Here is a 57,671-nt window from a genome sequence, read left to right as displayed (position 1 = left end):
TACGCGACCCGCCCGGACAGGACGCTCGGGGCGTTGCCGGTCATCAGGTAGCCGTCGAGGCCGTCCGGGGCCTCGTGCAGCGGCATGCCGTAGTCCTGCGGGTCGGCTCCGATGAACACGCCGGAGCGGCTGCCCCGCAGGGTGTCGGGGTCGATGCCGGCGTGCTCCAGCGCCTCCCACGCGGTCTCCAGGACGAGCCGCTGCTGCGGTTCCATGGCCAGCGCCTCGCGGGGGCTGATCCCGAAGAAGCCGGCGTCGAAGTCGCCGGCGTCGCGCAGGAATCCGCCGCGGCGGACGTAGCTGGAGCCGGGGGCGGCGGGGTCGGGGTCGTAGAGCCGGTCGAGGTCCCAGCCGCGGTCGTCGGGGAAGTCGTCGACGACGTGCCGTCCCTCGGCGATCAGCCGCCACAGCTGGTCGGGGGTGGCGGCGCCGCCGGGGAAGCGGCAGCCGATGCCGACCACGGCGACGGGCTCGTCCGCGGCCGGGGGCGGCGCGGGCTCCTCGGCGGGCGCGGCGGCCGGGCCGACGAGTTCGGCGCGCAGGTGGCGGGCCAGGTCGGCGGCCGTCGGGAAGTCGAAGCCGACGGTGGGCGGCAGGGTGAGGCCGGTGGCCGCGCTCAGCAGCCGTTGCAGCTTGACCAGGCCCAGGGAGTCCACACCGAGTTCGCGGAAGGGCCGGGCGGGGTCGACGGTGTCCGGCTCCTCGCCGGCCTCGCGCAGCACGATGAGCAGCTGCTCGCGCACCAGTTCGGCCAGGACTCGTGTCTGCTCGGGTGCGGGAAGCGTCCCCAGCGTGTGTGCCGACGTCAAGAGGTTCCTCCGCGATCTGCTTCCGCCTGCCGTTGCGCGCCACGCTCGCGCAGCGGACGGCGGCCAAGAGCCCCTAACGACCCCTACCCGGCCTCAGTTCGGCCGCGTAGTGCGGGGCTGCTCGGCCGCGTCCTCGGCGAGGCGTCTGCGGTCGATCTTCCGGTTGGAGTTCAGCGGGATTTCCGTCAGGTGCGTGTACCGGCGGGGCAGCATGCCCTTGGGCAGGAGCTCGGCGAGCTGCTTGGCCAGCCGGGCGGCGGGCACGGGTTCGCCGGTGTAGTAGACGGCGATCTCGACGGTGCCGTCCGTGGTGCGGGTCACGGCGACCGCGTCCCGCACGCCGGGGCAGCCGGCGAGCGCGAACTCGATCTCGGCGAGCTCCACCCGCCAGCCGTTGACCTGCACCTGGGAGTCCCAGCGGCCGAGGTAGACCAGTTCGCCGCCGGCCAGGGCGCGCACCCGGTCGCCGGTGCGGTACCAGGTCCGTCCGTCGTGCCGGAGGAAGCGTTGCTCGTTGTCCTGCGGGTCGAGGTAGCCGGGGGTCATCTGGGGCCCGGTGACGCACAGTTCGCCCTCGTGGTCGGAGAACCGCCCGTCGGGTGTGAGCAGCAGGTGGTCGTGGCCCTCGTGCACGGTGCCGATGGGTACCAGGCCGTTGACGCACAGGTCCGGTGACGTCTGCGGGGACCAGCGGTGGCCGGTGACGGTGAGGGTGAGTTCGGTGGGCCCGTAGATGTTCGCCACGGTGGAGCCGGGGGCCGCGTCCTGCCAGGCGACCGCGTCGGCCGCGCGCAGCGCCTCGCCCGCGAACAGGCTCCAGCGCAGCGTGGGCATGCCGCCGGGGGCGAGGCCGCCGGTGCGGCGGGCCAGGGTGATGGCGCTCGGCGCCGAGAACCAGACGGTCAGGGAGCGCTCGGCGAAGAAGCCGGGCAGGTCGCGGTAGGCCTGGGCCGGGACGGGGTGGAGGCCGGCGCCGGCGCCCCAGGCGCAGAACATGTCGAACATCGCGCAGTCGAAGTTCAGGTCGAACGTCTGGGAGAAGGCGTCGTCGGCGCCGAAGTCGTAGTGCCGGTCGGCGAGGGTGAAGTAGTGCCGGGTCATGCCGTGTGTGATGAGCACGCCCTTGGGGCGGCCGGTGGAGCCTGAGGTGAACAGGACGTAGGCCGCGTCGGTGTCGCGCACCCGCACCGGCGTGTCGAGGGGGCGCCCGGTCACCGGGATCGCCGGCAGGGTGCCGTGGTCTCCGCCCTCGGGGGCGAGGACCGGCAACCGCAGTCCCGCGTGGGCGAGTTGGCGCAGGGTCGCGAGGCCGGGCCCGTCGGCGACGACCGCGTCCACCCGGGCCGTGCGCAGCATGTGCCGGGTGCGTTCGAGCGGGAAGCCGGCGTGCAGCGGCACCACGGTGGCTCCGGCGTACAGCGCGGCCAGGACGCCGGCGTAGCCCTCCAGGGTCCGGTCGGTGAGCACGCCGACGGCGCGCGGCGGGCCGCCCGGCGCGGCGTGCAGCGCGCCCGCCCAGCGCAGGGCCAGCTCGTGCAGCTCGGCGTAGCGCACGGAGCGGGCGCCGACCCGCACCGCGGTGCCGGCGGGCGCGACGGCCAGCCCGCGCAGGAATCGCGCCGTCAGCGCGGAGTCGACCAGGTCGGACATTCCGATCTCCTGCGAGTAAGGGGGGATAGGGGTTGTCGATGCGTCCGGTAGTGGTCTTGCATCGCGAGGAGCCAGCCACGTCTCTGAGTCGGAGTCATCATGCTCGACGCCAAGTTCGACGCCATACTGCGCAGATACCTTCCGTTCCTATCCGCGACCGAGGTGATTGACGAGAACACTTCTCTGCGGGACTACGGCCTGGATTCCATGGCCACGGTGGAGCTCATCGGCGACCTGGAGTCGGAGTACCGCATCCGGTTCGTCGACGACCTGCTCAGCCTGGAAACGTTCGACACTCCCGGCCGGATCTGGGCCGGCATTTCGCGGATGACCGCACCCGCCGAATGACCGCGGGGTCAGCCGAAGGGTGTTCGGCCAGGTGAGCGGCAAGCCCTTTTCGGGCGCCACACTGACGGGGTGCGGTGGACGCCGGCACCCCTACCGACCCCAGAAGCCGCTCGCCCCGCGCCCCCGCTCGGGACAGCGCACCCTCGCAAGTCCTGTCTACGCGCGAATACTTGACTGGTTGTCGCGTTTGAGTCCACGGGCACCGGAGGTGCGTCCCCCGCTCTCGGGGGCGGCACCACCCCGGTCCCGCACAGCTGACCGACGTGATTCAGCCAACTGATCCCAGGGCGCGCATCACGGAACGTACACTCGGCACACTGTCAAGCGACTTGAATAGAATCTGAGGAAACAGCCGCGAACCGGAGAGCACACCCCGCGTGAGCAAGCGGCGTTCTCCACAGAACAGTTACCGATTCTCTTGCGCCACCGAACAGTCGGACAAAATAATGCGACCATCATGACGGACAGCATTACGGCCAAGATCACCGGTCTGCGCGCGGACCGGTGCTCGGCATCCGGCCTCGGTTACTTGCCAGTCAACCCTTTTCGGGCGCACACAGCGGTGATGCGTCCCGAAGCCCCCTGTCCGTAGCCGAATCCCCGTCGCCCACTCCCCCCACGGCGAAACCCGCATTTCATTTTTCCACCCCGGAAAACAGAGCTTCCGTCGCGTGAAGCTTCCGCCGCGTGAAAGAGGTCCCCAAAGATGGGTCGGGTCGAGAACAAGGTCGCCGTGATCACCGGTGCGGCCAGAGGACAGGGCCGCAGTCACGCGGTCCGGCTGGCCGAGGAGGGCGCCGACATCGTCGCCGTCGACCTGTGCAAGGAGGTCGAGAGCGCCGGTTACGCCATGGCCAGCAACGAGGACCTGGACGAGACCGCCCGGCTGGTCCGCGAGACCGGGCGCCGGGCGGTGGTGAAGTACGCCGACGTGCGCGACTACGCCGCCGTCCGCTCGGCCGTCGCCGAGGGCGTCGCAGAGCTCGACGCGGGTGTCGACGTGCTGATCCCCAACGCGGGCATCCTGCCCATGGGCCCGGACGTGGCCGTCGACGGCTTCGCCGCCAGCGTCGACGTCAACCTGGTCGGCGTGCTCAACACCGTGCACGCGGCGCTGCCGCACCTGCGCGACGGCGCCTCCGTCATCCTGTCGGGCTCCATCGCGAGCCTGGTGCCGCCCATCGGCGAGGACGAGATGGCCGGCGCCGGCTACGTCGGATACCGCTTCAGCAAGCGCGTCCTCGTCGACTACATGAAGGAGCTGACGCTCCAGCTCGCGCCGCGCGGCATCCGGGTCAACTCGGTCCACCCGACCACGGTGGACACCGACATGACCACCAACGAGGCGATGCTGCGCACCTACCGCCCGGACCTGGAGAACCCGACCCAGGCGGACGTGGCACCGATCCTGGCCACCCTCCAGGCGATGCCCATCACCCACGTCTCCACCGCGGACGTCTCCCACGCCGTGGTCTACCTGGCCTCGGACGAGTCCCGCTACGTCACCGGGACCCAGCTGCGGATCGACGGAGGCGCCATCGCCAGACATCGTCTGTGAACGGGCCGCGCGCCGGCCGGCGCGCGGACTCGCTCAGCACGGAACAAGGCCGAGCTCGGGGGGTAGGCAACAGATGGCAAAGATGGGCTATGACGCAGCACTGTCCCAACTGCGGGGACTGCTTGCGGAGAGCGGCAGCGGCAACGGCAGACTGGCACTGGTCGAAGGCGGCCTGGCCAGCGGCAAGACGCACCTGCTGCACGAGTTCTCACGGCAGGCGACGAAATCGGGCGCACTGGTGCTCACCGCCACCGGATCGCGGGCCGAGCGGGAACTGCCGATGGGCATCGTGGACCAGCTCTTCCGCAGCGCCGGCCCGGCGGCACCGCTGCCGGAGCACGCCGCGCGGCTCATCGGCATCACGGACGGCACGGACGGCACGGACGAGCAGACCGGTCCGTGCGGAGCGGACCAGCTGACGCCGTACGGCACCCTGGACACCACCGTCCGGGAACTGTGCGGCCTGCTCCTGGACGGGTGCGCGGACCAGCCGCTGGTACTCGCCGTGGACGACGTGCAGTTCGCCGACGCGCCGTCGCTGCGGCTGCTGCTGTCACTGCAGCGCCGCATGGTCAGCGCGCGGCTGCTGATCGTCCTCAACGAGTGGCACCGCGGCAAGCCCACGCTGCCCGAGTTCCGGGCCGAACTGACCCGTCATCCGTACACGCAGATCCGGCTGGCCCCGCTGTCGGTCGAGGACATCACCACCCTGCTCGCCAAGGAGACGAGCGTCCCGGAACCCGCGCCGGTCGCGCAGGGATACCACCGGCTCACCGGCGGGAACCCGATGCTGCTGCACGCGGCGCTCGACGACCGGGCGGGCGCCGTGTCCGCCGACGAGGACGCGGACCGGGACGGACCCGTGGTCGGGGTCGCCTACGCCCAGGCCGTGCTGGCCGGCCTGTACCGGTGGGACGCCGAGCTGCTGTCCGTGGCGCGCGCCGCCGCGGTCCTCGGCGACCGCTCGACACCGGCGCTCATCGCCCAGCTGCTGGGCAGCCGCCCGGAGGACACCGAGGAGCTCGTCCGCATCCTCGTGGACGCCGGGCTGCTGCTCGGCTGGCGCTCCCGGCTGCCGGAGCGGGACGCCGGGCGGGCGGCGCGGCTGACGCACCGGCGGGCCGAGCCGGGCACCGGGCGGGCGGCGGACTTCGGCCAGTTGCCACCCGTCGCGGTCGCCGCGCTGGCCAACCCCGCGGTGGGCGCCGCCGAGGCCGACACGCCCGCCTGGCGGGCCGCCGAGATCCCCGCGGCCAACGGCCACGGCACCGCGCGGGCGGTGGCCGCCCTGTACGGCGTCGTCGCGGGCCGGGGGCGGTTCGACGGCCGGCGCGTCCTGTCGCCGGAGGCGGCCGAGCGGGTGCGGGAGGGGCAGGGCAGTTGCCGGGACCTGGTGCTGGGCGCCGGGTTCGAGGGCGAGACGGAAGCCGGCCTCGGCCTGTGGCTGAGCGGGCCGCAGGGCTCGTACGGGCCCAACCCCCGGGCCTGCGGGCACGACGGGTTCGGCGGCTCCTGCGGGCTGGCGGATCCGGAGGCGGGTGTGTCACTCGGGTATGTGATGAACCGCATGGGGCCGCACATCGCCGACGACCCCCGCAAGACGGCCCTGGTCGGCGCGCTCTACGACGCTCTCTGACGGTCCGGCCCGCCTGCCGCGGCGGGCGCCCCGCCCGGTCTGTTTCGGCCGAACCGCCGGGCCGCTCTTCCCTGGTGGTCCGGCCCGCTGTTAGATCTGGTGGCGCAACGAACCCGCTCGACTACGGACCGTCACCAACAGGAGGGCGCGGCATGGCCCGCACCACCCCGCACGACCACCCGCACGGCGATCCCGGCGACCACCCGCACGACCGCCCGCACGACCTCGCGCTCACCGGCGAGAGGCCCTTGTACTGGCGGGTCGCGACGCAGTTGCTCGGCGAGCTGCGCGACGGCACGATCCCGCCCGGCACCCGGCTGCCGGCCGAGCGGCGGCTGGCCGGCCATTTCGGGGTCAGCCGGGAGACCGTGCGGCAGGCGCTGGAGGTGCTGCGCCGGGACGGCCTGATCGCCACCGACCGGCGCGGCAGCCACGCCACCCTGCCCGGGCCGCCGCTGGAGCACCCGGCCTCGCCGGTCTTCCCGGTCGGCGCCCTGCGCGCCGCCGCCCCGCGCGCCGCCGACCGGGCCACCGTCACCTGGGAGACTCCCCCGCCGGACCACGCGGCGGCCCTCGGACTCGCCCCGCACCAGCCCACCCTGGTGCACCGCTTCGAGTCCGCCGCCGCCGACGGCCACGGCCTGCGCAGGGCCGTCACCTCCTTCTCGGCCGTGGCCCTCGCCGAGGTCGAGGAGCTGGCCCGCTATCGCTACCGCGCCGACGGCACCGCCTCGGCGCAGCTGCGCCGCGCCTACGACTGGATGCGCAAGGCGGGCCTGACCCTCCACCACCGCGACGCCATCACCCGCCTCGCCGACAGCCCCTCGGTGCGGGTGACCCGTCTGGTGCACGACCAGTACGAGCGGCCGCTGGAGGTCACCGACCTCGTCGTGGACGCCCGACGGGACGCGCTGGTCTACGAGTTCACCCTCCCGGCGGCGGTCTGACCGGCGTTCGCGACGAGGCCGGGGGCAGCGGGCGACCTCGTGGGCCGGGCCCGGGGCACCTGCTACGGACGGCGCCGGGCCACCGCCATCCGCACCCGCGGGCTTCCGTCCCGCCGCCGCCCGAACTCGGGCAGCGGGTGCAGTTCCACCCGGAACCCGGCGCCCTCCAGCGCCCGCAGCAGGTCGCCGAACCGCACGGCCCGGTAGTACATGACGAACGGCGGCCGCCACACGGCGTTGCGCACCCGCATCACCAGGTCGAAGCCCAGCAGCAGGCAGGACAGCGGGGAGCCGGTCCGGGGCGGGGCCACCACCGGGAACGCGAAGCACCCGCCCGGCCGCAGGACGGAGTGCACCTGCGCGAACAGCCCGGGCAGTTCCCGCGGGAGGAAGTGCCCGAACGCCCCGAGGCTCACCGCGAGGTCGAACACGGGACGGAACGGCAGGGCCCGGGCGTCCGCGCGCACCCACGCCACCCGGGGCGGGCCGGGCCGGACGTGCTCCCGTGCGACCGCGAGCATGCCCGCGCTGAAGTCGACGCCCGTGACACCGCCCTCGCACACCTGGCGCAGCACGCCGACGCCCGCGCCGGTGCCGCAGCAGACGTCGAGACCGTCCCGGAACGGCCCGATCCGGCGCAGCGCCGCGGTGACGGCGTCGAGCACCGAGTCCGGCGTCCGGAAGGGGGTGTGGTCGAACTTGGGGGCGAGCAGGTCGTAGCCGCGCTCGACCGACGACAGCGCCTGGACGGCGAGTTCACGCAGGCTGGGGCCTTGGGGGCTGAACATCGACCTCAGCTTAGCCCCGCCGGGCGGCGGGGCGGGGCGGCGAGGGCCGGCCGCGCGCGGGCGTGGGCGAGCGGGCGTCACCAAGGGGTGAGGCGTACGTCACAGCAGGACCTCCCCGTCCGGTGGTATTGTGCGGTCAGCACCCGTGTACGCCCGGTAGGGGCGCCGGTGCCAGTTCCTTCCTCAGTCCGCCGGACACCCGCCGTTCTTCCGGCCGGTGCGGTGGCTTCCGGGCAGCTCCTCGTGCACGGTCCTCGTCCCCGGACGCGCACGACCGTCGCCGTGGCGCGCTGTTCCCGCCGCCCCGAGGCGCATGCGTTCGCCTCCCTCTGCGGCTGTTTCCCCCTGCTTCCTCCCGCCCGCCTGCGCCGCAGGCCGGGCTTCCGCGTCCGTGAAAGGACCGACCACCATGACCACCGCACTGGAACTCCCCCACGCGCAGCAGCAGGCTCCGGCCCTCCGGGCCGTCTCCGGCGTCCTCGACGTCGACGCGGGCGGCGAGGGACACCTGCGCGCCCTCGACTGCGTGCCCTCACCCGCCGACCCCCGGTTCCCGGCCGCCCTGATCCGCCGGTACGGGCTGCGCAAGGGCGACGTCGTCGACGCGGTACGCGGCCCGCGGCACGCCCTGACCGAGGTGGAGCGCGTGAACGGCCTCGCGCCCGGCCGGCTCCGGCCCCGGCGCCGCTTCGCCGACCTCACGCCCCTCCATCCCCGCGAGCGGCTCCGTCTTGAGCACCCGGCGGCCGGGCTGGCCGGGCGCCTGGCCGATCTGTTCTGCCCCGTCGGAAAGGGCCAGCGCGGGCTGATCGTGGCCCCGCCCAAGACCGGCAAGACCGTGCTGATCCAGCAGCTCGCGGCCGCCGTGGCCGGCAACCACCCCGAGTGCCGGCTGATGGTCGTGCTGCTCGACGAGCGCCCGGAAGAGGTCACCGACATGCGGCGCTCGGTGCGGGGCGAGGTCTACGCCTCGGCCTTCGACCGGACGCCCCAGCAGCACATCGCGCTCGCCGAGCTGGTCGTCGAGCGGGCCAAGCGGCTCGTCGAGGCCGGTGAGGACGTGGTGATCCTGCTCGACTCGCTGACCCGGCTGTGCCGGGCGCACAACAACGCGGCGGGCCCCGGCGGCCGCACCCTGTCCGGCGGGGTGGACGCGGCCGCGCTGCACGGTCCCAAGCGGTTCTTCGGTGCCGCGCGGTCGGCCGAGGAGGGCGGTTCGCTGACCGTCCTGGCCACCGCCCTGGTCGAGACCGGGTCCCGCGCCGACGACTTCTTCTTCGAGGAGCTCAAAAGCACCGGCAACATGGAGGTCCGGCTGGACCGCGAACTCGCCGCGCGCCGGGTGTTCCCGGCCTTCGACCTCACCGGCTCCGGCACCCGCCGCGAGGAACTACTCCTCTCCCCGGCCGAGTTGACCGTCGTGCGAGGGCTGCGGCGGGCGCTGCGGACCCGGAACGGCGAGGCCGGCCTGGAGACGCTGCTGGCGCGGATGCGGCAGACCCCGGACAACGCCGGCTTCCTGCGCCGCATCCGGCCGACGCTGCCGGCCGGCTAGTGTCCTGTGAGGGTGACACCGCGCTCCTTGAGCTCGTACAGCCGCTCCCACAGCGCGTGCCTGGCTTGGGGGTCGGGCCCGGTGGTGGGCTCGTCGGGGACAAGGACGTCCGGTTCGCTGATCACCGAACGGGCGGTGGTCGGGCGGCGCCGCATACCGCCGGACAGGGCGTCCACGCGGGTGTCGGCCCGGTCCTCCCACGGTGCGAAGGCCAGCGGCCGGTCCGCGCGCTCGCGCTTGGGCTGCCGGGGCAGGCCGAAGTACCGGCCGTACACGAGCAGGTTCTCCCGGACCGTCGGGTTCGCGGTCCAGGGTGTCGTCCTGCGGTACGACGCCGATCCGGGCGCGGATGCGCGGCCCGTCTGTCGCCGGTCCCTACCGGGCACCCGCAAGGTGCCGTCCGACACCTGCGAGACGCAGGATGCAGATCGGCCCGGACGGCGGGGCGTGGTCAGGGTCAGCGGCCAGACATGGCCGCCTGGACCGCGGGGGCCCAGAACAGGGCGCGCAGGCAGCCGGTCCGGATGTCGTCCACATGGGGGGCGATGTCCTGCGGCCGGTCCCCGTGGAATCCTTCCCGGACCGCGGTGAGGCCGGGCCCCAGCCGCAGGTGCAGACCCCAGGTGAGGTGGACGGTGGCGAATCCCAGGGCGGCTTCGTCGGTGACATCGGTACCGGTGCTGCGGCCGAGGGCGGCGCTGTACGTCCGCAGCAACTCGGTCTCGTCGAGGTCCCCCGCACCGCCGAAGACCCGGTAGAGCGACGCGAAGGTGCCCAGGTCGTAGCCGATCGGGCCGGCGCCCACGTGTTCCCAGTCGATCAGCGTCAGCGTCCCGTCCTCGGCCATGCCCGCGTTGCGGGAGTGGAAGTCGCCGTGCACCAGGGTCTGGGGCAGCCGGCGCGCCAGGGCGGCGACCGCGTCGGCGGAGTCGAGGGCGGTGTGCAGGGCGGCGACCTGCCCGGAGGTGAAGACGCCGGCCGGCCGGGTGTCGCCCGCCAGGCCGTCGAGGTTGCCGTGCCCCGCCGTGGCGTGGTGGGCGTAGGCCGATCCCCCGTCGTGCTCCAGCCACCGCGTCTCCAGTACGCCGGGAGCCGCCCCCAGCGTGTACAGCGAGGCCAGGTGCCGCGCCGCCGCGAGCGCGGCGGGCGGCGTCCACCGGCGGCGCAGCGCGGCGCCCACGTCCCGCATCACGATCCACACGGCGCCGTCGTGCTGGACGACGGCGGTGTCGGCGGGCACGCCGATGCCGGGCGGCAGCAGCCCGGGGCGCCGCCGAGGAAGAGCGCCTCGCGGTGCTCCAGCGACGGGTCCCGGGAGTCGAGGCCCGAACGGTGACCGAACCCGGGGATCTTGACGATCCACCGCTCCGGCTCCGCCGCCCCGCCGGGCTCGGCGGTCACGCCGAGCACCGCGGACTGCCCCAGCCCGGGGGAGAGGTCCCGCACATGGCGCACCCGCGGGGCTCCGGCCGCGCCCGGCCGCGCGGCGAGCACCGCCGCGATCGTCTCCGTGTCCGGTAACCGTCGCTCCGCCATCCTCGGCCTTCCGTCGTCCCCCGCGCCCGGCTCGCCCCGTCGGCGCACCCACGCGTTGCGATCATCCCGTGCCCCGTGCCCCCACGTCGACACCGCGCCGGACGAGCGGGTGCTCCCGATCGGCCTATGGCATCACCGGGACGCGTGCACGCCGGGCATCGGCACGCCCGGCGAACACGCCCTCCCGTCGGCGAACCGACCTCGCGCCCTCCGCCACGCGCCCTGTCGAAGCCGTCACCGACCGCCCGTGTCCGGTCGGCAGGACTGGATCCGAGGCCGATCGGACCGTGCTCCGGCGGGACTTGGTGAGCCGCGCGCTGGAATCGAACGCTGCTTCAACCGGATCAAGGGCTTCCGCGGCATGGCCACCCGGTATGACAAAACCGCCGTACTTGGGGTGCGCCGGCCGGCCGGGCCTTCCCGCCGTCGCCCGCAGGGCGGCGCGCGCCGCGTGGGACACACGGTGCCCGTGCGGCATCCGGGTGTACGCGCGGCCCGCTCGGCCCAGACGGCGAGCGTCGAGACCGACCCCTTCCTAGGTTGATCGTATGACGATCGGATCTTTTTTCCGGGTGGCCGTGTCGACCAGTGGCCTCTGCCTGGCCGGCGCCCTGGCCCTCGCGCCCGTCGCGGCGGCCGCCCCGAACGGGGCCGACCCCGGAACGCCGGGCGGGCCCCGCGGGACGGCACCGGTGCCGGCCGTGCTGTACCGCGCCGGCACCCAGGTGCGGCCGCACCCCGGCACGCCAGGGGTTCCGGACGTCTCCGCCCTGGCGTGGCTGGTGGCCGACGCCCGCACCGGCGAGGTGCTCGCCGCGCGGGACGCGCACCGCGGGCTGCCGCCCGCCAGCACCCTCAAGGCCCTGTTCGCCCTCACCGTGCTGCCCGTGCTGCCCGGCGGCATCCAGCACCGGGTGACCTACGGCGAACTGGCGGAGGTCGGCGAGGGCAGCAGCCTGGTCGGCGTCAGCGAGGGGCACGCGTACCGCGTCGCGGACCTGTGGCGCGGGGTGTTCCTCAGCTCGGGCAACGACGCCGTGCGCGTGCTGGCGCGGCTCAACGGCGGCTGGCGCGTCACCGCCCGGCAGATGGAGGCCAAGGCCCGCGCCCTCGGCGCCCGCGACACCCGGGTCGTGTCGCCCGACGGGTACGACGCGCAGGGGCAGGTGTCGTCGGCGTACGACCTGGCCGTCTTCGGCCGGGAGGGGCTGCGCAACGCGGAGTTCGCCCGGTACTGCGGCACCCCGGAGGCCAAGTTCCCCACGGGCGACGGCTGGGAGTACGACATCCGCAACACCAACCGGCTGCTGACCGGCGACGACGGCGTCGCGCGGTACCCGGGCCTGATCGGCGTCAAGAACGGCTACACCAGCGAGGCCGGGCACACCCTCATCGCCGCCGCCCGGCGCGACGGGCGCACCCTGGTGGTGTCGGTGATGAACCCGCAGTCGGACGGGCCGTTCGACGTCTACGAGGAGGCCCGGTCGCTGCTGGACTGGGGCTTCGGCGCGGCCGGCCGGGTCGACCCGGTCGGCTCGCTGGACGCCCTGCGCGGCAGGCCCCGCCCCGGCCCCGGGGCCGTGCCCGTCCCGGCGGCCGCGGCGGCCGCGCCCGAGCCCGGGACCGGCTGGCCGGAGACCGCGGTGATCGTGGTCGCCGCCGGTCTGGGCGCGGCGACCGTCACGCTGGTCCTGCGGCTGAGGGTCTTCCACGTCGAGGACTGACCGGCCGGCGTCCCGAGCAGCAGCCCGAGGGTGATCCAGGCGTACGTGTTGCTGCCGAGGAAGCCGTCGACGCCGGAGGCGTCGTCGAACCAGAGCCACACCACGCTGGTGCACAGCACCGCGTACAGCACGGCCGCGAGGCGGGGCTGCCCGGCGCGGACCAGCAGCACGAAGGCCGGCAGCAGCCAGACCAGGTGGTGCACCCAGGTGATCGGGCTGACCAGGCACGCCGTCAGGCCGGTCAGGGCGAACGCGGCGTACCAGTCGCCGGCCGCCACCGCCCGGCGGGCACGCCAGGCCCACACGCCCAGCACCAGCAGCACCGACACCGCCCAGACCGCGCGGCTGTCCACGCCGAGCCGGGCCAGGACACCCTGCAGCGACTGGTTGGAGACGTAGTCCAGCCGGCCCACCCGGGTGGTGTCCCACAGGGCGTGGGTCCAGTAGAAGCGCGACGCCTCCGGCGCCACCGCGGCCGCCAGCCCCGTCGCCGCGGCGGCCACGCCCGTCGCGACGGTCGCGGCCCGCCGGCGCCGGGCGAGCAGCAGCAGGCCGATGAAGAGGGCGGGCGTGAGCTTGATGGCCGCCGCGAGGCCGATGCCGACGCCGGCCCAGCGGCCCCGGCCGGTGGCGAGCAGCCAGGCGTCCACCAGGACCAGGGCCAGCAGCAGGACGTTGACCTGCCCGAAACTGAGGGTGTCGCGCAGCGGCTCGAACAGGGCGAGGGCGCAGGCCGCCAGGGCACAGCCGTACCAGCCGTGGCGGCGCCAGGCCCGGCCGGTCAGCACCCGCATCGACACCGCCAGGGCCGCCAGGTTGAGCAGCAGCGCGAGCACGATCGCGGTGCCCATCCCGACCAGGGCCATGGGCAGCATGGCGACGGCGGCGAACGGCGGGTAGGTGAAGCCGTACATCGTGCCCGGCACCCGGTAGTCGTAGATCCGGCCGCCGTCGTGGATCCAGCTGTGGATGGTGCCGTGGTAGACCCGCAGGTCGAACCAGTCGCGCAGGAGCGGGACCGTAGCGGTGAAGACGGTCACGGCGGCCACCAGCGCCGCGACGAGCAGCAGCCGCCCGCGGCCGGTGCGGGGTGCCCTCATGCCGTCCGCCCCAGCACCGGTGCCTGCGCGGCCTGGTGGGCCTGCCACAGCACGACCACGGCGAGCACGCCGCCGGAGACGGCCAGCAGCAGCTGCCCGAGGTCGGCCGGGCCGCCGCTGGGCAGGACGCCCAGCGCGAGCACCCCGGTGACCGCCGCCACCCGGTGCCGCACCGAGGTGGTGGGCGCGGCGGCCGCGATGAGGAACAGCCCCCACAACGCGTACCAGGGCCGGATGGCCGGGCCGAAGGCGGCCACCGCGGCCAGGCTGAGGCCGAGGGCGTACACCGGGCGCGGGCGCAGCCGCACCCATATGAAGAGCAGCGCGACGGCGGTGATCACCAGGCCGATCGTGTGCCAGACCGGGACGGCGAGCGGAGCCAGGTCGCTGCCGAGCCGCTCCAGCAGGGCGGCGGTGGCGCGGCCGAGCAGGCTGGTGAGGGCCCAGTTGTGCGGCGAGACGGGGGTGTTCAGGGCGGCGATCCAGCCGTATCCCGTGCCGGCGGCGGCGGTCGCGGCGACCGTCGTGGCGGCCGCCGCGGCGGCGGTCGTCAGCATCGCCCGCACGGCGCCGCGGCCGGCCCGCATCTGGAGCACCACGATCGCGGCCAGGCCCAGCACGGCGGGCGCCTTGACCAGCGCGGCGAGCGTGACGAGGACCGCGCCGAGGATCGGCCGGCGGCCCAGCGCGGCGACCAGGCCCACCCCGAGCAGGCCGAGCATCATGGCGTCGTTGTGCGCGCCGGCCACCAGGTGCAGCAGCACCAGCGGGTTGAGGGCGCCCAGCCACAGCGCGGCGGCCGGATCGGCGCCGCTGTGCCGGGCGAGGCGGGGCAGCGCGGCCGCCATCAGGGCCACGCCCAGCAGCGCCAGCAGCCGCATGCCCATGAGACCGGCGGGGAGTTCGCCCCGGGTCAGCCCGGACAGTGCCGAGGCGGCGGCGAGGAACACCGGGCCGTACGGGGCGGCCGTGTGCTGCCACACCGGGGAGACCTCCTCGGCGAGCGGGCCGCCGAGCCGGGACGGGCCGTACGCGTACACGTCGATCCGCGCGTCGACCATGGCGCCCTGTGCGAGATAGCTGTAGACGTCCCGGCTGAACAGCGGCGGGGCGAGCAGCAGCGGGGCCGCCCAGACGGCGAGGACCAGCAGCAGGGAGCGGGGCGTGGGGGGTTCGGGGCCGCGCAGCAGCCGGCCGAGCAGTACCCAGGCCGCTATCAGCAGCACGACGCCGAAGTAGACGCCGACGAGTCCGAGCGCGGCGCCGGCCGAGGAGGGCGACAGCAGTTCCCGGACCGGGAGGGCTCCGGCCGTCTCACCGCCCAACGCGAGGAAGGCGGTACCGGCCAGACCGAGCAACTGGCAGCGGCGGAGATCGACGGAGGAAGCCATGGCCAACACTCCGTCAGCGTGTCAACGCCGGGTGGCGGGAAAGCTACGCGCCACCCTCGGTTGGTTTGCCTGCGCATGACCTCCGCGTGATCAGAACACCGACCGTCCGGTGAGCGTCGGGCAACGGTCCAGGGCGGCGACGCCCCCACCGGGCGCAGCAGCGCGGTGAGCCGCACGGTCGGCACCAGGTCTTTCTCCGGCACGAGTTCGGCGACGCCCCGGCCGGTGCCGCCGTGTACGGGGGCTGCTCGGGCGCGGACGTGCACGAGTCGCTCCGGCGCGGACGTGCGGGAGCCGGCTCCGGCGTACGACGCCGGCGGCAGCGCGGCGAGGGGGCGCACCGGCCCGACGCCTCCGACCGGACGGCCGCCGCCCAGCACGGGCTCGCCCGCGAACGCGGTGAGCAGGTCGGGTGCGACCCCGGCGCGGGCCGGCGCGGCGGCGGCGACCGGGACGCGGGCCCGGTGCGCGCCGTCGGCGATCTTCACAGCGATCGCCCGCCCGTCCGGCCGCGCGGCCACCTGCCTCGGCGCCGTCCTCGGCGAGCAGCCCCGGCACGGCCCGCGTCGGCGCGGCCACGTCCCGGCCCGACCCGGAGGCCATCTCGGCGTGCTCGCGCATCGCGTCGGCGACGCGCGCGCCTCGGGGGTGCCGGGCCCGGCGGTGACGATCCGCGCGGCGGCGCGGGCGAGACCGTGCGGGGAGACGGCGGACAGGGGGGCGCCGCAGCCGTCGACGGTGACCTGGGCGTCCGCGGCCGGTGAGGTCCTCGACGGTCGGGGTGTGACGGTCCGAGCGACCGGGACACCTGTCAAGCCGGGCCCGGCCGGCGGCCGGACGGGCGGGGTGGGAGAGCGGGGACGGAGACCGGCGGAGCGGGTGAGGCCGGCGGCGGAGACCGGGCAGGCCGGCGAGAGGGCCCGCCCAGCGGGCTGACGTGCGGAAACCCCCCGCTCCTGCGGGGGTGCTACCTACACCCCCTTCCGGGGGCGGACGGCATTCTGCCACCGCGGGCACCTTCCCATACTGAGGCGCATGACCCATACCACGGTGCTCACAGGGGCTCCCGTCACGCGCTCCACACCCGATGAAACCTCTGGCGAAACACCCGGCAGGACACCCGGCGAAGCTCCCCCCGAAACACCCGGTGAAACACCCGGTGAAACACCCGGTGAAAAGGGCGGCCGACAAAGGGGAAGTGACTTCGCGGAATTGTCCCGCCGCATGACCGAAGCCGGACTGCTGCGCCGTCGGCCCGGGTACTACACGGTGCGTTTCGCGGCGGTGGCCCTGGCCCTCACGGCCGGCGCCGGAGCGTTCCTCGCGCTGGGTGACAGCTGGAGCCAGCTGATCGTCGCCGCCGCGCTGGCGGTGGTCTTCGGCCAGCTCGGTCTGGCCGCCCACGACCTCGCCCACCGGCAGGTCTTCACCCGCCGGCGGCCCAGCGAGGCCGGCGGTCTGCTGGTCGCCGACCTGCTGCTGGGCATGAGCTACGGCTGGTGGACGAACAAGCACACCCGGCACCACGCGCATCCCAATCACGAGGGGAAGGACCCGGACGTCGCCCCCGACATTCTGGTGTGGTCGCGGCGGCAGGCGCGGAAGGCGAAGGGACTTCCCCGTTTCGTCGGCAAGCACCAGTCCGCACTCTTCTTCCCGCTGCTGGCGCTGGAAGGGCTGAACCTGAGTCTCAGCAGTTTCCGGGCACTGCGGAAACCGTCCATGAAACGGCCGGTCCTGGAGGGCACACTGCTCGTGGTCCATTTCGTGGTGTATTTCGGCGCGCTGTTCACCGTCCTCTCCCCCGCCAAGGCGCTGGCCTTCGTCGCCGTCCACCAGGGACTGTTCGGGATCTACCTCGGCTCGGTGTTCGCCCCGAACCACAAGGGGATGCCGATGATCGAGGAGGGGACGCGGCTGGACTTCCTGCGCCGGCAGGTCCTCACCTCGCGCGACGTCACGGGAGGCCCGCTCGTCGACGTGTTCATGGGCGGGCTCAACTACCAGATCGAGCACCACCTCTTCCCCAGCATGCCGACGCCCGCGCTCGCCCGGGCGCAGGTCATCACCGAGCGCTACTGCGCCGAGCTGGGCGTCCCCTACCACCGCACCGGGCTGCTCGCCTCGCACCGGGAGGCGCTGCGCCACCTCAGGAGTGTCGGGGAGCCGCTGCGCGCCGGGGGCTGAGGCCGCGCGGAGCCGCTGCGACGACGAGGCCCGGGGCCGCTGCGACCACAAGAGTCGGGCCCCCACGACCACAGGGCTCGGGGTCGCTACGACCACAGGGCCTCGGCGATCGACACCCCCGCGAAGGCCGCGCCGAGACCCGCCCCCACGCTCCCGACGACGTTCAGGACGGCGAGCCGCCCGGCCCCCGTCCCGGCCAGCCGCAGGGTCTCGTACGAGAAGGTCGAGTACGTGGTGAAGGCCCCGCACAGGCCGGTGCCGAGCAGCAGCTGCCACGGGGAGCTCGCGGCGCCGGCGGCCGCCGCGCCGGTCAGCAGGCCGAGCGCCGCGCAGCCGGTCACGTTGACGGCGAAGGTCCCCCACGGAAAGGCGGAGTCGTGCCGGGAGCGGACCGCCCGGTCGGTGAGGTAGCGGAGCGGGGCGCCGACCATGGCACCCGCGATCACGAGAAGCCAGTTCACGAGGTCCTCTCACTTCCCGAGCACGGCGGGGACGGTCCCGCGCGGGGCGGCGCGGGGCGGCCGGGTCATCGCCGCCTCCACGCCAGGAGACGGCGGGTCGCCGCCGCCCCGCCCCACACCGCGCCGAGCGCCGCCAGGACGGTCGCGGCCAGGCAGGCCAGGGCGGTGCGCGGGTGGCCCGCGTCGACCAGCCGCAGGACGTCGACCGCGTACGTCGAGAAGGTGGTGAAGCCGCCGAGCACTCCCGTGCCGAAGAACGGCCGGACCAGGCGGTGGGCGGCCCGCGCCTGGCTGACCAGCACCATGAACGCGCCGATCACGGCACAGCCGGCCACGTTGACCCAGAAGGTCGGCCAGGGGAAACCGGCCGGCTGCGCGGGCCACCACAAGGAGGCCGCGTACCGGGCCGTGGCGCCGGTCGCGCCGCCCAGGGCGACCGCCGCGACGACGGGCAGCCGGTCGTGCCGGGCCGAGTGCCGTGGGGGATGCGCGTGCAGGGGGGTGCTCTCGGTGTCGGGGGCGGTCATGGCCGTGCGTCTCCTACTCGCCGGGCCCGGCGGGCGGGCTCCTGGTTCCACGAGCAGGGACCGTTGGCGGCACCGGTGCCGCGGTTCGGGTACGGCGGGTCCCACCGCCGCGCCGCGCGGAAACGCGGCCGGCCGCCAGGGTAACCCCGCCGCGCGCGCCCGTCACTCGCGAGCGGCGCCCCGCGCCCCCTACCTGCCCTTCTCGAACAGCCGGGCCACCTCGGCGATCCGCGCCTCGTCGCGGCGGTAGTACGTGCGGCGCCGGACGCGCTCGGCGCGCAGCATGCCGAGGTCGGCGAGGAGGGTGAGGTGGGTACGGGCGACCGAACGGTGGACGCCGGGCTTCTCGGCGACGGCCTCGGCGCAGACCCCGTCGGCCACCAGGTCGGTGTGCCGCCGGTGGGGGAAATGGGCGACCGGATCCTTCAGCCACTCCAGGATGCGCAGACGGGTGTCGTGGGCGGGAGTCCTCAGCATCGCGTCCCCCTCGTCCGGGCCCTGTCCGTGGCGCTTTTTCTCCGGGGCGCCGGGCAAGCCGCCGCACCCCGCACAGACGGCGGACTTGACCAAAATCGAACGATCCTTCGACTCAGTGTCGCTCAAGGACGGCGGAACGGACGGACGTCAGGCGGAGGGAGGAAGAGCGCGAGGGAGGAAGAGCGCCAGGAACGAACGGATCACGGAGGCCCGGCCGGGCCTCCGTGATCCGTGAGCCGGGCCCGGCGCGGCGGGGTGCGCGCTCGGTCCCCGCCGCGCCCCGGCTCCCTCAGCGGTGGCCGACCACGCCATCGCCGGCAGCGCCCGGCCGTCGTGGCCGAGCTGGTCGCCGAGGTGCCGGACGCGGACGGCACCCTGATCGGCCCGGGACCGGGCCGGCTGAGGTCCCGCGGCGCCGCGGCCGCGCGCACCGGTGCACATGCACTAGTTGCACGCTCAACAGACGCCGGGATCGGTGTTACCGTGCGGACATGGCGGCGAACACGACCGGCACCGGTCTGGAGCAGCGGTGGCGGGACATCCTGTCGGTGCGCGCGCGCACGATGTGCGAGATCGACCGCGTGCTCCATCCGCACGGGCTCGGTGCGAGCGACTTCGAGGTGCTGGACCTCCTCGCCACCGCGGCGCCGGAGGAGGGCGACCACTGCCGCGTGCAGAACCTCGTCGGCCGGGTGCACCTCAGCCAGAGCGCCCTGTCCCGCCTCATCGGCCGCCTGGAGAAGGACGGCCTGGTCGAGCGCACCGTCTGTGCCGAGGACCGGCGGGGCGTGTGGGTCGCCCTGACCGGCAAGGGCCGCGCCCTGCACGCCGAGGTGCTGCCTCTTCAGCGGGCGGCGCTGGCGCGGATGCTGGACGGCTGATCGGTTCGCCCTGATGGCGGGCCATCCGCCGGGGTACCCGCTCGTGACGGACGACAGGTCCCGGGAAAGCCGCCCAGACCGGGCCACCGACCACGAGAGGTGCCGAACATGACCGACTCCGACCCGACCGCGCTGACCGTACTGAAGGAGCGGGCCGACAGCGGCGACCCCGACGCGATCGACGAGCTGGTGGAGCTCGCCGCCGAACGGGGCGACCTGGCCGAGCTGCGCCGCCTCGCCGACCGGGGCAGCAGCACCGCGACCGACCAGCTGGTCGAGGCGGCCACCGAGCGGGGCGACCTGGACGAGCTGCGCCGCCTCGCCGACGCGGGCAGCGTCACCGCCGGCGACCGGCTCCTGGAACTCACCACCGGGTGACGGCGCCCCGGTTCCCCGGGGCGGGGCGGGGGCGTCACAGGACGAACTCCGCCCCGTCCGCGAGGATCTCCACGCCCGCCTCGGCGGCCTGCGCGCGGGCCCCCGAGGAGGGGTCGAGCAGGTCGCCCGCGTGGTCGAGGCGGGTGCAGATGCGCCGGGGCCCCGGCAGGGGCGGGGAGGCCGCCGGCGGCGGAGCGGAGGCCGTCGCGACCAGCTCGCCGTCGAGTACGGCGCAGTCGGCGCCCGCCACCAGCTCCGCCAGCTCCGCGTCCCGGGCGGCCACCCGGGGCGCGTAGACGAGTACACCGCCGGTGGCCAGGTCCTCGATGCGGTACGCCGTCACCCAGCAGGCGTCGGCCGCCCGCCGCGGCAGGTACGCCGGCGCCGAGGAGCCGACGGGATGGGCGGTGACCACCAGGCCGCCGGAGAGCACGAAACCGCCGGCGGGAAGGCTGTCGTACCACTCCCACGGGGCGTACCGCTCGACCATGTCGCGCGCCGGTGCCAGCGCGGCGAGGACCGGCGGCGCGGCGTACACCTTCAGCCCCGGCCCTCCGCGCAGCTCGGTCAGGCCGGTCACGTGCTCCGGTTCGGCGTCCGTGAGCAGCACGCCCCGCACCGGGGTGGGCAGGGGTCCCGGGCGCGGCCACAGCGCGGAGGCGGCGGTGAGCTGGGCCCGGATGTCCGGCGAGGCGTTGAGCAGCCACCAGTCCCGCTGGTTGCCGGTGACGGCGGCCGCCTCCTGGGTACGGGAGGGCAGCTTGCCGTCGCGGGCGGCGGCGCACGGCGCGCAGCCGCAGTCCCACCGCGGGAAGCCGCCACCGGCCGCGGTGCCGAGCAGGACGACCCTCAAGACGACCCCCGACGTTCGCTGCGGATCCTTCCGCTGGGGTCTTCCCATCGCGCGGGGCGTGACCACCCCGGCGCGGGGCACATTTCCGGCCGACCTCGGCGCGCGTCGGCCCGGCGAACCCCGCACGACGTGGGCGTTCACCCGAGGTGAACGCCCGGGCTCAGCCTTCCGGGCGGGCCAGCAGGGTGCGGACGCCGTCCGAGGTGAGGGTCAGGCCGTGCGAGGAGCTGCCGTCGATGGTGAGGGACAGTTCGTCGGACGGCCACTGCGAGGCGAGGGCGCCGAGCGGCACGAGCCGGTAGCGGGAGACGAACGGCAGCAGCTCGGCCATCTCCAGTTCGGAGGTGAACACGGGCACCACCGGGCGCCCGTCCGGCTCCTCCAGCACGGGCAGCGCCACCGCCATGGGGTCGGCGGCCTCCTCGTCGAGGGCGTCGTCCGGGACGGGGACCAGCACCTCGCTGCTCGCGAGGGTGTCCAGCGCCGACTCGTCCTCGGTGTTCACGACGAGCGCGTCCAGCGCCTGCTGGGCCGGGGTGGGGGTGGGGTCGTTCGCGGGTGTCTCCATGGCGGATTCCCTGGTCGTGGCGGTCGTGGGGGCCGCCCGGGCCAAGATCGATTCCCCGGTGCGACCCTCGACGCGTACCCCGGCGGACGCGGACTATGCGCCCTCCCGCCCGCCCCCCACGGAGGACGCCGGCCAGTGCCGCGGCACTAGAGCCTGCGATCGGCCCCCGGTGCCTCCCCCGCGCGGCCGGCGCCGTAGTCGAGCCGCTGCGCGGTCCTCACCAGAGCGGCCAGCGGGTCACTCGAAGGAGTGCGTGGCACGGGCCGGATCCCCCGGGTCCTGCGCACACGGAAACGGACCAGCCATCGTGCGACCGTGATCCCTGCCAACCGTTCTCCCCTTCCCAGCCCCTCGGGGACACCGACGCCCGGCGGTGCCGTGCGCCAGGGTAATTCGCCATGCCGCGCCACCTCTTCCGCCAGGTAGAAATATCCACCTGTCCGGGCATGGCGCATCAGATCAGACGACCGGAAATTCGCACAAGGCGCGTGTTATTAGCACATTGGTGCGCGTCGCTCACGGGTCGCGATCCGCCGGTGCGCCACCGCCGCGCGCGGGCTGTGCCGCGCGGGCCCGACGGCGCCGGCGGCGGACAGCCGCCCGGGGCGGACACCCGGGCGTCCGCCCGGCGCCGCCGGGGTGACCGTCAGCCGCTGTGGACGCCCACCTCGTACAGCGGGTGGCCCCAGCCGGTGGCACGCTCCAGGCAGTGGACGCGGACGTACCGGGCGGATACGGGGGTGAACCGGGCCGTGTCCAGGGTGGCCCGGCGGTCGGCCGGCACGGCACTGGTGGCGCCGCTGCTGACGGGTCGTCACGACCGCCGTGGGACACCCGAGAGGTTGGCCAGTGCCTATGTGGCGTCAACGGCCGTGCGCTGTCCAGCCGTTGAGCGGTCGTGGGGCGTCCGTGCCCGGCCGCCAGGCGTCTCCGGCGGCCGGGCACGGGCCGGCTGTCAGGTGCCGGGGGACTCCCCCACGCCAGGTGGGAGAAGGTCCGGTTCGTTCGGGCGGCCAGGGCGCGGGGCCGGGGCGAACGTTCGCCGGCCGGCCGGCGTCGTAGCGGTAACCGTCCGAGGGGCCGAAGGGATTCGCCGTCATGACACGTGCACGCCTCAGGATCCGTACCGTGTTCGCGCCCGTGCTGACCGGAGGGCTGATGTGCGCGACGGCCGCCTGCGGGGGCGGTACGTCTCCGGCGCGGCCCTCGCCGGAGTGGCACGAACCCTCCTCGTACACCTACACCCTCCGGTCGGCCCAAGGGGAGCGGCCGCTGATCGGGACGTTCCGGGTGACCGTCACCGACGGCGCGGTGACGGCGGCGGCCGGCCTGGACGTCAGCGGGCGGCGCGTGGCCCGGCACAACCCCGGGGCGGTGCCCACCCTCGGGGAGCTGCTGGCGGAGCTGGCACAGGCCCGGCGGGACGGGGCGGACACGGCGGAGGCCGAGTACGCGGCCGACGGGCACCCGGTGCGCATCACCCTGGACTGGGAGCGGAACGCCCTGGACGACGAGGCCGCGTACGTCATCAGCGGGTACCGGGCGGGGCGGTGGGCGACGGCGCCGCAGCCGGGCTCCACGCGATGAACAGGTACCGCTCGCCAGCGTGTTTCCTGTTGGCGGCCGCCCTGCCCGTCCCGGCTCGGCGGACGACCTGGGAACGGGAACAGGTGACCGTCCACTCGGTGGACCCGGCGGCCTTGGGGCAGTGGTGGGCCGACGTTCTCGGGCGGGTCGTGGTCCACGCCTCCGACGACGAGTTCGAGATCCGCCCGGAGCCGGACCGGCTGCCGGGACTGGCTGCTCCCCGCTGCGCTCCTCGCTCGCCGGCGACGGCTTCACCAGCCTGGCCCGCCGCGCCGGGCCCGGCCGTCGACCGGGCGCTGGCCACCGGCCGCCGCACCCGGGACCCGGCCCGCACCGCGCACGGCGGTCAGACGCCGCGCGGAGTCCGGGTCCGTCGCCGCGGGGTGAAGACGTAGAGGTCCAGGATGTCCGGCAGCGCCGCGAGGCCCGGGCCGCCCGCCCGTACCCAGGCGGCGACGTCCTCGGTCGCGGCGGAATCGTTGACCAGGCCGAGCCAGACGGGCCGGCCACCGGCGGCACGCCCCTCGGCCGAGGGCTGTACGACGATCACGTTCGCCTGGTCGCACACGTCGAGGCAGCCGGTGATCCGGACGGGGGCGTCCCTCGCGAGACGCGCGGTCTGTTCGGCGTGGTCGACACCGGTCACCTTCCGACTGCCGCAGCGGCAGTCACGGCACACGACGACCCGGCACGGCACCGAACCGCCCCGGGACGCCCCGGCGGACATGGCCACAGGTCCCTCCTCCCCGGCGGGATCCGCCCCGGTGACGTCGAGGAGTCGCCCGTTCCGCGCCCATCATCGCAGACGCGCGCGGAGTCGGATCCGCGGCGTCGCGGTGAGCACGGGCCTCGGGCGCCCCCAGGGGGTGTCTCGCCGATCATGCCGGGCTCGCCGCGCCCGGCCGCCCCCCTGATCCGGCCCGACCGGCGAGACACCCCCTAGGGCGTCCGGTCCTCCGCCTCGCCGAAGCGGGCCAGCACGAGGGCGCCCGCGATGGACGCCGCGAACCCGGCCACCGCCACCGGCGCGAGGCCGTGGCGGGTGGTGTCCCCCAGCCAGACGACGCCGAACAGCGCGGGCCAGACGGTCTCTCCGGTGACCATCGCCGCGGTGGCGGAGGTGACCGACCCGGACTGCAGCGCCTCGATCAGCAGCAGATAGCCGGTGATCCCCGAAACGATCACGGCGTACACGGCCGGATCGACCAGCAGGCCGGGCAGGGACAGGCCCGCCAGCAGCCGCGCCGCGACGGCCACCACGCCGAAGCTGACCCCCGCGACGGCGCCCAGTACGGCCGCGCGGTGGCGGATGTCCCCCAGGCGCGGGCTCAGCGCCCGGCTGGCCAGGGCGAGTCCGACCGACCCCACCAGGACCGCGAGCCGCATCCTGGCGTCGCCGTCCCCGCCGGTCTCCCGGCCCGCCGCGACCGCCATCAGAGCGAGCCCGCCGCACACCGCGGCGACGGCGGCCCACTCCGCCCGTCGCAGCCGGACGCGCAGCACGACCGCCGAGACGAGCGCGGTGACCGCGAGCGCCCCGGCGACCGCCGCCTCGACCAGGAAGAGCGGCACGGAGCGCAGGGAGAGCAGTTCGGCGCCGAAGCCCGCGGTGTCGAGGGCGACGCCCGCGACGAACGGCCACTGCCAGGCGGCCCGCACCGCCGCCCCGGCGCCTCCGGGCGCCACGCGGCGCGCGCCGAGCGCCTGGAACACGGTCGCCGTTCCCATGAAGACGGCGGCGCACAGCGCGAACAGCAGGCCGAGTCCCATGCCCGCAGGCTAGTGCGCCGACGGCACCCCGCCGCGGAAGGCGGCCCGTCGCGGTGTCGTGCACACCCCTCGGTGTCTGCACCCCCGTGGTGCCGTTCGAGCAGGGGTTCGCCCGCACGAAGACCTGGAAGACCCTCCGCGGCTGCCGCCCGTAAGGCGACGGCGTCCGCCACGCCATGCCCGGCGTCGCCCGCCCGTACCACCGGTCCCTCACAGGACAGGCCCCGGCCTGCGCGCGAGGAGACACCGGCTGCCGCCTATGCAGGAGGGCGGTCACTGGTAGATCCTTCGTGGCCGTGACCCAGACGACAAGCGAAACCAAGTGGCCCGGAAAGATCAGTGCCATCACCCTGTTCGTAGAGGACCTGGAGGCCACGAAGCGGTTCTACCGTGACGTGTTCCGCCTGCCGGTGACCTACGAGGACGACAGCTCGGCCGTGTTCGGCTTCGGGAACACCTTCATCAACCTGCTGCGGTCCACCGCGGCACATGAACTGATCCACCCCGCGCGCGTCGCCGACCCGGACGCCGGCTCCCGCCTTCAGCTCACCCTCCCCGTGGACGACGTGGACGCGATGTGCAAGGAGCTGACCACCCGCGGCGTGACGCTGCTGAACGGCCCGATGGACCGGCCCTGGGGGATACGAACGGCCAGCTTCAGGGATCCGGGCGGCCACATCTGGGAGATCGCACAGTGACCGCGACCGCGTCCACGACTGCGGACGCCGAGATTCAGGTCCTCCTGTCCGTTCTGAACACACAGCGCCGTCATGTCCTCGGCATACTCGACGGGCTGGACGCGGAGGCCCTGCGGCGGCCCGTGCTGCCGTCCCGATGGAGCTGCCTGGGGCTCGTCCAGCACCTCGCGCTCGACGTCGAGCGGTTCTGGTTCCGTGCCGTCATCACCGGCGACCCCGCCGTCATCGAAGCCCTCGATGACATCGACGACGCCTGGCAGGTCGCCCCCGGCGTACCGCATACCGAGGTACTCGATAGATACCGCACGGAGACGGACCTCGCGCACACCGCCGTCGCCGCTGCGGACGCGGACGCCCCTCTGGCCTGGTGGCCCCACCACCTCTTCGGCGAACCGCACCTGCACACCGTTCGGGACGTCCTGCTGCACGTCATCACCGAGACCGCATGCCACGCCGGGCATCTCGACGCCGCACGAGAACTCATCGACGGCCGACGATGGATGGTTCTGGCCTGAGCCCGGCGGCGGACCCGCGACAGGGACGAGCCGTCCACGGCACAACCCTACGAGGGCCGGCCTCGTAAGGAGACTGCCGGTGGCGGAACGGCGTGCCCCGGGCGCGAGTTGACGGCGCGGGCCGATGGTTCGCCGGCCCGCGACGAGGGCTCGACGGCGCGCTGCGGGCCGCCCTGGGGCACGGCCCGAGCCCCCGTGAGGAGACGCCGGCCCGGACGGCCGAGGCCGGCGGGCGCCGCCGCGCTGCTCGTGGCGGTCCGGGCGATCCCCGCGGGCGCCCAGCACGCCTCCGCGGCGGCGCCCGCCGGGGCGTCCCGCGCGGCCCTGTACCGGCTGCGCGAGGAGCGGCCGGTGGGGACGCGCTGATCCTCCGGGACCGGCGCGGCCGGACCGAACGGCCGGAACGGCCCGAACGGCCCGAACGGCCCGAACGGCGCGGCAGTTCGACGTACGAACACCGGTACCAGCTGGTCCGGGTGGCCGACGCGCCGCCGTGTCCCCAAGGGGGTAGCCGCGAGGGGCAGTTTTGATTAGCCTTACCTAAGTTGTGCACGGTGTCCGGGCGCTGTGAACCCCCCTCCGGAGGGATGCGTGAGAAGAGCGGGCCTGCCGGGGCGGAGCCTCCTGTGGCGTGCGGTCGGCGGGCAGCGCCGTGACCTCGCCCTCGGGGCCGTCCTGGGAATGGGTCATCAGACGGGCGAGGCCCTGGTGCCGGTGCTCATCGGACTGGCCGTCGAACGCGGCGTCGTGGCGGCGGACCCGGGCGGCCTGCTGCGCTGGCTCGGCGTCCTGGCCGTCGTCTACGCGGGGCTCTCGTTCAGTTTCCGGTGCAGCGCGCGAGCCGGTGAACGCGCGTCCGTGACCGCCGCGCACCGCCTCAGGACCGAACTGGTCGCCCGGGTCCTCGCCCCGGAGGGCGGCGCGGAGGACGGCCGGCTGCCCGGGGAACTGGCCAGCACCGCCACGGAGGACGCCCGGCGGGTCGGCGCCGTCACCATGGCGCTCGTCGCCGCGATCGCGTCGGCGACCGGCCTGGCGGTCGCCGCCGTCGTGCTGCTGCGCACGTCCCTCACCCTCGGCCTGCTCGTCCTGCTCGGCACCCCGCTGCTGCTGTGGCTGGTGCACCTGCTGAGCAAACCCCTGGAGCGGCGCAGCGAGACCGAACAGGACCGCGCGGCGCGTGCCTCGGGCGTAGCCGCGGACCTCGTGGCCGGGCTGCGCGTGCTCAAGGGCATCGGCGCCGAACCGGCGGCCGTCGCCCGCTACCGCCGCACCAGCCAGGAGTCACTGGCCGCCACCCTGCGCGCGACCCGTGCCGGGGCCTGGCAGAACGGTGTCGTCACCCTGCTCACCGGGGCCTTCCTCGCACTGGTGGCGCTGGTCGGCGGGCGGCTCACCGCGCGCGGTGACATCACGCTCGGCGAGCTGGTCTCGTCCGTCGCGCTGGCGCTGTTCCTCATCGGCCCGCTCTCCGAGTTCTCCTGGGTCAACGCGGAGCTGGCGCAGGGCCGGGCGTCCGCCGCGCGGATCGCCGAAGTGCTCGGCGCCGGCCGGGCGGTGCCGCCCGGGCCGCCCGCCGGCGGCTCCCCGCCCCGACCGGTCCGGGGCGGACTGCGGCTGCGCGGCCTCACGTACGGCTCCCTGCGCGGGGTGGACCTCGACGTCGCCCCCGGCGAGACGGTGGGCGTGGTCACCGCCGACCCCGCCGACGCGTCGGCCCTGCTGCGCTGTCTGGGCCGGCACGCCGACCCGGAGGGCGGCACCGTGGCACTGGACGGGACGGAGCTGCCCGCCCTGAGCCTCGCGGAGGTGCGGGCCGCGATCCTCGTCGCCGAGCACGACGCCGACCTGTTCGAGGGCACACTCCTCGACAACGTCACCGCCGCGGCCGGCGCCGCCACCGCCGCCCGCGTCACCGCCGCGATCACCGCGTCCCGCACCGACGAGGTCGTGCGTGCCCTGCCCGACGGCACGGCCACGGCCGTCACCGCGCGCGGCCGCTCGCTCTCGGGGGGCCAGCGGCAGCGGGTGGCCCTCGCCCGGGCGCTGGCCGCCGACGCGCCGGTGCTCGTGCTCCACGAGCCGACCACCGCCGTCGACGCGGTCACGGAGGCGGGCATCGCCGCCGGGATCCGCGACGTCCGCGCCGGCCGCACCACCGTCCTGGTGACCAACAGCCCCGCGCTGCTCGCCGTGACCGACCGGGTCGTCCTCGTCGAGGGCGGCAGGGTCACCGCGACCGGCACCCACGCGCGACTCGTCCACGACCGCGCCGCCTACCGGACGGCGGTCCTCACATGACCGAGCACCCCATGACGACGGACGCCACGGCAGACGGCGCGACGGACGCCGCGGGGACCGCCGCGGCGGACACCGGCGGTCCGGCCGGCTCCCGGGACGGCAGCGGCTCCCCGGCGACGGCGGCCGCCTGGCCCGGATCGCCCCTGCTGCCCGTCGCCACGCCCGCCCGCACCCGCGCCGCCGTCGCCGAACTGCTGCGGCCGCAGCGGGCGTCGGCCGTCACCGCGTTCGCCGTCATGGTCGCCTCCACCGCCGTCGGACTGCTCGTGCAGCCGCTGCTGGGCCGGATCGTCGACCTGGCCGCCGGCCGCGGCTCCGTCGACGCCGTCACCACCACCGCGGCGCTGCTCCTGGCGGTCGCGGTGGCGCAGGGCGTCACCGCCGGGTTCGGCCTGTCCCTGATCTCCCGGCTCGGTGAGACGACCCTGGCCCGGTTGCGCGAGCGGTTCGTCGAGCGGGCGCTGGGGCTGCCGCTGGAGCGGGTCGAGCGGGCCGGCGCCGGCGACCTGACCGCCCGGGTCACCGCCGACGTCTCGCTGATCGCGGAGGCCGTCCGCAACGCCCTGCCGGAGCTGGCCCGTTCGCTGCTGACCATCGTCCTGACGCTGGCCGCCCTGGCGGTGCTGGACTGGCGATTCCTGCTGGCCGCACTGCTCGCGGTGCCCGTCCAGGCGGCCACCGCCCGCTGGTACGTCGCCCGTGCCGTGCCGCTCTACGCCGAGCAGCGCAGGGCCGCCGGCGCCCAGCAGCAGCAACTGCTCGACACCGTCGCGGGCAGCTCCACGGTGCGCGCGTTCCGGCTGGAGAAGGAGCACACCGAGCGGGTCGCGGAGCGGTCCCGGTCCGTGGTGGCGCTGACGATGCGCGGAGTCGAACTCGTGCTGGGCTTCTACAGCCGCCTGCACGTCGCCGAGTACATCGGCCTCGCCGCGGTGCTGTTCACCGGCTACTGGCTGGTCCGCCGGGGCGAGGCGTCGATCGGCACGGCGACCGCCGCCGCCCTGTACTTCCACAGCCTGTTCACCCCGGTCAACGCCGCCCTCGTGCTCCTCGACGACGCCCAGTCGGCCACGGCGGGCCTGTCGCGGCTCGTGGGGGTCACCGACCGGCCACCGCCCCCGGAGCGGACGCCTCCGGTCCGGCCGGCCGGTGTCGACGTCACCGTGCGCGGCCTCGGTCACGCCTACCGCCCCGGGCATCCGGTCCTGCACGACGTCGACCTGACGATCCGCCGGGGCGAGCGGGTGGCGCTCGTCGGTGCCAGCGGCGCCGGCAAGACCACGCTCGCCCGGCTCGTCGCGGGCATCCAGCCGCCCACCACCGGCACGGTCCTGGTCGGCGGGGTGCCGCCGGCCGGCCTCGGCGCGGCCGCCACCCGCACGGTCGCCCTGATCACCCAGGAGACCCATGTGTTCGCGGGCCCCCTCGCCGACGACCTCCGCCTGGCCGGGCCCGGTGCCACCGACGACGAACTGCGCGCGGCCCTGGACCGCGTCGACGCCCTCGCCTGGGCCGAGGCACTGCCCGACGGCCTCGCCACCGTCGTCGGCGACGGCGGCCACAAGCTGAGCGGCGCGCAGACGCAGGCGCTGGCGCTCGCCCGGCTGATCCTCGCCGACCCTCCCCTGGTGATCCTGGACGAGGCCACCGCCGAGGCGGGCAGCGCCGGAGCGCGCACCCTGGAGAAGGCGGTCGCGCGGGCGGTGGACGGCCGCACCGCGCTGATCGTCGCCCATCGGCTCAGCCAGGCGGCGACCGCCGACCGCGTCGTCGTCCTGGAGGCGGGACGCGTCGTCGAGACCGGCACGCACGACGAACTCCGCGCCGCCGGGGGCCGCTACGCGGCCATCTGGCAGGCGTGGTCGGCCACCCGCGACACCACCCCCTGACCCCCGTCCCGGACCCCCACGCACGGACGCACTTCCGGGATCCACCCCCGCACCGCCCCGCTCCACTGGAATCGAAGAACAAAGGACCACCGATGTTCCGCTCCCGCAGAGCACCACAGCTCGCCGCCACGCTCACCTCAGCCCTGCTCCTCGTCACGGCCACGGCCTGCGGCGGTGACGACTCCGGATCCGACGACACGGGTGCGGGCGCGCAGGCGGACGCCTCCGGCTCGTCCGCCTTCCCGGTCACCGTCGCGCACAAGTACGGCAGTACGACCATCGAGTCCGAGCCCCGGCGGATCGTCACGGTCGGCCTCACCGACCAGGACGCGGTCCTCGCACTCGGCGAGGTCCCGGTCGGCACCACCGAATGGCTGGGCGGCTACAAGGGCGCGGTCGGCCCCTGGGCCGCGGACCGGCTGGGCGGCGCCGAGGCACCCACCGTGCTCACGGACACCGGCACCGGCCCGCAGGTGGAGAAGATCGCCGCCCTCAGGCCGGACCTGATCCTCGCGGTCTACGGCGGGCTCACCGAGGAGCAGTACGCGTCACTGTCCAAGTTCGCCCCCGTGGTCGCCCAGCCGAAGCAGTACAACGACTACGGCGTGCCGTGGCAGGAGCAGACCGAGACCATCGGCAAGGCGCTCGGCAAGCCGGAGGAGGCGGCCGCGGCGGTCGAGGAGACCGAGGGCAGGATCACCGCGGCCGTCGAGGAGCACCCCGAGTTCCGGGGCAGGACGGCGGTGATGGCCACGCCGTACGAGGGCATGTTCGTCTTCGGCAGTCAGGACCCTCGGTCGCATCTGCTCACCGACCTCGGGTTCTCCCTGCCGCCGGACCTGGACAAGGAGATCGGGGACCAGTTCGGCGCGAACATCAGCAAGGAGCGCACCGACCTGCTCGACCAGGACGCCGTCGTGTGGCAGGTCGCGGACGTGACCGAGGACGCCGCCAAGCTCCACGAGGACCCCTCGTACAAGGACCTGAAGGTGGTCGCGGAGGGGCGCGAGGTCTACGTCAACGAGACCAGCGACTACGGCAACGCGCTGTCCATGGGCACCGTCCTCAGCCTGCGGTACGTGGTGGACCGGCTGGTGCCGCAGCTCGCGGCCGCCGTCGACGGCAAGGCCGGCACGACGGTGGAGCAGCCCGCCTCCTGACGCCGCCACGGACCGGGGCCCCGGCCGCGAGGAGTGCTCGCGGCCGGGGCCCCCGGCCGCCGGTGCCGGCCGTCCGGTGCGCGCCCGGCCGGTGTCAGCCGTCCATGGCCTCGGCCAGGCTGCGCGGCCGCATGTCGGTCCAGTGCGTCTCGACGTAGTCCAGGCAGGACTGCCGGGCGGCCGGGCCGTGCACCACCCGCCAGCCGGCCGGCACGTCGACGAAGTCCGGCCAGAGACTGTGCTGGTTCTCGTCGTTGACCAGCACCAGGAAGACGCCCTCGGGGTCGTCGAACGGATTGCTCATGCTCTTCCTCTCCTCGTGTGTCACGGCCGCGCGTCGCGCTCCGCGCACGCGACCAGTCCCTCCAGCGCCCTGAACCAGGTCCCGGCCAGGTCCCGGACCGTCTCGCGCGGCAGCAGGCCCTCCAGGTAGGACCAGTGGGCGGCCAGCACCGGCCCGTCCGCCCGGTCCTCGGTGACCACGTTGATCTCCAGCGCGTGGCCCTGCCGCATCGCGGGCTCCGGGCCGATGTCGGCCACCTCCTCCTCCGGCGCGTACGACCAGTCGGTCTCCTCGGGGATGCCGAACCGGCCCAGGTAGTTGAACTCGACGCGGGCCTCCTCGTGCCCGGCCAGCGCCTCGCGCGTCCGGGGGTTGAGGTGGCGCAGCATGCCGTAGCCGACGCCGTTCGCGGGGAGCGAGGCCAGGTGGGCGCGGACCCGGCGCACGGCCTCCCGGGCCGCCGGTCCGCCCGCGAACGCGTCGGCCAGGTCCACCGGGCCGGCATCGAGGCGCACCGGGAAGACACTGGTGAACCAGCCCACCGTGCGGGAGAGGTCGACGTCGTCGCCGGCCAGCTCCTCCGCACGGCCGTGGCCCTCCAGGTCGACCAGGACGGAGCCGCCGGCGCCGCCGTCGCGCCGCCGCCGGTCGGCGAAGGCCAGGGCGAGGCCGGCGAGCAGCACGTCGTCGACGCCCGCGCCGAACGCGGCGGGCACCGTGGACAGCAGCGGCCCGGTCCGCCCGGCGGGCAGCCGCAGCGCCAGCTCCCGCCGGGTCGCGGTGGTGTCGCGGTCCGGGTCGGGCTCCCGGGTCAGGGGGAACGGCCGGCCGGCGCCGTCCAGGAGGGCGCTCCACACGGGCAGTTCGGCCTCCCTGGCCGGGTCCTGGGCCAGCTCGGTGAGCAGCCGGGACCAGCGGGCGAACGAGGTCCCCACCGGGGCGAGCCGCGCCGGCCGGCCGGCGGCGACGTGCTGCCAGGCCGTCGCCAGGTCCGGCAGCAGCACCCGCCAGGACACCCCGTCCACCACCAGGTGGTGGGCCATCAGCAGCAGCCGTCCGGGCGCGCCGCCCGCGTCGAACCACACCGCCCTGACCATGGCGCCCGCGTCCGGGTCGAGCCGTGCCCGGGCCGCGTGCGCGTGGTCCCGTACGGTCCCGGCGAGCGCCTCGGCGTCCAGGCCCGCCACGTCGACGCGGTCGATCCACCCGGCGGCGTCGACCGCGCCGGCGGGCGGGACGTGCAGCGACCAGTCCCGCGTGGCGCCGGGCGCGGACCGTACCAGGGTGGCCCGCAGCAGGTCGTGGCGGTCGGCCAGCGCCTGGAGCACGGCGGTCAGGCCGGGCAGGTCGAGGTCGGCCGGGGTGCGGACCAGCGCGGACTGGTGGTAGGTGGCGATCGGGCCGCCCAGTTCGCGCAGCCAGTGCATGACCGGGGTGAGCGGTACGGTTCCGGTGCCGTCGTCGTGCGGGTGCGGCCGGGCGGCGTCGGCGGTCTCGGCCACCGCGGCCAGCGCCGCGACGGTGCGGTGCCGGAAGACCAGCCGGGGGGTGATCCGCACCCCGGCCGCGCGGGCGCGGCCGACGAGCTGCATCGCCACGATGCTGTCACCGCCGATGGCGAAGAAGTCGTCGTCGACACCGGCCCGTGCCAGGCCCAGCACCTCGGCGACGACCGTGCACAGCAGCTCCTCCACGGGGGTGCTGGGCGCGCGGCCGGAGGACAGCGCCGAGAAGTCCGGCGCGGGCAGCGCGGCGCGGTCCAGCTTGCCGTTGGCCAGCCGGGGGAACCGCTCCAGGACGACCACCGCCGCCGGGACCATGTGCTCCGGCAGCCGGGCGGCGGCATGGCCGCGCAGCTCCCCGGGACGGGGCGCCGCCTCCCCGGCCGGTGTCACATGGGCCACCAGCAGCTTGCGGTCACCGTCCTGACGTACCGTCACCAGCGCCTGGGCGACGTCGGGATGGGCGGCCAGGGCGGACTCGATCTCGGCCGGTTCGATGCGGAAACCGCGGATCTTGACCTGGTCGTCGGCCCGGCCGAGGTAGTCGACGCGCCCGTCGGCGGTCCAGCGCGCCAGGTCCCCGGTGCGGTACAGCCGCGCGCCCGGGCCGCCGAACGGGTCGGCCACGAACCGCTCGGCGGTGCGGGCCGGATCGCCCAGGTAGCCCCGGGCGAGACCGCCGCCCGCCAGGTACAGCTCTCCGGTGACCCCGGGCGGCACCGGCTGGAGCAGCCCGTCCAGGACGTACGCCCGGGTGCCGGCCACCGGCCGCCCCACGAGCGGGCGTTCGCTGTCGCGGACCCGGGCCACCAGGGCGTCCACGGTGGACTCCGTCGGCCCGTACAGGTTGAACGCCTCCGTGCCGCGCAGCGCGGCCAGCCGCCGCCACAGCGCCACCGGTACGGCCTCGCCGCCCACGCCGACCACGGCGAGGGGGCAGTCGTCGCCGTCCAGCAGACCGCTGTCGGCCATCTGCGCGAAGAACGACGGGGTGACCTCCAGGAAGTCGAAGCGGTGCGCGGTGACGGCCGCCGCGAGCAGTTCGGGGTCGCGCCGCACCTCCTCGGAGACCACGTGGACGCAGTGCCCGTCGAGCAGCCACAGCTGGGGCTGCCAGGAGGCGTCGAAGAAGAAGGACCAGGCGTGGCCCACCCGCAGGTGGCGCCGCCCGGTGATCTCGACGGCCCGCCGGTGGAGGGTCTCGCGGTGGCTGTGGAAGAGGTGGCCCAGGGTCGCGTGGGTGACCACGACCCCCTTGGGGCGGCCGGTGGAGCCGGAGGTGTAGATGACGTACGCCGGGTGCGCGGGCGTCAGCGGGGCGGCCCGGTCGGCGTCCGTCAGGTCGGTGCCGTCCTGCGCCGCGATCCGTGCGGCCGTGCCGGGCTCGTCCAGGATCAGGGGCCCGGTGCCGGGCGGCAGTGCGGCGGCGAGCTCGCGGGTGGTGAGCGTCAGCACCGGGCGGGCGTCGGCGAGGATGCCCGCCGTGCGGTCCAGCGGGGCGTCCGGGTCGAGCGGCAGGTACGCCGCTCCCGCTTTGTGCACCGCGAGGACGGCCACCAGGAAGCGCGCGGTGCGCGGCAGCGCCAGGGCCACGTACCGCTCGGGGCCCGCGCCGCCGGCGGCCAGGAGGCGGGCCAGGCGGTTGGCCTCGGTGTTGAGCTCGGTGAAGCTGAGCTCGGCGCCGTCGGAGGCGGCGGCGGGCAGGTCCGGGCACCGGCGCACCCGCTCCTCGAACAGCGCGGGCACGGTGCTCGGCGCGGCGTTGAGGGGGCGGCTGTGCCATCCGCCGAGCAGCCGCTCACGCTCCGCCTCGGCGAGCACGTCGATGCGCCCGAGCGGCAGGCCGGGGTCGGCGGCCACGGCCCGCAGGATCCGCCGCAGGCGGTCCGCGAAGGACTGCGCGGTGGCGTGGTCGAACAGGTCGGCGCTGTACTCCAGCACGCCGTCGACCGCGCCGTCGGCGCGCTCCACGAAGTCGAAGGACAGGTCGAACTTCGCCGTGGTCTGCGCCACGGTGTCGCGGCGGGCCCGCAGCCCGGGCAGCCCGCCGTCGTCCCCGCCGGGCGCCAGGTACACCACCATCACCTGGAACAGCGGGTGGCGGGCCAGCGACCGGGGCGGGTTGAGCATCTCGACCAGCCGCTCGAACGGCACGTCCTGGTGGTCGAAGGCGGCGAGGTCGGTCTCCCGCACCCGGGCGAGCAGGTCCCGGAAGGCCGGGTCGCCGGAGGTGTCGGTGCGCAGCACCAGGGTGTTGAGGAAGAAGCCGACCAGGTCCTCCAGGGCCGCGTCGGTCCGTCCGGAGATGGGGCTGCCGATCGGGATGTCGTGCCCGGCGCCCAGCCTGGTGAGCAGGGTCGCCACGGCGGCCTGCACCACCATGAAGACGCTGACGCCGTGGTCGCGCGCCAGCCGGTGCAGCTCCGCGGCCAGTCCGGCGTCGAGTGACAGGTCGGCGGCGCCGCCGCGGTGGCTCGCCTCCGGCGGGCGGGGCCGGTCGACGGGCAGCGCCAGCTCCTCGGGGAGTCCGGCCAGCGTCTCCTGCCAGTAGGCGATCTGCCGCGCGGCCGGGCTCCGCGGGTCCTTCTCGTCGCCGAGGACCTCCCGCTGCCACAGCGTGTAGTCGGCGTACTGGACCGGCAGCGGCGCCCAGCCGGGCGCCCGCCCGGCGGTCCGGGCCGCGTAGGCGAGCGCCAGGTCCCGGTCCAGCGGGCCCTGCGACCACTCGTCCCCGGCGATGTGGTGCAGCAGGAGCAGCAGTGTCCACTCCTGCTCGCCGGTGCGGAACACGTGGACGCGCAGCGGCGGTTCGCGGTCCAGCGCGAAGCCGTGGGCCCCGGCCCGCTCCAGCCGCTCGGGCAGCCGTGCCGCGTCGACGTCCTCGACCTCGAACGGGATCCGGGCCTCGGACGGGGGCAGCACCCGCTGGAAGGGCCGGCCCTGCTCGTCGGGGAAGACGGTGCGCAGCGTCTCGTGCCGGCGGACCAGGTCGTGCACCGCGGCCCGCAGCGCGTCGAGGTCCAGCGCACCGGTCAGCCGCCGGGCCGAGGGGATGTTGTACGTCGCGGAGGCGCCCTCCACCTGGTACAGCACCCACAGGCGCTGCTGGGCGGAGGAGAGCGGCAGCCGTTCGGGGCGCGGCCGGGCGGACAGCGCCGGGCGGGACGGGCCGGCGGCCCGGGTGCCGGTGAGCCGTTCCGCGAGGCGGGACACGGCCGGGGCGTCGAAGACCGTGCGCAGGGACACCTCGGTGCCGAACGCGGCCCTGATCCGGGCGGCCAGCCGCATGGCCTGCAGCGAGTGGCCGCCCAGGGCGAAGAAGTCGTCGTCGACGCCGACCCGCGGCACCCCCAGCACGTCCGCGAACAGGCCGCACAGGATCTCCTCGCGGGCGTCGCGCGGACGGCCGCCGGCGCCGGTCCCGGCCGCGGGATCGGGCTCCGGCAGGGCCCCGCGGTCGAGTTTGCCGTTGGGTGTCAGCGGCAGCGCGTCGAGCGGGACGAAGGCCGCGGGGACCATGTGCTCGGGCAGGGCGGCGCCGGTGTGGCGGCGCAGCGCCGCCGGGTCGGGGACCTGCCCGGGGGCCGGGACGACGTACGCCACGAGCCGGTCGTCCCGCGCCACGACGACGGTACGGGCGACGGCGGGGTGCCGGGCGAGGACGGCCTCGATCTCGCCGGGTTCGACCCGCACGCCGCGGATCTTGACCTGGTGGTCGGTGCGGCCGAGGAACTCCAGGGTGCCGTCCGGCCGCCAGGCCGCCAGGTCGCCGGTGCGGTACATGCGGGTGCCCGGACCGCCGTACGGGTCGGCGAGGAACCGCTCGGCGGTCAGGGCGGGCCGGTCCAGGTAGCCCCGGGCGAGCTGGACGCCCGCCAGGTACAGCTCCCCCGCGACGCCGGGCGGGACCGGCCGCAGCGCGGCGTCCAGGACGTGGGCGCGGGTGTTCCACACGGGCCGGCCGATGACCACGCGTCCGGCGTCGGGGAGCACCTCGACCGCGGTGACGTCGACCGACGCCTCGGTCGGGCCGTACAGGTTGTGCAGCCGGGCCGGCAGCGTCCGGTGGAAGCGGTGGGCGAGCGGCAGCGGCAGCGCCTCGCCGCTGCACAGCACCCGGCGCAGGCCGGTGCACCGGGCGGCGCCGGGTTCCTCCAGGAAGACCTGGAGCATCGAGGGCACGAAGTGCGCGGTGGTCACGTCCTGTTCCCGGATCAGCCGGGCCAGGTAGGCGGGGTCGCGGTGGCCGTCCGGCCGGGCGACGACCAGGGCGGCCCCGGTGATCAGCGGCCAGAAGAACTCCCACACCGACACGTCGAAGCCGGCCGGGGTCTTCTGCAGCACCCGGTCCTCGGCGGTGAGCCGGTAGGCGTGCTGCATCCACAGCAGCCGGTTGGCGATGCCGCGGTGCGGGACGACCACGCCCTTGGGGCGGCCGGTGGACCCCGAGGTGTAGATCACGTACGCCGGGCCGTCCGGGTCGTGGGAGGCGGGCAGCGCGCCGTACGGCCCCCGCGGCAGCGCGTCCTCGATCACGCACACCGGCCGGGCCTCCGCCAGCATCAGCGCCCGCCGCTCCGCGGGCTGGTCGGCGTCGAGCGGCAGGTACGCGCCACCGGCGCGGTGGACCGCCAGCAGGGCCACCACCAGTTCCGCCGAACGGGGCAGCGCCACGGCGACCGTGCGCTCCGGGCCCACCCCGCGGCCGGCCAGCACGCGGGCCGTGTGCTCGACCCGCGCGTCCAGCTCGGCGTAGGTCAGGCGCTCTTCGCCGGCGATCAGGGCGAGGGCGTGCGGGGTCCGGGCCGCCTGGGCGCGGAACAGCTCGGGCAGGGTCGTCGGCGCGACGTCGTGCGCGGTGTCGTTGAACCGCTCGACCACCAGCCGGCGTTCGTCCGCGTCCAGGACGTCGAGGTCGCGCACGGGCCGGTCCGGGTCGGCGGCCGCCTGCTCCAGCAGCCGGATCAGACGGTGCGCCAGCCGCGCGGCGGTCGACCCGTCGAACAGGTCCCGCGCGTACTCCAGGAGCAGCACCAGGCGGCCCGGGCCGGTCTCGTCGACGAAGGTGACGTGCAGGTCGAACTTGGCGGTGCCGGTGTCCATGTCGAACCACTCGGCCGGCAGGTCCAGCACGCCGGGGTCGCCGTCGGGCCGGTGGTGGTAGCCGAGCATGACCTGGAACAGCGGGTTGCGGCCCGCCACGCGCGGCGGGTTGACGGCCTCGACCACCTGGTCGAAGGGCACGTCCTGGTGCTCGAACGCCGCCAGGGACGCCTCACGGACCCGGGCCAGCAGCTCGCGGAAGGTGGGACCGCCGGACAGGTCGGTGCGCAGGACCAGGGTGTTGACGAAGAAACCGACCAGGTCGTTCAGGGCCTCGTCGGCGCGGCCGGCGACCGGCGCCCCGAGCGGGATGTCCTCTCCCGCGCCCAGCCGGTGCAGCAGTGCGGCGGTGGCGGCCTGGAACAGCATGAACATGCTGGTCCCGGTGGCCCGGGACAGCTCGCGCAGGGCGCGGCCGGTGTCCGGGGCCAGCTCCAGGCGGACCTTGCCGCCCCGCCCGGTGGGCTCGGCCGGCCGCGGCCGGTCCACGGGCAGGGCCAGTTCCTTTGGCAGGTCGCGCAGGACACCGGTCCAGTGGGCGAGCTGGGCCGCGCCGACCTGGCCGAGCAGCGTGTCCTGCCACAGGGTGTAGTCGGCGTACTGGACCGGCAGGGCGGGCCAGTCGGGGGCGCGCCCGGCGCGGCGGGCCCGGTACGCGGCGTCGAGGTCGGTCAGGAAGGGCCGGTCCGACCACTCGTCGGTGGTGATGTGGTGCAGCAGCAGCGCCACGACGTGGTCGTCGGCCCCGAGCCGCAGCACCTCGGCGCGGACCGGGAGTTCGCTGCGCAGGTCGAACGGGCGCCGCTGGGCGGCCTCGATCCGCGCGGGCAGCTCCGCCTCGGCGCAGTCGGCGACCAGGAACTCCGGCTCGGCCTCGCCCGGCGCCGCGATCCACTGGTACGGCTCGCCGTCCTCCTCCAGGATCCGGGTGCGCAGTGCCTCGTGGCGGTCCGTCACGTCGCGCAGCGCGGCGCGCAGCGCGGCCGGGTCCAGCGCGCCGCGGAGCCGGAAGACCAGCGGGAAGTTGTACGCGGCCCCGCCCCCGGTGATCCGTTCCACCAGCCACAGCCGCCGCTGGGCCGCCGACAGCGGGATCCGGGCGGGCCGCTCGGCGACCGGCACCGGCACCGGCCGGGCGGGCCGTCCGGCGTCCGCGCGCAGCGCCAGCGCCTCGGGGGTCGGCGCCTCGAACAGGTCCCGGATCGCCAGCTCCGCGCCCAGCTCGGTGCGGGCCCGGCCGATCAGCCGGGTGGCCAGCAGGGAGTGGCCGCCCAGGTCGAAGAAGTCGTCCTCCGCGCCGGTGTGCGGCAGCCCCAGCACCTCGGCGAAGAGACGGCACAGCACCTCCTCGACGGGCGTGCGCGGCCCGCGCCCGTGCGACAGGGCCACCGCGGGCTCGGCGTCCGGCAGGGCCCGCACGTCGAGCTTGCCGTTGTCGTTCATCGGCAGCCGGGGCAGGACCACGAAGGCGGCCGGGACCATGTAGCCGGGCAGCCGCTGCCCGAGGTCCTCGCGCAGCCGCCGGACGAGCGCGCCGTGGCCGCGGCCGGCGGTGGGGGTGTTGGCGTACGGGGCGGTGCCCCGGTCCGGGCGCGGGCGGTGCAGGCCGCAGGTGCGCCGGGGTTCGGTGCCGGGGACGAACACGGCGTCGAAGAAGCCCGGTTCGTCGGACCAGGTGGTCAGCACCCGGTGGCCGTGGGCCTCCCCCAGCCGCCGCAGTTCCTCGGGCTCCTCGCCCGGTGGCGCGGGGGCGGGCGGACGGCCGGCGTCCATCGCCCGGGTCGCCGCGAGGTCGTCCGCCGTCCGCGCGTCGGGTATGCGCCGCACCCGCAGCGGCCGGGTGCCGTCCAGGCGGGCGGCGAGCGCGGCCGTGCCGGACCAGTCGAGCACGGGTGCGGTGTCCAGCCGTACGGCGGCCTCGGCGCCCTCGCCCTCGTACAGCACCACGTCGTAGCGGTAGCGCGTCAGCTCGTTGTGGTGCCGTCCGGCCTTGGTGCGCAGCTCGACGCCGACGCCGAGCGTGGCGAACCAGTCGGGGTCGACGAGGAGTTCCTTCTCCAGCGCGAGGCCCCGGTCCACCGCCCGGCGCAGCGCCTCGGGGTCGGTGTCCGTGCCCGCGCGGGCGCGCTGGACGCCGGTCTGGAAGACGCGGGCCTGGCGCAGGTCGCGCACGTCGCCGAGGAACAGGGCGCCGCCCGGCGCGAGCAGCCGCAGGGCGCCCCGGATCACCCGGTGCAGATGGTCCAGGCTCGGGAAGTACTGCACGACGGAGTTGATGACGACGGTGTCGAACCAGCCGGCCGGCAGGCCGTCCGTCGACTCCGCCGGCCGGCAGCGCAGCCGCACCTTCCCCGCCAGCTCGGGATCGGCCTCCAGGTCCTCGCCGAGCTTGCGGATCACGGGCTCGGCGAAGTCCGTCGCCCAGTACGACTCGGCGTCCGGGGCGAGTCGCGACAGCAGCAGTCCGGAGCCGACGCCGATCTCCAGCACGCGCCGCGGCCGCAGCTCACGGATGCGTTCCACGGTGGCCTCGCGCCACTCACGCATGTGCTCCAGCGGGATCGGCTCGCCGTCGTAGGAGCTGTCCCAGCCGGCGAAGTCCTCGGTACGGACGGCGGTGCCGATCTCGGTGTACTCGGCCGAGTAGATGTCCCGCCACTCGCCGATCTGCTCCCGCTCGGCCCGCTGGACGTCCTCGGCGCCGGGGTCGGCCGGGACGACGTAACCGACCAGGCGCTTGGTGCCGGGGGCGGCGGTGTCGTCGCGGGCGACGACGGCGGCCTGGGACACCCCGGGGTGCTGCGCGAGCACCGTCTCGATCTCGCCGAGCTCCACCCGGTGGCCGCGGATCTTGACCTGGTCGTCGGTGCGGCCGAGGAAGTCCAGGTTGCCGTCGGGCCGCCGGCGCACCAGGTCGCCGGTGCGGTAGACGCGTTCGCCGGGCCGCCCGTGGGGGTCGGCCACGAACCGCTCGGCCGTCAGCCCCGGCCGGTCGAGGTAGCCGCGGGCCAGGCCCACGCCGGCGATGTACAGCTCGCCCGCCACGCCGTCCGGCACCGGCCGCAGCCAGGGGTCCAGGACGCGGGCCCGGGTGGCGCGGATCGGGCGGCCCACGGTGGGTGTGGCGCTGTCGTGGGTGCCGCCGCCGAGGGTGTTGATGGTGTACTCGGTGGGCCCGTACAGATTGTAGCCGTACGTCCCCTCGGTGTCCCGCAGGGTGTTCCAGACCGCCTCGGTGACCGCCTCGCCGCCGAGCAGCACCAGCGGCGGCCGGTGCCCCTCCAGCAGGCCCTCCTCGATCAGGAGGTGGGCGTAGGTGGGCGTCACGTTCACCACGTCGACGCGGTGCTCCTCGCAGTACGCGACCAGCGCGGTGGCGTCGCGCCGCAGCTCCTCGTCGCAGATGTGCACCTCGTGGCCCTCGACGAGCCACAGCAGTTCCTCCCAGGACATGTCGAACGCGAACGACACGGTGTGCGCGATGCGCAGCCGCCGCCCGCCCGCCGCGGCGATCGCCGGGGCGAAGATCTCCTTCTGGTGGTTGAGCTGCATGTTGGTCAGGCCGGCGTACGGCGTGACCACGCCCTTGGGGCGACCGGTGGAGCCGGAGGTGTAGATGACGTACGCGGGGTGGTCCAGGCTGAAGGAGACGTGCACGGGGTCCGCGGGCAGGCCCGCGAGTTCCGCCGCCACCTCGGGGGCGTCGAGCAGGACGCGCGGGGTGGCGCCCGTCAGTGTGCCGGACACCGCCCGGGTCGACAGCAGGAGCAGGGGGCGGGCGTCGGCCAGCGTCTGCGACAGCCGCTCCGCCGGGTGATCCAGCTCCAGCGGCAGGTAGGCGGCGCCGGTGCGCAGCACCGCGAAGAGCGCCACCACCGTGTCGATGGACCGCGGCAGGCCCAGCGCGACGACCGTCTCGGGGCGCGCGCCGCGCGCGATCAGCAGGCGGGCCATCCGGTTGCAGCGCGCGTCGAGTTCGGCGTACGTCACGGTCCGCGCGCCGCACACCAGGGCCGTCGCGTCGGGGGTGCGGGCGGCCTGGGCGGCCAGCATGTCGGCGACCGTCTCGTGCGGCACCGGCTGCCGCCGGCCGGCCTCCTCGCGGGCGAGTGCGGCGGCCTCGGCGGGCAGCAGCGCGTCCAGCGAGCCGACCGGCGCGGCCGGGTCGGCCACCAGCCGGTCCACCAGGAGGACGAACCGGTCCAGCAGGCCGCGCGCGTACGCCTCGTCCAGCAGGTCCGGACGGTAGGCGAGGGTGACGCGGACCCGCTCGCCGGGGGTGACGACCAGGTTGGCCGGGTAGTGCGTGGCGTCGACGTTGGCGACGGCCGTCGCGCCGTGCCGGTCGCGCAGCGCGGCGAGCCGCTCGTCGGTGTCGGCGTTGCGCAGCACGAACAGCGTGTCGAACAGCCGCCGGTGGCCCGTCTCGGCCTGGAGCACGCCGAGGCCCAGGTACTCGTGCGGCATCAGCTCCAGCCGCTCGCCCTGGATGCGGCGCAGCAGCCCGAGCACCGGCTCGCGCGGGTCGAGGGCGATGCGCGCGGGCACGGTGTTGAGGAACATGCCGATGACGTTCTCGACGTCCGGCACCTCGCTCGGCCGTCCGGCGACCGTGGTGCCGAACACGATGTCGGAGCGGCCCGTCGCACTGGCGAGGACCAGACCCCATGCCGCGTTGAGCACCGTGTTGGGGGTCAGGCCGTGGCGGCGGGCGGTGTCGCGCAGCCGCTCGGCCGCCGCCGGGGCGAGGACGGCGTCGAGGTGCTCGGGAATCACCGGTTGCAGGCCCCGGTCGTCGACGGCGGGCACCAGCAGCGTCGGCTCGTCGAAACCGGCCAGCGCGGCGCGCCACGCGCGGGTGGCCTCGGTGCCGTCCTGCCGCTCCAGCCAGGTCAGGTAGTCGCGGTAGGAACCGGGGCGGGCCAGGCCGGCCGGGTCGCCGCCGCTCTCGTACAGCGCGAACAGCTGGTCCAGGAAGAGCCAGGCGGACCAGCCGTCCCACAGGATCAGGTGGCGGCCGACGACGAGCCGGTCCCCGCGCGCCGCGCCGAGCCGGACCAGCAGCATCCGGAACAGCAGCGGGCGGGACAGGTCGAAGCGGCGGGCGCGCTCCTCGTCCATCAGCCGCCGCAGGCGCCGGTCCTGTTCGGCCGGCGGCAGCCCGGACAGGTCGACCTCCGTCAGCGGGATCTCGGCGTCCCGCACGATGAACTGCACGGGCCGGCGCAGCCCGTCGCCGGTGAACCCGGCGCGCAGGCCGGGGTTGCGGTCGAGCAGGGTGCGGGTCGCGGCCCGCAGCCGCTCGGCGTCCACCCGTTCGGCCAGGTCGAACGACTCGTGGACGGTGTAGACGTCGAGGGCGCCGTCGTCGTACGTGGAGTGGAAGAACAGGCCCTCCTGGAGCGGGGCGAGCGGCCACACGTCGGCGACGCCGCCGGGGGCGAGCCGTTCCACCCGCGCCCGTTCCTCCTCGGTCAGGGCGAGGGCCGGACCGGCCGGCGCCGTCGCGGCGGGCTCCTCGGCGGTGACCGCCGCCGCCAGCGCCGCCGGGGTGCGGTGTTCGAAGACGTGACGGGGGTCGAGCGCCAGGCCCGCGCGGCGGGCCCGGCTGGAGACGGCGATGGAGCTGATGCTGTCGCCGCCGAGCAGGAAGAAGTCGTCGTCGGCGCCGACGTCGGTGAGCCTGAGGACGGCGGCGAAGATCTCCGCGAGCAGCCGCTCCCGCGGGGTGCGCGGGGCGCGGGCGGCGGCCCGTACGGCCCGCGGGGCGGGCAGCGCGGCCCGGTCCAGCTTGCCGCTGGGGGTGAGCGGCAGGGCGCCGAGGACGACGTAGGCGCCGGGGACCATGGGGGCGGGCAGGGTGCCGGACAGGGCGTCGCGCAGCGCGGCCGCGTCGGGGGCGGCGCCGGCCGGCGGCACCACGTAGGCGACGAGGGCGTCGTCCCGTACGGTCACCGCCGCCTGGGCCACCTCGGGCAGGCGGGTCAGCGCGGCCTCGATCTCGCCGGGTTCGACACGGTTGCCGCGCAGCTTGACCTGCCGGTCGGTGCGGCCCAGGTACTCGACCACGCCGTCCGCGCGGCGCCGCACCAGGTCGCCGGTGCGGTACATGCGGCTGCCGGGCGGGCCGTAGGGGTCGGCCGTGAAGCGTTCGGCGGTCAGCGCGGGGCGGGCGTGGTAGCCGCGCGCGAGCTGCACGCCCGTCAGGTACAGCTCGCCCGGCACCTCGTCGGGCACCGGGCGCAGGCAGGAGTCCAGGACCCGCAGGCCGGTGTTCCACACCGGCCGCCCGATGGGCACGGCCGGCTGCCCGTCGTCGCCGTACGGGTGGTACGTGACGTCGACGGCGGCCTCGGTCGGGCCGTACAGGTTGTGCAGCGGTACGCCGGTCAGCTCCCGCCAGCGGCGCGCGGCGGCCGTGGGCAGCGCCTCGCCGCTGCTGAACACGTGGCGCAGGGAGGCCGCCCAGGCGGGGTCGCCAATCACCTCGTCGGACCGGAGGAACGCCGCCAGCATGGACGGCACGAAGTGCATCGTGGTGATGCCCTGCTCGCGGACGAGCGCCGCCAGGTAGGCCGGGTCGCGGTGGCCGTCCGGCCGGGCGAGGACGACGGCCGCGCCTTCGAGGAGCGGCCAGAAGAACTCCCACACCGACACGTCGAAGCTGGACGGCGTCTTCTGCAGCACCCGGTCACCGGCGGTGAGCCGGTAGGTGTCCTGCATCCACGCGAGCCGGTTGACGACGGCGCGGTGGGCGACGACCACGCCCTTGGGCAGGCCGGTCGAGCCGGAGGTGTAGATGAGGTAGGCGGGGTCGTCGCAGCGGGCCGCGCGGGCGGCGGCGCGGGGGGCGGCGCGTTCACCGTCCGGCTGCGCGGCGTCGTCGAGGAGCAGGACGAAAGGGGCCTGCCGGGGCAGCCGGGCGGCGCTCGCGGCCAGGGTGACCACCGCCGTGGCGCCGGAGTCGGCGAGCATGTGCGCCACCCGGTCCGCCGGGTAGTCCAGGTCCACCGGCAGATAGGCGGCGCCCGACTTCAGCACGCCGATCAGCGCGACCATCAGCTCGGCCGAGCGCGGGACCGCGACCGCGACGAAGGCCCCGGGACCCGCGCCGCGCCCGCGCAGCCGCTCGGCCAGCACCTCCGCGCGCGCGTCCAGTTCGGCGTAGGTCAGCCGCTCGCCCTCGAAGACGACGGCGGTCGCCTCCGGCGTCCGGGCGGCCTGCGCCGCGAACGCCCCGGCCAGGGTGGTCTCCGGGACGGCGCGCTCCTCGCCGGCCGGGTGCGCCCGCAGGGCCTCGTCGGGCGAGAGCAGCTCGACGGCGGCGGCCGGGCGTGCCGGGTCGTCGGCGATCGCCTCCAGGACGCGGGCCAGCCGGTCGCCGAGCGCGCGCGCCCGGTCGGCGTCCAGCCGTTCCGCGTGGTGCTTGAGCCGCAGGTCCAGCCGGCGGCCGGGCTTGACGACGAGGGCGAGCGGATAGTGGACGGTGTCGTGGAACGCGTCGCCGGTGATCCGGACGGAGCCCGACGCGTCGCGCAGGTCCTGGTCGGCCGGGTAGTTCTCGAACACCAGCAGGGTGTCGAAGAGTTCGCCCCCGCCGGCGTGCCCGGCCAGCCGCTGGATCTCCGCCAGGCCGAGGTGCTGGTGGTCCAGGAGGCCGGCCTGCTCGTCCTGGAGGCGGGCCAGCAGCTCCCCGAGGGGCTCGCCCGGGCGCCAGCGGAAGCGGGTCGGCACCGTGTTGATGAACAGGCCCACCATCGAGGCGATGCCGTCCACCTCGCTGTCCCGGCCGGAGACGGTGGTGCCGAACACCACGTCGTCCCGGCCCGTCAGTCTGCCCAGCAGCAGCCCCCAGGCGGCCTGGACCACCGTGCTGAGGGTGACGCCGTGTGCGCGGGCCCGCTCGGTGAGGCGCGCGGTGGTCGACTCGGGCAGCTCCACCCGTACCTGCGACGGCCGTGCCGGGGTTCCGGTGCCCGGGGCGTCGACCAGCCGGGTGGGTTCGTCGACCCCGGCGAGGGCGGTGCGCCAGGCGGCGCGGGCCGCGTCGTGGTCCCGGGCGGCGAGGCGGCGCAGGAAGGCGCGGTACGGGGTGACGTCCGGGAGCTGCGGGGTGCCGGTGCCGTAACAGGCCATCAGCTCGCGGTGCAGCACCGGCAGCGACCAGCCGTCGGCGACGATGTGGTGGAAGGTCAGCACCAGCCGGCTGCGGTGTCCGGCGAGCCGGATCAGCGCGCAGCGCAGCAGCGGCGGGTCGGCCAGGTCGAAGCCGCTGGCCCGCTCGTCGGCGGCCACCGCGTCGGCGAGCGCCTCGCGGACCTCGCCGTCCCGCGCCGACAGGTCGGCCTCCCGCCAGGGCAGTTCGGCGTCCCGGGTGATGATCTGGACCGGGGTGCCGTCCGCGCGCCGGCGGAAGGCGGCCCGCAGCGGGGCGTGCCGGTCCAGCAGGCGCTGCGCGGCGCGGCGCAGGGCGGGTCCGTCGACCGGCCCGGCCAGGTCGAGCACCTGCTGCACCACGTAGGCGTCCCCGTCCGGAGCGCCGCTCAGGGCGTGGAAGAAGAAGCCCTGCTGGAGCGGGGTGAGCGGGAGCAGCTCCTCGATCGCGAGCGGCCGGGCGCCCTGGATCCCGGCCAGTTCGCCCGGGTCGGCCGTCACCAGCGGACGGTCGGCGAGCTGTTCGGCGGTGTGCCCGCCGGTGCGCTCGACGGCGGCCCTGGCGAGGGCCTCGACCGTACGGTGCCGGAACACGTCGCGCGTGGTGAGTGCGAGTCCGGCCGCCCGCGCGCGGACCAGCAGCTGGATGGCGGTGATGCTGTCGCCGCCGAGGGCGAGGAAGTCGTCCTCGGCCGTCACCGAGTCCAGTCCGAGCACGCCGGCGTAGAGCGCGCAGAGCAGTTCCTCGCGGGCGGTGCGCGGGGGGCGGCCGGAGCTCATCGCCGCGCGGTCCGGGACGGGCAGCGCCTTGGCGTCGATCTTGCCGCTGGGGGTGACCGGCAGGGCGTGCAGCGGGACGAACGCCGAGGGCACCATGTAGTCGGGCAGCCACTCGGCGGCGTGCGCGCGCAGGGTCCGCATCAGGGCGGTCACGTCACGGAACGGGGCGGGACGGTTGGCGTGCGGGAAGGCCCCGGCGGTGCGGTAGCGCCCGGTGGGCGGGCCGTCGGCGGCGAGGAGCGCGTCGAAGGCGCCGTCGTCGGCGGCGCCGTTCCAGGTGAGGGCCGCTTGGTAGCCGTGCTCGGCGGCCAGGGTGTGCACGTCCTCGGGGTCGACGCCGGGGGCCGCCTCCTGTCCGCTGCCGTCCAGTCGCCGCAAATCCGCCAGGTCGTCGGTGAGCCGGGCGTTGGGCACCCCGGTGATCCGCAGCCGGCGCGGCCGGTCGGCCAGCAGGGCGGCCAGGCCGGTGAGGCCGCCGACGGCGGCCCAGTGGACCTCCCGTCCGCCGGGGTCGCCGGCGGCGGGTGCGCCGGGGCGCAGGACGACGTCGTACCGGTACCGGCTCAGCTCGTTGTGGTGGACGGCCCGCTTGATCCGCACGTCGGCGTCGAAGCCGTCGAGCGCGGCGAAGAAGTCCGGGTCGAGCAGGAGTTCACCCTCCCAGCGCACCGACTGCTCGACGGCCGTGCGCAGCGCGCTCTTGTCCGCGTCCGCCGGGTCCTGCGCGCCGCCCGCGCGGCGGGTCCCGACGGCGGCGCGCAGGGCGCGCAGCAGCCGCAGGTTGCGCACGTCGCCGACGAGGATCCGCCCGCCCGGCGCGAGCAGGCCGGAGATCCCGCGCAGGACGTCGAGCAGGTACTCGGCGCTCGGGAAGTACTGGGCGACGGAGTTGAGGACGACGGTGTCGAAGAATGCGGTGGGCAGTCCGCCGGTGTCGTGGGCGGGCTGGGCGCGCAGCTCGACCTTCGCGGCGAGCCGCGGGTCGGCCGCCAGCTGGGCGCGCAGGGCGCGGATCGCCTCGTGGGAGAGGTCCGTGCCCCAGTAGGTCTCGCAGTCCGGCGCGATCCGGGACAGGATCAGGCCGCTGCCCACGCCGATCTCCAGCACCCGGCGGACGGGGCCGAGTCCGCGGACGCGCTCGACGGTGGCGTCCCGCCACTCGCGCATCTGGGCCACCGGTATCGGCCTGCCGTCGTACATGCTGTTCCAGCCCGCGAAGTTCTCCCGCAGGCCGGCGGAGTCCGCCGGTGCCCCCTCGGATCCGGCGGCGCCGTAGAGGAGTTCGTGCAGCTGCCGCCACTCCTCCACCCGCGCGTCCGGGCCGGTGCCGCGGGGCCCGTCCAGGGCGGGCACGACGTACGCGGCGAGCCGCCGGTCGCCGGGGCGGTCCTCACGGGCGACCACGGTGACCTGGTCGACGGCCGGATGGCCGCGCAGCACGGACTCGATCTCGCCGGGCTCGATGCGGAAGCCGCGGATCTTGACCTGGGCGTCAACCCGGCCGAGGAACTCCAGTCGTCCGTCGGCCCGCCAGCGCACCAGGTCGCCGGTGCGGTAGAGGCGTTCGCCGGGCGCGCCGAAGGGGTCGGCGACGAACCGCTCGGCGGTCAGGTCCGGGCGGCCCAGATAGCCCCGTGCCAGGCCCGCGCCGCCCAGGTACAGCTCGCCCGTGACGCCGGCGGGGACCGGCCGGAGGAACGCGTCGAGGACGTACGCGCGCGTGCCGGGGTCGGGGACGCCGATCGGCACGATGGCACCGGCCGGGATGTCCGGATCGCACCGGCCGAGCGTGGAGTTGGTGGTGGCCTCCGTGGGCCCGTACGCGTTGAACATCATCCGCCCGCGCGCGTAGCGCCCCACCAGCTCCGGTGAGACGCGTTCGGTGCCCGCCAGCAGCGTGGCCGTGGGCGGCAGCCGTACGTCGTCGGGCAGGGCGGCGAGCAGCGCCGGGGGCAGGATCATGAAGGTGACGCCGTGGGCGTCGGCGTAGTCGGCGAGCGGCGCGCCGGGCACCCGCCGTTCGGCCGGTACGACGACCAGCCGGCCGCCGGAGAGCAGGCCCAGGCACAGGTCCCAGAAGGCGACGTCGAAGCTGGGCGAGGCGAACTGGAGCACCCGGCTGTGCGGTCCGATGCCGAACCGCTCGGTCTGCGTGGCGACGAGCTTCGCGACGCCGCTGTGGGCGAGGACGACGCCCTTGGGGCGGCCGGTCGAGCCGGAGGTGTAGATGACGTAGGCGGCGTTGTGGACGCAGAGGGGTGCGCCGGGGTCGTGGGCGGGCCGCGCGGCCAGTTCCGCGGCCGTGCCCGGGGAGTCGAGGGCGAGCAGGGTCATGCCGTCCCGCCCGGGCATATCCCGCGCGGTCTCCTCGGTGGTCACCATGCACACGGGTGCGGCGTCGCCGAGCATGTACGCGATGCGGTCCACCGGGTAGTCGTGGTCGACCGGCAGGTAGGCGGCGCCGGACTTCAGGACGGCGACCTCGGCGACGATCAGGTCGGTGGAGCGGGGCAGTGCCAGCGCGACGATGCGTTCGGGGCCGGCGCCGCGCGCGATCAGGGCGTGCGCCAGCCGGCTGGCCCGCTCGTCCAGTTCGGCGTAGGTGAGTTCCTCGTCCTCGAAGACCAGGGCGACGGCGCCGGGCCGCTGCCGGACCTGCTCGGCGAAGAGGGCGGGCCAGGTGTGCGGCGGTACCGCGTGCTCGGTGGCGTTCCAGTCGGTGACGACCTGCCGCAGCTCCTGCGGGTCCATCAGGTCGAGCCGGGCCACGGGCGTGTCGGGGCGGGCCAGGGCGTCGGCGAGGAGGGTGCGGTAGTGGCCGAGCAGCCGTTCGACGGTGGTGGAGTCGAACAGGCGGGGGTCGTACGCCGCCCGCGCGGTGCCCTCGCGCACCTCCAGCAGCACGTCGGCCGGACCGGGCAGGTCCCCGGCGGGCCGGGCCGCCGTCGCGAACGCCGTGTTGCAGAACAGTCCCCCGCCCCGGGTCGGCCGGGGGCGCAGTTCGTCGACCAGGAGGTCGGCGGGCACCCGGAAGGCCTCGGCCTCCTCCCACGCCTGCGCCACCCGCCGGACCAGTTCCCGGAAGGTGGGCTCCCGGTCCACGGAGACCCGCACCGGCAGTCCGTCGTGGCCGACGGCGAGGTCGTTGGCGCCGCTGTAGCGGTGCAGCAGGGCGACGAACGCCGCGAGCAGTTCGGCGTCGGCGGCGTCCGGGAGCCCGGCCAGCGTGCGTGTGTGCCGTTCCGGGCCTGGTCGCGCCGGGTGGGGCCGGTCGGTGGGCAGGGAGATCTCCAGCGGAGGCGGAGTCAGTGTCCGCCGCCAGTACGCCAGGACTTCTTCGGAACCGCACACAGCAGCGTGCCTCCCCAGCGGGTCGGTCCCGGCCCTGGGCCGGGGGTCGGCCGTCATACTAAGGTAAGGGTTACCTAATTCACAGAGTGCGCACCTGATTCACCCAGGGGTGGGATGCCGGCCCGTCTCGCCCTACGCTTGACCAAGGCAAGCCTCATCTAAGGAAGTTGACGTGGGGACCTCAGCGGTCCGGGCGGCGAAAGGCCCCCGCGCAGTCGTACTGCTCGCGCTCTGCGGCGCGGCGCTCCTCGCGCTGTGCGCCCTGTCCATGGCGTACGGCGCGCTCGCCGTGCCCCTCGACCAGGTCTGGGACACGCTGCTGGGCGACGCGCCGAACTCCCGTGTGGAGAACGTGATCTGGTCCGTACGCCTGCCGCGCACCGCCCTCGGCCTCGCGACGGGGGCCGCGCTGGGCCTGTCGGGGGCGCTGATGCAGGCACTGACCCGCAATCCGCTGGCCGACCCGGGCATCCTGGGCGTGAGCGCGGGGGCCGCCTTCGCCGTCGTGCTGTCGGTGGGCGTCCTGGGCATCGGCTCGGTGTACGGCTACGTCTGGTTCGCCTTCGCCGGTGCGCTGGCGGCCAGCGTGCTGGTCTACCTGCTGGGCGGGCTCGGCCGGTCGGGGTCCACGCCGGTCAAGCTGGCCCTGGCCGGCGTCGCCGTGACCTCGCTGCTGTTCTCCCTGACCAGCGCGGTCGCGCTGACCGACCCCGACGCCCTCGACCGCTACCGCTTCTGGTCCGCGGGCTCGCTCGCCCACCAGGACGACCAGGTCCTGCTGCGCGTGCTGCCGTTCCTGGCCGTCGGCGCCGTCCTCGCGCTGGCCTGCGCCCCCGCCCTGAACAGCCTCGCCCTCGGCGACGACGTAGCGAAGTCGCTGGGCCTGAGACTGGGCACGGTCCGGGTCTGCGGGGTGGTGGCCGTCACGCTGCTCACCGGCGGAGCGGTCGCCGTGATCGGCCCGGTCGTCTTCGTCGGCCTGGTCGTCCCGCACATCGCGCGCGTCCTGGCGCAGTACGCCGGCCTCGGCCCCGACCACCGCTGGCTGCTGCCGCTGTCGGCGGTGCTCGCCCCCTGCCTGCTGCTGGCGGCGGACATCGCCGGGCGGCTGATCGCCCGCCCGGTCGAGATCCAGGCGGGCATCCTGGTCGCCTTCCTCGGCGGCCCGTTCTTCATCGCCCTGGTCCGCCGCCGCCGACTCGCGGAGCTGTGAACCATGACGAACCGACGCGGGGGTGGCGGGACGCGCCACGGCGTGGACCGTGCCGGACCGACGCGCGAAGGGGTGACCCCATGACGACCGAACTCGTGCCCGGGGCGGACCGGAGGGACCCGGCGGACCGGGTCACCGTCCCCCGCTCCGCCGGCCGCGTCCCCTTCCGGCTCGGCGTCCCGCCCGTCTCCGGGGTGCTGCGGCCCCGGCTGGTGGCCGTGTGCCTGGCGCTCGCCGCCTGCGCCTTCCTCGCCTTCTGCGTGGAGACCGCCGTCGGCGACATCGGCCTGCCGCTCACCGACGTGCTGCGGGCCCTGGTCGGCGCGGGCGACCCCGGCACCCGGCTGATCGTGCACGAACTGCGCCTGCCGCGCGCCCTGGCGGGGCTGCTGGTCGGCATCGCGTTCGGCGTCTCGGGCGCCCTGCTGCAGACCATGACGCTCAACCCGCTGGCCAGCCCCGACATGATGGGCATCACCCAGGGTGCCGGCACGGCGGTGGTGGCCGGCATCGTCCTCGGCTGGGACGACGGCCCGGGCACCCAGGTCCTGGGCCTGCTCGGCGCGCTGACGGCCGCGCTGCTGGTGTACGTCCTGGCCTGGAGCCGCGGCGCCACCGGGTACCGCATCGTCCTGGTCGGCGTCGGCATCGCGTGGATCTGCACCAGCGCCACCGACTACCTCATGGCCCACGGCCGGCAGTTCCAGGCGCAGGCGGCGCTCGGCTGGCTGGTGGGCAACCTCAACGGCCGCACCTGGCAGCAGATCGGCCCGCTCGCCGCGACCATGGCCGTGCTGGTGCCGGCGGCCCTGGTGCTGGGGCGGCTGATGCGGACCCTGCAACTCGGCGACGACGTCGCCCGGGGCCTGGGGACCCGCGTCCAGACCGTCCGGGTGGCCGTGCTGCTGATCGCCGTCGGACTGGTCGCCTTCGGCACCGCGACCGCCGGGCCGGTCGCGTTCGTGGCGCTGGCCGCACCCCAGGTCGCCCAGCGCCTGGCCGGCACCGCCGTCCCCCCGCCCGTGGCCGCCGGGCTGACCGGCGCCGTGCTGGTGCTCGGGTCCGACCTGATCGCCCGGAGGCTGATCCCGGACACGGAACTGCCCTTGGGGATCGTCACCGGCGTGCTGGGCGCGCCCGTGCTGCTGTGGCTGCTCGTCCGCGCCAACCGCGCAGGTTCAGGAGGCTGACAACGTGTCATCGAAGCACGAGCCGCACGAAGGTCCCGTCGACGGCCCCGACCTGCGCGCCGAGGGCCTGCGCCTGGCGTACGACGACCGGGTCGTCGTCGAGGGTCTCGACGTGGCGATCCCGTCCGGCCGGATCACGGCGATCGTCGGCGCGAACGCGTGCGGCAAGTCCACGCTGCTGCGGGCGCTGGCCCGGCTGCTCACCCCACGGTCCGGTGCCGTCTACCTCGACGGGCGCTCGGTCCACTCGATCCCTACCCGCGCCCTCGCCCAGCGGCTCGGCATCCTGCCGCAGACGCCCGTCGCCCCCGAGGGGCTGACCGTGGTGGACCTGGTGGGGCGCGGGCGTTCACCGCACCAGACGTGGTGGCGGCAGTGGTCGGCCGCCGACGAGCAGGCCGTGCACGAGGCGCTGCGGGCCACGGCGATGACCGACCTCGCGCACCGCGCCGTGGACGAACTCTCCGGAGGGCAGCGGCAGCGCGCCTGGATCGCCATGGCGGTGGCGCAGGGCACCCCGGTGATGCTGCTGGACGAGCCGACGACGTATCTGGACCTCGCGCACCAGATCGACGTGCTGGACCTGATCACCGACCTGAACCGGCATCAGGGCCGCACGGTCGTGATGGTGCTGCACGACCTGAACCAGGCCTGCCGGTACGCCGACCACGTCGTCGCCATGAAGGCCGGCCGCGTGGTGGGCGAGGGCGCGCCCGCCGAGGTGGTCACCGCCGCGATGGTGGAGGAGGTCTTCGGGCTGCGGTGCGTGGTCGGCGACGACCCCGTCAGCCGGACGCCGATGGTGATCCCGATGGGCCGCCACCACGAGAGCCCCGACGCGCCGGCCGCCGTCGCCGTGCCGGGCCCGCACGGCTGAACCCCCCGGGGGGACGGCGGGTTGTCGTACGGGCGGGCGCCGGGCGGGGCGCACCGGCACGGCGTCGCCGGTGCGCCCCGCCCGGCCCGGTCACGGACGGTCCGTCAGATAGCCGCCCATCGTGCGGAAGTAGTCGGTGGCGGCGTGCTCGGTGCCGTCCTCGGTGCGCACCCGCTTCACCACCAGCCCGGGCAGGCGGCCGGACCGGGCCCCGGCGCCGGCGACGACCACCACCCCGTCGCCCTCCCGGATGAAGATCCGCCCCGGTGTGCCCCCGTAGCGCCCCTGGGAGACGGTGGCCGAGACGATCCGCAGGCGCCGGCCACGGTGGTGGGTGAAGGCGTTGGGATACGGGTCCGACTGGGCCCGCACGAAGCGCTCCAGGTCCTCCGCGGGCCAGGTCCAGTCGATCCGGCTGTCCTCCAGGGACCGCTTGTGGAAGAAGCTGGAGCGGGAGCGGTCCTGCGGAGTCCACACCGCCTCCCCGGAGGCGATGAGGTCGAGGGCGTCGGTCACGATCGGGCCGATGAGGTCGACCGTGCGGTGGAACAGGTCCGTCGCGGTGTCGGCGGGGCCGACCGGCACCGCCCGCTGGAGCAGGATGTCCCCCATGTCGAGTTCGGCGTCCATGCGGTGGGCGGTGACGCCGACCTGCTTCTCGCCGTTGATGAGCGCCCAGATCAGCGGCGAGAAACCGGCGTAGGCGGGCAGCAGCGAGTCGTGGATGTTGAGTGTGCCGTGCGGGGGCAGGTCGAAGATCTCCGGCGGCAGCCAGGTGCGCCAGTTGTTCGCCACGATGATGTCCGGCTCGGCCTCCTTGAGCGCGCCGAGGAGTTCGTCGTCGCCCGGCCGGTTGCGCAACAGCACCGGTACACCGTGCTGTTCGGCGAGGTCGGCGACCGAGTCGCTCCAGATCTTCTCGTACGCGTGGTCGCTCCTGGGGTGGGTGACGACCAGCACCACCTCGTGCCCGGAGCCGAGCAGAGCCCGCAGCGTCCGGTGCCCCCACGTCTGATAGCCGAACATGACGACCCGCATAAGAGCCTCCTCAGGCATTGCTAGGTAAGGCTTACCTTATCTAGCATGTGCCTGCTTGGGGGAGGCCGTGTTCCAACTTTGGGAACACTGTCGGCCCCCCTTCACGGGAGGCGATGAAGCGGTGACGACACTGCAGAGCGGGCCGGATACCATCCACGACCTTCTGGGCATCGGCTTCGGGCCGTCCAATCTCGCCCTGGCGATCGCACTTCAGGAGCACGGCGCGACGGCCCACGGAGACGGCGGGCTGCGGGCCCTGTTCCTCGAACGGCAGCCCCGGTTCGGCTGGCATCGCGGCATGCTCATCGACGACGCCACGATGCAGGTGTCGTTCCTCAAGGACCTGGTGACCATGCGCGACCCCACCAGTGACTTCAGCTTCTTGTGCTACCTGCGCGAACGGGGCCGACTGGTCGACTTCCTCAACCAGAAGACGCTGTTCCCGCTGCGCATCGAGTTCCACGACTACTTCGCGTGGGCGGCCGGCCGGGTCGCGCCGCTCGTGCGGTACTCCGCGGAGGTCCTCTCCGTACGGCCCGTCACCGACCGCGGCGAGGTCCGCCACTTCGACGTCACCACCCGGGATCCGGCCGCCCCGGAGCACACGACCGTCCACCGGGCCCGCGCCCTCTGCGTCGCCACCGGGCTGGAGCCGCACCTGCCACCCGGCGCCGAACGCTCCGAACGGGTCTGGCACACCAGCGAGTTGCTGCCGCGCGTCGACGATCTCGTGCGCTCCGCCGCGCCGGTGCGCCGCGCCGTCGTGCTCGGCGCCGGGCAGAGCGCGGCGGAGGCCGTCGACTACCTGCACCGCACCTTCCCCGACGCCGAGATCTGCTCGGTGTTCGCCAAGTACGGCTTCACCCCGGCCGACGACAGCCCGTTCGCCAACCGGATCTTCGACCCCGAGGCCGTCGACCTCTACTACGGTGCGCCCCGCGAGGTGAAACGGTCGCTGTTCGACTACCACCGCAGCACCAACTACTCGGTCGTGGACATGGAGTTGATCGAGGCCCTGTCCCGGACCATGTACCAGGAGAAGGTCCAGGGCAGGCAGCGGCTGCGGATGATGAACGTCTCACGGATCCGCGAGGTCGAGGCCGGGCCGGCCGACGTACGGGTGACCGTGGAGTTCCTGCCCACCGGCGAACGCGAGGTCATCGCCTCGGACCTGCTGGTCTACGCGACCGGCTACCAGCCCCAGGGCATCGGCGACCACCTCGGCGAGCTGGCCAAGCTCTGCCTGCGCGACGAGGAGGACACCCTGCGGGTCGGCCGGGACCACCGCGTGGTGACGGCCCCGAACGTCACCGCCGACATCTACCTCCAGGGCGGCACCGAGCACACCCACGGCCTCACCTCGACCCTGCTGTCCACCACCGCCGTACGGGCCGGGGAGATCCTCGACTCCCTGCTGGCCCGGCGCGCCGGCGGCCCGGCCGGGGCGGACCGCCCGGAGGATTAGGGCCGGTCCGGCATCGCCGGGACCCCGGGTGCCGGGCACCGTCGCGCTCGCCGCCCGGCAAACACGCACAACGCGGCCGGCCCCGGCGCTCCGGCGCAGCCGGCCCGGCCGGCCGCCGCCCGGGCGCGCGAGGCCGGTCCGGCGCTGCCGGCGATGGTGGCGACCACCGGTGAGCTGGCCGAGCTGCTGGGCGGCGACGTGATCGTACGGGCCGGGTTCCGGGTCAGCTGCGACCGCGCCGAGGGGGCCGTGCCGGTGCTGCGCCGCCGGCTGGCCGCGCTGCTGCTGCGGCTGCTGCTGGAGGACGCCCGGCGCGACGGCAGCCTCGCACCGGGTGTGGTGGTCGAGGACATGGCCGCCACCGTCCCTCGCGATCACGGCCGGCGTGCAGATCCGGTCCCGCCAGCCCGGCGCCGCCCTGGAGGCGTCCCGGGTGCTGGAGCGCTTCTGGTGCGCCACCCTGCCGGTGCCGCACCCCGGGCCGGTCCCGGCGACAGCGCACGGCTGTGAGGCGCCCGGCGGCGAAGCGGACCTGTCGGCGCGCTGACCCGCGCGCGGACGCGCCGGCCGTCCGCCCGATGCCGTCCGGGCGGCCTCGTCGCCCGGCGCGGGGGCCTGATACCGGGAGGGTGCCTGGTACCGGGGGTGCCTGGTACCGCCGCCCCGCCGGTACCGGTCTCACCGCCGGGCGCCGAAGTTCTGCGTCCACCACGGTCCGCCCGATCCGTGGTGGACGCCCACGCCGATGTCCTCGAACGAGCAGTTGAGGATGTTGGCGCGGTGGCCGGGGCTGTTCATCCAGGACTCCATCACCGCCTCCGGGGTCTGCTGGCCCCGGGCGATGTTCTCCCCGTACGTGGACCACTCGTAGCCCGCGGCGGTGGTGCGCTGCCCGGGGTCGGCGCCGTCCGGGTTGGTGTGGTCGAAGAAGCCGCGGGCGGCCATGTCCTGCGAGTGGCCCTGCGCCGCCCGGTTCAGCTGCGCGTCCTCCGTGAGCGGACCGCAACCGGCCGCCGCGCGCTCCTGGTTCACCAGCGCGACCACGCGTGCCACGGTCCCCGCGGGGGCGGGCCGCGCCGGCGGGGCGCTGGGCGAGCTCGGCACCGGCGGCGTCGACGGCCGGGGGGCCGGCTCGGCCTTCCGGGTGGGTCGCGGGCTCGTGGAGGGTCTCGCCGTCTCGGACGGCGACGCGGAGGCGGACGGGGACGGCGACGGCGACGGCGACGGCGACGAGGACGGGGACGGGGACGGGGACGGGGAGGCGGTCGCGGAGCTGAGCGCGGGGCTGGGCGCCGAGCGGTCCGCCGCCGGAGCGGCGGCGGTACGGGCGGCGCCCGACTCCTCGGTGCCGGTCCCCGGGTCCGTGCCGAAGTACCACAGGCCGCCGCCCGTCACGCAGGCCGCCGCGACGGCGGCCCCGG

The 57,671-nt window shown here is 75.2% G+C and carries 40 protein-coding genes and 3 pseudogenes (1 of these 43 running past the window's edge); 22 read left to right on the top strand and 21 right to left on the bottom strand.

The features are described from left to right. The coding region annotated (locus ACFF45_RS21725; RefSeq protein ID WP_381348095.1) for an SDR family NAD(P)-dependent oxidoreductase crosses the window boundary (this coding region is incomplete at its 3' end): on the bottom strand, positions 1-809 show 809 of its 7,228 nt. The annotated region extends 6,419 nt beyond the left edge of the window. Positions 810-902: 93 nt separating this feature from the next. Continuing rightward, positions 903-2,459: an AMP-binding protein gene (locus tag ACFF45_RS21720; protein WP_381348094.1), complete on the bottom strand. Its 1,557-nt coding sequence runs from the start codon at positions 2,457-2,459 to the stop codon at positions 903-905. 99 nt (positions 2,460-2,558) lie between these two features. Between ACFF45_RS21720 and ACFF45_RS21715 the strand changes: the two genes are divergently transcribed. From ACFF45_RS21715 to ACFF45_RS21700, 4 genes are all read left to right on the top strand, one after another. Then, a complete protein-coding gene (locus ACFF45_RS21715; RefSeq protein WP_381348093.1) occupies positions 2,559-2,807 on the top strand; it encodes an acyl carrier protein in 249 nt (82 codons plus the stop codon). Positions 2,808-3,513: 706 nt separating this feature from the next. After that, on the top strand, positions 3,514-4,365 hold the full coding sequence (locus ACFF45_RS21710; RefSeq protein WP_381348092.1) for a mycofactocin-coupled SDR family oxidoreductase: 852 nt from the start codon (positions 3,514-3,516) through the stop codon (positions 4,363-4,365). An 82-nt stretch (positions 4,366-4,447) separates the two neighbouring features. Continuing rightward, a complete protein-coding gene (locus ACFF45_RS21705) occupies positions 4,448-6,001 on the top strand; it encodes an AAA family ATPase (protein WP_381348091.1) in 1,554 nt (517 codons plus the stop codon). A 152-nt stretch (positions 6,002-6,153) separates the two neighbouring features. Further along, a complete protein-coding gene (locus tag ACFF45_RS21700; RefSeq protein WP_381348090.1) occupies positions 6,154-6,948 on the top strand; it encodes a GntR family transcriptional regulator in 795 nt (264 codons plus the stop codon). Between the two features lie 62 nt (positions 6,949-7,010). Here ACFF45_RS21700 and ACFF45_RS21695 read toward each other — a convergent pair whose 3' ends face one another. After that, the gene (locus tag ACFF45_RS21695; RefSeq protein ID WP_381348089.1) at positions 7,011-7,736 is read right to left on the bottom strand and encodes a class I SAM-dependent methyltransferase; all 726 of its coding nucleotides are present in this window, start codon (positions 7,734-7,736) and stop codon (positions 7,011-7,013) included. Positions 7,737-8,145: 409 nt separating this feature from the next. Between ACFF45_RS21695 and rho the strand changes: the two genes are divergently transcribed. Further along, the gene (rho, locus tag ACFF45_RS21690) at positions 8,146-9,291 is read left to right on the top strand and encodes a transcription termination factor Rho (protein WP_381348088.1); all 1,146 of its coding nucleotides are present in this window, start codon (positions 8,146-8,148) and stop codon (positions 9,289-9,291) included. On the opposite strand, the gene ACFF45_RS21685 is transcribed toward rho, so the two are convergent. From ACFF45_RS21685 to ACFF45_RS21675, 3 genes are read right to left on the bottom strand one after another with little or no spacing between them, the layout of a single operon-like run. Next, positions 9,288-9,698, bottom strand: coding sequence for an ATP-binding cassette domain-containing protein (locus ACFF45_RS21685; protein ID WP_381348087.1), 411 nt, complete (start codon positions 9,696-9,698; stop codon positions 9,288-9,290). The two genes, rho and ACFF45_RS21685, sit on opposite strands and share 4 nt — an antisense overlap. A gap of 50 nt (positions 9,699-9,748) precedes the next feature. Further along, entirely contained in the window at positions 9,749-10,531 is a 783-nt protein-coding gene (locus ACFF45_RS21680) for a phosphotransferase (RefSeq protein WP_381348086.1), read from the bottom strand. Beyond that, entirely contained in the window at positions 10,480-10,827 is a 348-nt protein-coding gene (locus ACFF45_RS21675) for a hypothetical protein (RefSeq protein ID WP_381348085.1), read from the bottom strand. The genes ACFF45_RS21680 and ACFF45_RS21675 overlap by 52 nt, the downstream gene beginning before the upstream one ends. 548 nt (positions 10,828-11,375) lie before the next feature. Here ACFF45_RS21675 and ACFF45_RS21670 point away from each other — a divergent pair. After that, positions 11,376-12,260: pseudogene (locus ACFF45_RS21670) on the top strand (D-alanyl-D-alanine carboxypeptidase family protein); the annotation flags it as partial. A gap of 35 nt (positions 12,261-12,295) precedes the next feature. Here ACFF45_RS21670 and ACFF45_RS21665 read toward each other — a convergent pair. The 3 genes and pseudogenes from ACFF45_RS21665 to ACFF45_RS21655 form a co-directional block, all read right to left on the bottom strand. Continuing rightward, positions 12,296-13,651, bottom strand: a complete 1,356-nt coding sequence (locus ACFF45_RS21665) for a glycosyltransferase family 87 protein (RefSeq protein ID WP_381348084.1) — start codon at positions 13,649-13,651, stop codon at positions 12,296-12,298. Beyond that, a complete protein-coding gene (gene mptB, locus ACFF45_RS21660; RefSeq protein ID WP_381348083.1) occupies positions 13,648-15,042 on the bottom strand; it encodes a polyprenol phosphomannose-dependent alpha 1,6 mannosyltransferase MptB in 1,395 nt (464 codons plus the stop codon). The genes ACFF45_RS21665 and mptB overlap by 4 nt, the downstream gene beginning before the upstream one ends. A gap of 317 nt (positions 15,043-15,359) precedes the next feature. Further along, a pseudogene (locus tag ACFF45_RS21655) lies at positions 15,360-15,816 on the bottom strand (asparaginase); the annotation flags it as partial. Between the two features lie 261 nt (positions 15,817-16,077). Here ACFF45_RS21655 and ACFF45_RS21650 point away from each other — a divergent pair. Continuing rightward, a complete protein-coding gene (locus ACFF45_RS21650) occupies positions 16,078-17,229 on the top strand; it encodes a fatty acid desaturase family protein (protein WP_381348082.1) in 1,152 nt (383 codons plus the stop codon). An 86-nt stretch (positions 17,230-17,315) separates the two neighbouring features. On the opposite strand, the gene crcB (ACFF45_RS21645) is transcribed toward ACFF45_RS21650, so the two are convergent. From crcB (ACFF45_RS21645) to ACFF45_RS21635, 3 genes are all read right to left on the bottom strand, one after another. Then, positions 17,316-17,690: a fluoride efflux transporter CrcB gene (crcB, locus tag ACFF45_RS21645; protein WP_381348081.1), complete on the bottom strand. Its 375-nt coding sequence runs from the start codon at positions 17,688-17,690 to the stop codon at positions 17,316-17,318. Positions 17,691-17,755: 65 nt separating this feature from the next. After that, on the bottom strand, positions 17,756-18,217 hold the full coding sequence (gene crcB / locus ACFF45_RS21640) for a fluoride efflux transporter CrcB (protein ID WP_381348080.1): 462 nt from the start codon (positions 18,215-18,217) through the stop codon (positions 17,756-17,758). Positions 18,218-18,406: 189 nt separating this feature from the next. Continuing rightward, complete coding sequence (locus tag ACFF45_RS21635) at positions 18,407-18,694, bottom strand: ArsR family transcriptional regulator (RefSeq protein ID WP_381348079.1); 288 nt, start codon at positions 18,692-18,694, stop codon at positions 18,407-18,409. A 491-nt stretch (positions 18,695-19,185) separates the two neighbouring features. Here ACFF45_RS21635 and ACFF45_RS21630 point away from each other — a divergent pair, with 491 nt between their 5' ends. Together ACFF45_RS21630 and ACFF45_RS21625 are read left to right on the top strand one after the other, a co-directional pair. Next, positions 19,186-19,575 carry a MarR family winged helix-turn-helix transcriptional regulator gene (locus ACFF45_RS21630; RefSeq protein ID WP_381348078.1) on the top strand — a complete coding sequence of 130 codons (390 nt, stop codon included), beginning with the start codon at positions 19,186-19,188 and terminating at the stop codon, positions 19,573-19,575. Positions 19,576-19,683: 108 nt separating this feature from the next. Further along, positions 19,684-19,953: a hypothetical protein gene (locus ACFF45_RS21625; RefSeq protein ID WP_381348077.1), complete on the top strand. Its 270-nt coding sequence runs from the start codon at positions 19,684-19,686 to the stop codon at positions 19,951-19,953. 34 nt (positions 19,954-19,987) lie between these two features. Here ACFF45_RS21625 and ACFF45_RS21620 read toward each other — a convergent pair whose 3' ends face one another. From ACFF45_RS21620 to ACFF45_RS21610, 3 genes are all read right to left on the bottom strand, one after another. After that, positions 19,988-20,806: an MBL fold metallo-hydrolase gene (locus tag ACFF45_RS21620; RefSeq protein ID WP_381348076.1), complete on the bottom strand. Its 819-nt coding sequence runs from the start codon at positions 20,804-20,806 to the stop codon at positions 19,988-19,990. A gap of 160 nt (positions 20,807-20,966) precedes the next feature. Further along, entirely contained in the window at positions 20,967-21,374 is a 408-nt protein-coding gene (locus tag ACFF45_RS21615) for an SseB family protein (RefSeq protein ID WP_381348075.1), read from the bottom strand. A gap of 646 nt (positions 21,375-22,020) precedes the next feature. After that, positions 22,021-22,158: a hypothetical protein gene (locus tag ACFF45_RS21610; RefSeq protein WP_381348074.1), complete on the bottom strand. Its 138-nt coding sequence runs from the start codon at positions 22,156-22,158 to the stop codon at positions 22,021-22,023. A 314-nt stretch (positions 22,159-22,472) separates the two neighbouring features. Between ACFF45_RS21610 and ACFF45_RS21605 the strand changes: the two genes are divergently transcribed. After that, entirely contained in the window at positions 22,473-22,961 is a 489-nt protein-coding gene (locus tag ACFF45_RS21605) for a DUF6174 domain-containing protein (RefSeq protein WP_381348073.1), read from the top strand. A gap of 83 nt (positions 22,962-23,044) precedes the next feature. Continuing rightward, positions 23,045-23,173: pseudogene (locus ACFF45_RS21600) on the top strand (VOC family protein); the annotation flags it as partial. Between the two features lie 134 nt (positions 23,174-23,307). On the opposite strand, the gene ACFF45_RS21595 reads toward ACFF45_RS21600, so the two are convergent. Then, positions 23,308-23,688, bottom strand: coding sequence for a (2Fe-2S) ferredoxin domain-containing protein (locus ACFF45_RS21595; protein ID WP_381348096.1), 381 nt, complete (start codon positions 23,686-23,688; stop codon positions 23,308-23,310). 212 nt (positions 23,689-23,900) lie between these two features. Then, positions 23,901-24,731, bottom strand: a complete 831-nt coding sequence (locus tag ACFF45_RS21590; protein ID WP_381348072.1) for a DMT family transporter — start codon at positions 24,729-24,731, stop codon at positions 23,901-23,903. Between the two features lie 296 nt (positions 24,732-25,027). Here ACFF45_RS21590 and ACFF45_RS21585 point away from each other — a divergent pair, with 296 nt between their 5' ends. The 6 genes from ACFF45_RS21585 to ACFF45_RS21560 all read left to right on the top strand — a co-directional run bounded on the left by ACFF45_RS21585 (position 25,028) and on the right by ACFF45_RS21560 (position 31,294). Next, the gene (locus tag ACFF45_RS21585; protein WP_381348071.1) at positions 25,028-25,429 is read left to right on the top strand and encodes a VOC family protein; all 402 of its coding nucleotides are present in this window, start codon (positions 25,028-25,030) and stop codon (positions 25,427-25,429) included. Beyond that, positions 25,426-25,944, top strand: a complete 519-nt coding sequence (locus ACFF45_RS21580; RefSeq protein ID WP_381348070.1) for a mycothiol transferase — start codon at positions 25,426-25,428, stop codon at positions 25,942-25,944. The genes ACFF45_RS21585 and ACFF45_RS21580 overlap by 4 nt, the downstream gene beginning before the upstream one ends. Positions 25,945-26,139: 195 nt before the next feature. Then, positions 26,140-26,310 (top strand): hypothetical protein, encoded by a 171-nt coding sequence (locus tag ACFF45_RS21575; RefSeq protein ID WP_381348069.1) that lies wholly within the window; start codon positions 26,140-26,142, stop codon positions 26,308-26,310. A gap of 225 nt (positions 26,311-26,535) precedes the next feature. Further along, the gene (locus tag ACFF45_RS21570) at positions 26,536-28,245 is read left to right on the top strand and encodes an ABC transporter ATP-binding protein (protein ID WP_381348068.1); all 1,710 of its coding nucleotides are present in this window, start codon (positions 26,536-26,538) and stop codon (positions 28,243-28,245) included. Next, on the top strand, positions 28,242-30,134 hold the full coding sequence (locus ACFF45_RS21565; RefSeq protein WP_381348067.1) for an ABC transporter ATP-binding protein: 1,893 nt from the start codon (positions 28,242-28,244) through the stop codon (positions 30,132-30,134). The genes ACFF45_RS21570 and ACFF45_RS21565 overlap by 4 nt, the downstream gene beginning before the upstream one ends. Before the next feature lie 92 nt (positions 30,135-30,226). Continuing rightward, a complete protein-coding gene (locus ACFF45_RS21560) occupies positions 30,227-31,294 on the top strand; it encodes an iron-siderophore ABC transporter substrate-binding protein (RefSeq protein WP_381348066.1) in 1,068 nt (355 codons plus the stop codon). Between the two features lie 94 nt (positions 31,295-31,388). Here the strand turns inward: ACFF45_RS21560 and ACFF45_RS21555 are convergent, their stop codons facing one another. Both ACFF45_RS21555 and ACFF45_RS21550 read right to left on the bottom strand, forming a co-directional pair. Then, positions 31,389-31,598 carry an MbtH family protein gene (locus ACFF45_RS21555; protein ID WP_381348065.1) on the bottom strand — a complete coding sequence of 70 codons (210 nt, stop codon included), beginning with the start codon at positions 31,596-31,598 and terminating at the stop codon, positions 31,389-31,391. Positions 31,599-31,618: 20 nt separating this feature from the next. After that, positions 31,619-50,467, bottom strand: a complete 18,849-nt coding sequence (locus ACFF45_RS21550) for a non-ribosomal peptide synthetase (RefSeq protein WP_381348064.1) — start codon at positions 50,465-50,467, stop codon at positions 31,619-31,621. Between the two features lie 172 nt (positions 50,468-50,639). Here ACFF45_RS21550 and ACFF45_RS21545 point away from each other — a divergent pair, with 172 nt between their 5' ends. The 3 genes from ACFF45_RS21545 (at position 50,640) to ACFF45_RS21535 (ending at position 53,747) form a co-directional block, all read left to right on the top strand. After that, positions 50,640-51,680 (top strand): FecCD family ABC transporter permease, encoded by a 1,041-nt coding sequence (locus ACFF45_RS21545; protein WP_381348063.1) that lies wholly within the window; start codon positions 50,640-50,642, stop codon positions 51,678-51,680. Between the two features lie 80 nt (positions 51,681-51,760). Beyond that, positions 51,761-52,870, top strand: a complete 1,110-nt coding sequence (locus ACFF45_RS21540; RefSeq protein WP_381348062.1) for a FecCD family ABC transporter permease — start codon at positions 51,761-51,763, stop codon at positions 52,868-52,870. 4 nt (positions 52,871-52,874) lie between these two features. Then, positions 52,875-53,747 (top strand): ABC transporter ATP-binding protein, encoded by an 873-nt coding sequence (locus tag ACFF45_RS21535; RefSeq protein WP_381348061.1) that lies wholly within the window; start codon positions 52,875-52,877, stop codon positions 53,745-53,747. Positions 53,748-53,837: 90 nt separating this feature from the next. On the opposite strand, the gene ACFF45_RS21530 is transcribed toward ACFF45_RS21535, so the two are convergent. Then, positions 53,838-54,785 carry a methionyl-tRNA formyltransferase gene (locus ACFF45_RS21530; RefSeq protein ID WP_381348060.1) on the bottom strand — a complete coding sequence of 316 codons (948 nt, stop codon included), beginning with the start codon at positions 54,783-54,785 and terminating at the stop codon, positions 53,838-53,840. Between the two features lie 121 nt (positions 54,786-54,906). Here ACFF45_RS21530 and ACFF45_RS21525 point away from each other — a divergent pair, with 121 nt between their 5' ends. Further along, the gene (locus ACFF45_RS21525; protein WP_381348059.1) at positions 54,907-56,250 is read left to right on the top strand and encodes a lysine N(6)-hydroxylase/L-ornithine N(5)-oxygenase family protein; all 1,344 of its coding nucleotides are present in this window, start codon (positions 54,907-54,909) and stop codon (positions 56,248-56,250) included. A 153-nt stretch (positions 56,251-56,403) separates the two neighbouring features. Beyond that, complete coding sequence (locus ACFF45_RS21520; RefSeq protein WP_381348058.1) at positions 56,404-56,760, top strand: hypothetical protein; 357 nt, start codon at positions 56,404-56,406, stop codon at positions 56,758-56,760. 168 nt (positions 56,761-56,928) lie between these two features. Here ACFF45_RS21520 and ACFF45_RS21515 read toward each other — a convergent pair. Next, a partial coding sequence (locus ACFF45_RS21515) for a CAP domain-containing protein (protein WP_381348057.1) occupies positions 56,929-57,671 on the bottom strand: 743 nt, incomplete at its 5' end.

The sequence above is a fragment of the Streptomyces cinereospinus genome, from assembly GCF_042430725.1.
Classification (GTDB): Bacteria; Actinomycetota; Actinomycetes; order Streptomycetales; family Streptomycetaceae; genus Streptomyces; species Streptomyces cinereospinus.
Note: the sequence above shows the minus strand (reverse complement) of the source record. Positions and strands in the feature narration are given on the sequence as shown.

Bases quoted from the DNA above. Each gene is read 5' to 3' on its own strand.
- ACFF45_RS21720 (WP_381348094.1), bottom strand. From the start codon at position 2,459: ATGTCCGACCTGGTCGACTCCGCGCTGACGGCGCGATTCCTGCGCGGG.
- ACFF45_RS21715 (WP_381348093.1), top strand. From the start codon at position 2,559: ATGCTCGACGCCAAGTTCGACGCCATACTGCGCAGATACCTTCCGTTC.
- ACFF45_RS21710 (WP_381348092.1), top strand. From the start codon at position 3,514: ATGGGTCGGGTCGAGAACAAGGTCGCCGTGATCACCGGTGCGGCCAGA.
- ACFF45_RS21705 (WP_381348091.1), top strand. From the start codon at position 4,448: ATGGGCTATGACGCAGCACTGTCCCAACTGCGGGGACTGCTTGCGGAG.
- ACFF45_RS21700 (WP_381348090.1), top strand. From the start codon at position 6,154: ATGGCCCGCACCACCCCGCACGACCACCCGCACGGCGATCCCGGCGAC.
- ACFF45_RS21695 (WP_381348089.1), bottom strand. From the start codon at position 7,736: ATGTTCAGCCCCCAAGGCCCCAGCCTGCGTGAACTCGCCGTCCAGGCG.
- rho (WP_381348088.1), top strand. From the start codon at position 8,146: ATGACCACCGCACTGGAACTCCCCCACGCGCAGCAGCAGGCTCCGGCC.
- ACFF45_RS21675 (WP_381348085.1), bottom strand. From the start codon at position 10,827: ATGGCGGAGCGACGGTTACCGGACACGGAGACGATCGCGGCGGTGCTC.
- ACFF45_RS21665 (WP_381348084.1), bottom strand. From the start codon at position 13,651: ATGAGGGCACCCCGCACCGGCCGCGGGCGGCTGCTGCTCGTCGCGGCG.
- mptB (WP_381348083.1), bottom strand. From the start codon at position 15,042: ATGGCTTCCTCCGTCGATCTCCGCCGCTGCCAGTTGCTCGGTCTGGCC.
- ACFF45_RS21650 (WP_381348082.1), top strand. From the start codon at position 16,078: ATGACCCATACCACGGTGCTCACAGGGGCTCCCGTCACGCGCTCCACA.
- crcB (WP_381348080.1), bottom strand. From the start codon at position 18,217: ATGACCGCCCCCGACACCGAGAGCACCCCCCTGCACGCGCATCCCCCA.
- ACFF45_RS21635 (WP_381348079.1), bottom strand. From the start codon at position 18,694: ATGCTGAGGACTCCCGCCCACGACACCCGTCTGCGCATCCTGGAGTGG.
- ACFF45_RS21630 (WP_381348078.1), top strand. From the start codon at position 19,186: ATGGCGGCGAACACGACCGGCACCGGTCTGGAGCAGCGGTGGCGGGAC.
- ACFF45_RS21625 (WP_381348077.1), top strand. From the start codon at position 19,684: ATGACCGACTCCGACCCGACCGCGCTGACCGTACTGAAGGAGCGGGCC.
- ACFF45_RS21615 (WP_381348075.1), bottom strand. From the start codon at position 21,374: ATGGAGACACCCGCGAACGACCCCACCCCCACCCCGGCCCAGCAGGCG.
- ACFF45_RS21605 (WP_381348073.1), top strand. From the start codon at position 22,473: ATGACACGTGCACGCCTCAGGATCCGTACCGTGTTCGCGCCCGTGCTG.
- ACFF45_RS21595 (WP_381348096.1), bottom strand. From the start codon at position 23,688: ATGTCCGCCGGGGCGTCCCGGGGCGGTTCGGTGCCGTGCCGGGTCGTC.
- ACFF45_RS21590 (WP_381348072.1), bottom strand. From the start codon at position 24,731: ATGGGACTCGGCCTGCTGTTCGCGCTGTGCGCCGCCGTCTTCATGGGA.
- ACFF45_RS21565 (WP_381348067.1), top strand. From the start codon at position 28,242: ATGACCGAGCACCCCATGACGACGGACGCCACGGCAGACGGCGCGACG.
- ACFF45_RS21560 (WP_381348066.1), top strand. From the start codon at position 30,227: ATGTTCCGCTCCCGCAGAGCACCACAGCTCGCCGCCACGCTCACCTCA.
- ACFF45_RS21555 (WP_381348065.1), bottom strand. From the start codon at position 31,598: ATGAGCAATCCGTTCGACGACCCCGAGGGCGTCTTCCTGGTGCTGGTC.
- ACFF45_RS21540 (WP_381348062.1), top strand. From the start codon at position 51,761: ATGACGACCGAACTCGTGCCCGGGGCGGACCGGAGGGACCCGGCGGAC.
- ACFF45_RS21530 (WP_381348060.1), bottom strand. From the start codon at position 54,785: ATGCGGGTCGTCATGTTCGGCTATCAGACGTGGGGGCACCGGACGCTG.
- ACFF45_RS21520 (WP_381348058.1), top strand. From the start codon at position 56,404: ATGGTGGCGACCACCGGTGAGCTGGCCGAGCTGCTGGGCGGCGACGTG.